Source organism: Brevibacillus choshinensis (assembly GCF_001420695.1).
In the GTDB taxonomy this organism is placed as follows: Bacteria; Bacillota; Bacilli; order Brevibacillales; family Brevibacillaceae; genus Brevibacillus; species Brevibacillus choshinensis.
Map to the genome: position 1 here is coordinate 806177 of NZ_LJJB01000013.1, position 56652 is coordinate 862828.

Here is a 56652-nt window from a genome sequence, read left to right on the forward strand (position 1 = left end):
CGCAAGGATATGACCGACAAGGAGTTACACCAGCTCCTCAGACAACAGATTATGTATCACAATGCTTCTCGTAATGGCGAGAATGCATTGATACGTGGAGAGCTTTCCCGCTTCTTCCACTGATATAAAGGGTATACAGAGACAGGAGGAGAGAAATGTGAGCAAGTTTACGAGAGAAGACATTATGCGTTTGGCCCAAGAAGAGGACGTAAGGTACATCCGGTTGCAGTTTACTGACCTGATGGGGATTATTAAAAACGTAGAAATCCCTTTGTCCCAACTGACTAAGGCACTCGATGGCAAAATGATGTTTGATGGATCTTCCATCGAAGGATTCGTTCGTATCGAGGAATCTGACATGTACCTGGTTCCAGATTTGGATACATGGGTAGTATTCCCTTGGGGTAACGAGCATGGCAAAATTGCACGTCTGATCTGTGATATCCACAATCCGGATGGCTCTCCATTTGAAGGTGACCCACGTTATATTCTGAAGCGTGCTCTGAAAGAAGCAGAAGATATGGGCTTCACAGCATTTAACGTAGGTCCAGAACCTGAGTTCTTCCTGTTCAAACTGGACGAAAAAGGCGAGCCTACTCTTGATCTGAATGACCAAGGCGGATACTTCGACTTCGCTCCACTCGACCTCGGTGAAAACTGTCGCCGTGATATCGTGCTGACTCTGGAAAAGATGGGCTTTGAAGTGGAAGCTTCTCACCACGAGGTAGCTCCAGGTCAACACGAGATCGACTTTAAATATGCAAACGCGTTGCAAGCTGCTGACCAAATTTTGACTTTCAAGCTAGTAGTAAAAACGATTGCTCAAAAACATGGTCTGCATGCGACATTCATGCCAAAACCTCTTTATGGTGTAGCTGGTTCTGGTATGCATGCGAACCAATCGCTGTTCCGTGGAAAAGAAAATGCCTTCTATGATGAGACAGACGAAATGGGTCTGAGTCAAACAGCTAAGTATTATCTGGCGGGTATTTTGCAGCATGCACGTGGTTTTACTGCAATTACGAACCCGTTGGTAAACTCCTACAAACGTTTGGTTCCAGGATACGAAGCTCCATGCTACGTTGCATGGTCTGGTAAAAACCGTTCTCCTCTGATTCGTATCCCTGCTTCTAGAGGAATGGGTACTCGTATCGAAGTTCGCAGCCCAGATCCTTCAACAAACCCATATCTGGCCCTTGCTGTTATGCTAAAAGCTGGCTTGGACGGTATCAAGAACAAAGTGACCGTACCACCTGCAATTGACCGCAATATTTACGTGATGTCCGAGGAAGATCGCGAAGCAAACGGGATTGAAAACCTGCCTGCTTCTTTGAAGGAAGCGATCGAGTGCCTGAAATCTGACCCAGTTATCTGCGAAGCTCTGGGTGAGCACGCTCTGGTTCACTTCATCGAAGCAAAAGAAATCGAGTGGGATATGTTCCGCACACGCGTTCACGCTTGGGAGCGCGAGCAGTACATGAGCACTTATTAATTAGCGAAACCCCTTGTGCCTCTAGGTGCGAGGGGTTTTTCTTTGCCTAATTTCCATGGTCTTTTCAAAGAAAGATTTGTACGTATGAAAACGATGTAGCCTCATATGATCCTGCTGAAGCCATTGGTCACGAACGAAAAGGCAAAGCCAGGACCGTATTTGACATTTAATTGAAAGTGGTGTAAAACTGATATAACCAAATGACCTTACCAAATTCATTGACGAGAAAGAGTACGCTATTACCTTGTTCCCCAGAGAGTTGGCCTCGTGCTGAAAGCCAACGTTCAAGACTTAGCCGAAAATCCTCTCCGAGAAGGAAAGCTGAAGAGACGTAAGTAAGCTGCCCCGGGATCCCGCCGTTACAAGGGACGCGTATGATGGTACGTAGTAGAGTGCTGAAAAGTCATGAAGGATATGATCTTTTCGGAACAAGGGTGGTATCGCGAGATGAAATCTCGTCCCTTAGGGGGCGGGATTTTTTTGTTTTTCTTGGACACTCCCTCCATCAATTTATCAGAAGAAGGGATGAAATCGATGAGAACAGTGGATGCGAAAGAAAAAGCGAGGGCACGAGAGCTCCGTATTTTAAAACAGTGGAAACAAGACGATACGTTTCGAAAATCGATTGAAAATCGAGTAGGTAAACCGAACTATGTGTTTTACGAAGGTCCTCCAACAGCCAATGGCCAGCCTCATATCGGGCACGTACTTGGACGTGTCATCAAAGATTTTATCGGACGATACAAAACGATGTCGGGATATCGAGTCGTTCGTAAGGCAGGCTGGGATACGCACGGTCTACCTGTAGAGCTTGGTGTGGAAAAGCAGTTGGGGATATCAGGCAAACAAGAGATTGAAAATTACGGGGTAGCGAAGTTTGTAGAACAGTGCAAAAGCAGCGTTTTTGAATATGAGAAGCAATGGCGAGAGCTAACTGAGGGTATTGCTTATTGGACCGACATGGACCATCCATACGTTACACTCACCAATGAGTACATCGAGAGCGTCTGGCACATCTTGTCCGAGATCCACAAAAAAGAACTGCTGTACAAAGGTCACCGCGTTAGCCCGTATTGCCCGGATTGTCAGACGACGCTGAGCTCTCATGAAGTAGCTCAAGGCTATGAAGACGTGAAAGATCTGAGTGCAACTGTGAAATTTCGGAGCAAAAATGGTGAGGATATATTTCTCGCATGGACGACGACACCATGGACACTTCCTGCCAACGTAGCTTTAGCAGTGAACAAAGAGATCGACTATGTGCGTGTGAAAAAGAACGATGAAGTGTATGTGGTAGCCAAGAATCTTGTCGAGACCGTCATGAAGGAAGACTTTGAGATCTTATCTACACATAAAGGAGCCGAATTCATCGGTACCGCGTATGAACCACCATTTGGCTATATCAACGTTAACAAAGGACACATCGTGGTCGATGCCGACTATGTCAGTGATAAAAGCGGTACAGGTATTGTCCATATTGCACCTGCGCATGGAGAAGACGACTATCGCACGACGCGGCAGCACAACTTGGATTTTGTGAACGTGGTAAATCTGGCAGGACGTTACACAGACCAAGTTACTGATTTTGCTGGGCGTTTTGTCAAAGAGTGTGATGTCGATGTCGTGAAAGACTTGGCCCATCGTCATTTGTTGTTCTCGAAAGAACGGTATGAGCACAGCTATCCATTTTGCTGGCGCTGCAAGTCTCCTTTGCTCTACTACGCGATGGAAAGCTGGTTTATTAAAACAACCGCAATTAAAGAACAGCTGATCGAAAACAATAGCAAGATTGACTGGTACCCTGGGCATTTGCGTGAGGGGCGTTTCGGCAAATTTCTGGAAGAGCTCGTATACTGGAATATCAGTCGCAATCGTTACTGGGGAACACCGCTCAACATCTGGCTTTGTCAGGCCTGTGGATGTGAATATGCGCCCGGAAGTATAAAAGAATTGCGCGAACGATCACTGGAACCGATTGACGCGAGCCTGGAATTGCATAAGCCGTTTGTAGATGATGTGAAATTGCGATGTGCGTGCGGTGGCACCATGGAAAGAACGCCTGAGGTGATCGATGTATGGTTTGACAGTGGATCGATGCCGTTTGCCCAGTACCATCACCCGTTTGGCGACGAAGAAGAATTCCAGGAGCAGTATCCTGCAGATATGATCTCGGAGGGGATTGACCAAACGAGAGGCTGGTTTTTCAGCTTGCTGGCCGTATCCACACTTTATAATGGAAAATCTCCTTACAAAGCCGTCATCTCTACGGGACACGTACTGGATGAGAACGGTCAAAAGATGTCCAAAAGCAAAGGGAACGGGATCGATCCTTGGGAAGTAATCGAAGAATTCGGCGCGGATGCGTTTCGATGGGCTCTTTTGTCTGACAGTGCTCCGTGGAGCAGCAAACGATTTTCCAAACGGATCGTAGCTGAAGCAAAGTCGAAGGTGATCGATACTGTTCATAACATCCATGCTTTTTACTCCATGTATGCGTCGATTGATCAATACAAGCCTCAGGAATTTGAACAGCGAGAGACGGTGAACGAGTTGGATCGTTGGGTGCTTTCCCGCTTGAATTCCACTCTGCAGCATGTAGAAAAAGGTCTGGAAAGCTACGATTTTATGAATCCGGCAAAACAGATCGAGACATTCGTCGACGAATTGAGTAACTGGTACATTCGCCGTTCACGTGACCGTTTTTGGAGCAATGACATGGCGGATGACAAAATATCCGCCTACCAAACCCTGCATGAAGTACTCGGAACTCTTGCGGGGATGATCGCTCCGTACGCACCGCTACTTGCGGAAGATATTTACGGTAATTTGGTAGGGAAGGAAAGCGTACACTTGTCCGATTATCCAAAGGTGAAGTCAGACGCTATTGACACTGCGCTCGAGAATGACATGGAAACCGCACGTCAAATCGTAGAGCTGGCCCGAAACATCCGCAACGAAACAGGTATCAAGACACGTCAGCCTTTGTCTGAACTGATTGTCTCCATCGATCGTCCTTTCGATGTGACTCGATATGCATCCATCATAAAAGAAGAAATCAATGTGAAGCGCATTCGAATAGAGCAGAATGACAGTGGATATGTGACCTATCACTTCAAACTGAATCTGAAAGTGGCTGGAAAGAAATACGGTAAGCTTGTCGGACCAATCCAAAGCTATTTGAAAGAATTGACCGATTCCGAAGCATTACAAACAGTGGACCGCGGATACTTGGAATTCACCCAATCAGGAGAAGAAATTCGAATCACAATTGACGAGTTGCTGGTAGAGAAGCAAGGGAAAGCAGGATTTGCTTCCGCTTCTGGCTACCAAGTCAATGTCGCTTTGAATACGGCGATCACAGAGGAGCTCGAACAAGAAGGGATCGTACGTGAAGTCATACGCGCCATTCAAGATTATCGCAAGAAAATGGTTTTACCGATTGAAAAACGGGTGATTCTTACATTGGATGTCGATTCACAAGTAAAAGAAGCGCTGGAGCGATTTGATCAAGTGTTGAAAAACAACGTGCAGCTGTCGGAAGTGAAATTTGGAGCAGAAGCTGACATGGAGACGGCTTCGATTGGAGATCGAAGTATCCGATTACGCATTGAATAAGGATAGGCATAACTAAGCAAAAACCAGCTCAACACGGGACATCGTGTTTCTGCTGGTTTTTGTGCTAGGGCTAAAGCATATAGGATTGTAACTCTTCAATAGAAAGGTGCTCCATTTCCAAAAGCGCTTGATACGGATCATCACCAGGAATCCCAAAATAGCGAGCGAAAGCAGGCTCCGTCTTGATACCTTGTTGTTTGAGAAGCTTGATTTCCCGATAAGCTGCGTCACCCCCCAAACGAAGCAAGCGGGACTCGATAACCATATGACGATAAGCATTCTGCTGTTCGACCGGGAGCGGCTGGGCAAATAGTTCGAACCAAAAGCCAGTGTCATAAAAGCCAATCACACTCGTTTGTCTACCTTGAATGAATAGTCGAGTCTCCTGATAACCTTCCTTATGGCTATAGGCTGCACGGACATCTGCATCAAACTGATCGAGATCGTGGCTGGTACAAATGATATCCAGATCACTCGCATCTACATCGATGTTGAGTGGTATGGTGCCTGCCAGTACAGGATCGTAAGCTTGCAAGGTCGCTATGACGTTATTATGAGAAATGGCTTTCCAAGCTGCTTGTTGTCTTGACGTACCCGTAAGTAAATAGGAAAGGTCTCGCCAGTTTGTCATAAGATTGCCTCCGAGCCGTTTTATTCTGTCGGTTTTGGGTTACGATCGTAAGAAAGGAATCACTGGATTATTGTAGAAGGGTTTGATACAAATTGCAACGGAAATGAAACTGACACGTATACCATACAGAGGGGAGTGGGACTAGTGGAAATACTGTTATGGATCATTGTGGTGGCGTTGTTTGCCTTAAGTATCGCCGGGATCTTTTTGCCGGTTTTACCTGATACCATCCTGCTGTGGGCAGGTTTCTTGCTCTATCATTTTTTTATCGCCGATCCTGGTGCAGGACTGCCCGCCTCATTTTGGTGGGGGATGGTCGCACTTAGCGTTCTTTTGTACGGAGCAGACCTCTTGACCAACATTTACTTTGTGAAAAAATACGGAGGCTCCAAATGGTCTTCCATTGCGGCAGTCGTAGGGATTTTTGCCGGGATATTTTTGTTCCCTCCATTTGGGATGATCATTCTACCGTTTGTGTTCGTCGTATTGGTAGAGCTTCTCATGCAAAAACAACCGATGGAGAAAGCGATTAAAGCTGGCTTTGGATCACTGATTGGGTTCCTGGGTAGCGCTGTAGTCAAAGTAGTATTGCAGCTGACGATGATCATCTGGTTTTTTATCGCCGCATGAAGACAGTAAAAAGGACAGCCGAGGCTGTCCTTTTTCATGTACTTAGATTAATGAATCAAACGGTATACGCCAATGACTTTACCCAGGATCGAAACAGCATCCAGGATGATCGGCTCCATCGTTGCATTTTCCGGTTGGAGTCGGAAATGGTTTTTCTCTTTAAAGAAGCGCTTTACGGTAGCTTCATCTTCTTCGGTCATAGCCACTACGATATCACCATTATTGGCTACGTGCTGTTGACGAACGATCACATAATCGCCATCGAGGATACCTGCATCGATCATACTGTTTCCGGAGACCCGAAGCATGTACACTTTGTCCGATGTCACGATGTTTTCAGGTAAAGGAAAATATTCTTCCACATCTTCAATCGCGGTGATAGGTTGTCCAGCTGTTACTTTTCCGATGACAGGGACGCGAACAACGGAATCTTCAAAATCATCTTGAAAGCGATCTTCCTCAGACAGAAGCTCAATCGCACGAGGCTTGGTAGGGTCACGACGGATGAGACCTTTCTTTTCCAGGCGGGCCAAGTGTCCGTGAACAGTAGAACTGGAGGCAAGACCAACCGCTTCACCAATTTCCCGGACAGAAGGCGGGTAGCCTTTATCACGGACTTCTTTGCGAATGAAGTCGATGATGGCTTGCTGTCTATTCGATAGTTTTGACATATAAGACACCTCAGTTTTCTCGAACATGTTTTCCTATATTATACCATGGGATCTTGCGTTCGACAAACATAAGTTCGATCTTTTTTTGTTGACATGAACATACGTTCCCATATATGATGAATACAAGAGAACGGAACGTACGTTTGTAGGAGGGATTATTGATGTCAGTCATGACTGTACATAACCGCTTTGAAAGAAAAGAAACACGACGTGCAAGGTTCGGTATCACCCGTGGGCAGGCCATTTTGTTTCTGGTTAGCTTCTCTCTCTTTTTTTACTTGTTAACCGAACTGGTGTTTGCTTCCGGGGTCGATGAGGTACTACCTGCAAAAGAAGTGACCGTGCAAGCAGGAGATAGCTTATGGAAGATGGCTGTTCGTTATAAAGAGGAAGCGAAGATGGATGTGAATGAACTCGTCGTTGCGATCAAAGAGGCGAATGATTTGGATGGAGTCGTGATTTACCCGGGACAGACCTTGAAAATACCTCTCACGCAGTAAATGACTACCTGCCTGCGTGTGACCGATCGCTTGCGTCAAGCTAGGGATATGGTATAATGGAGCGGCATTACTCACAGGTGGGGAGGAACCAGTAGTGGTATCTGACGCAGAAATCAAACGTATTAATGAATTGGTGAAAAAATCGAAGGAAGTTGGTTTGTCCGAGGAAGAAAAGCTCGAACAAAAAGAACTTCGTCAAAAGTATATTGATGCTGTAAAGCTTTCGTTGAAGGGGAGCTTGGATTCCATCCGTTACGTGGAAGACCTTGAAGAAAATGGTCGGAAACAGTAAGATAACAGATATTGATAGCACAGACATCCTTGCTTGAAGCTAGGGTGTCTTTTTGTTCCGAACTGAGGAAAAGGGGAGAGGAAAATGATACCATGGCTGGCGGTGGCAGCGGGTGGAGCGCTGGGATCAATCATGCGCTATGGCCTCTCGCTAGTGGCCAATCAACCGGGCTGGCCGCTAGGAACGTGGCTGGCCAATGTGGTGGGTTCTTGTCTCATCGGCATGTTGTCTGTCTGGGGGAAAGAACGGGGTATCCTGTCACCTGAGATTTACCTCTTATTTGCAACAGGCGTTATGGGCGGATTTACGACTTTCTCCACATTTTCTCTGGAAGTCATCTCGTTTTGGGGAGAGGGACAAATCCTTCGAGGAATCATGTATGCCCTACTAAGTGTAGTAGTTGGATTGTTATCCTGTGCAGCAGGAATATGGATGGCACGGCAGTGGACGTAGTTGACCTAAATGGAATGGACGAGAGGGGGGATGGGTATGAGTACCCAACACCGGGAATACGAGCAGGAACAAAAGAAGCTTGATGAAACGATCGCGATAATTGACAGTGAAATCACACAATTACGTGAGGATATTCGTGAGGCAACGGATGACTATGTAAAACAGGTCGTGAATTTCAAGAAAGCGAAAGAATTGCGCTATCTAGAAGATCAAGGTCGAGAAAAGCCGTACTTCGGGCGAGTCGATTTCATGAAGGATGAAATTTATGAGCTGGACCAAGTTTACATTGGAAAACGGGGGATCGTCCGTGGCGATACTTTTGATTCTGTTGTCGTGGACTGGAGAGCACCGATCGCTAGCCTATATTATTCCGGAGAGAGTAAAGAAGCCTTTTACCGAATGGGGCGCGAAATCGTTCGTGGTGAAGTGACTCTAAAGCGTAATTTTGCCATGGAGGAAGGGAAAATCACCGGTATCTATGATGGAGCGGTAAAAGAAACGATTCATCGGGAAATGGGAGATCCGGATGACTTTCTGCAGGAAGGCTTCATCGATGAATTTTTGGCAGCAAACCTGAATCAGGCAAATGACAGCAAGCTAAAAGACATCGTCGCTACGATTCAATCCGAACAAAATGATATTATCCGGGCAGAAAAAGAGCGACCGATTGTCGTTCAAGGGGTAGCAGGTAGCGGGAAAACAACGATAGCGCTGCACAGGCTGTCCTATCTGATTTATAACTACCAGGATTCCATGATGTCCAAAAAATTCATGGTGTTCGCCCCCAACCGGATGTTTCTTACATATATCTCGGATGTCCTGCCAGAGCTGGGAGTAGATGACGTGCAGCAGTCCACCTTCGTAGATTGGGCTGCTCGACTCGTCAAGCCGTTACTGCCAAAAGGGTGGAGAATCACGAGTCCGGATAAACCTATCCTGCTGTTCTTTGAAGAGGGTCAAGACGAACAAGAGCAGAAGCAGACGCGAAATCGCTTGAGATTCAAAGGATCACTCGAATGCCGAGACGTGTTGGAGCAGTACATCCGTTTTGTCATTGAGACGAGAATCCCGTTTAAAAAGCTGAGCTTTCAGTACAACAAGACTAAGCATGTCTTCACGATTAGCAGCGATTTTATCCGTCAAAGCTTTCTCGAGCAGTTTGCCCATCTTCCTTATCAGCGAAGATTGGACTCATTGCGAAAGCATTTGAAGCAGGAAATGAACAAGCAAATGTTTGCCCATTTGCGTGAGCTAAAAATCGATCTGGATAAACAGGGACTGGCCAAGTTTGAAAAAATGCTGGAACAAATCCTCGATATCTATATGACTTCCTTTCCAAAGCTGGAGGCATTTGCGGCCTATCGGGAAGTGATAACGGATGAGGAGCTTTTGCGCAAGCTCGTTTCACCGGAAGTTTCTGATACGGTTATACATGACGTTTGCCATTCTTCGAGCAGCCTGTTTGCAGAGGAACGCTTGGAGGCAGAAGACATTGCGCCGCTCCTCTATTTGCAGCACATCATCGAGGGCATGAACAAGGCGGAGCACTTCGATCATACGGTGATTGACGAAGCCCAAGACTTGAGTGCGTTAGAAATTGCGGTTGTCTCTCTGGCGACTAAGAATAAATCGCTCACCATTGTAGGGGATATCGCGCAAGGTATTCATTCGTACCGTGGCATTCATTCGTGGGAGGAATTGACCGAGGGAATTTTTCAAAACCTGCGTCCTTCCTATTACACATTGTCGCAAAGCTATCGCTCGACGATCGAAATTATGAAATGCGCAAATGAAGTGCTGCGGCAGATTCAGCTTCCGGAAACGGTCCTGGCAAAACCGGTGCTACGTCATGGAGAAAAGCCTATCATGGTGAGTCCAGCGACTCGAGCGGAGCTTTGGAAGGACGTTTCGGAGCGCGTAGCCTCCTATACCGCGGAAGGGTTCCAGACGATTGCGATTGTGACCAAGAGCATTGGCGCGAGCAAAAAAGCATATAAAGGCTTGCAAGACAGTATATCGGGTCTGACGCTGCTTGGTAGTAAAGATAACCAGTTTCCTGGTGGTGTCACTGTGATGCCGGCTTATTTGACCAAAGGGTTGCAGTTTGATGTAGTCATTTTGCTGGACGTTGATTCGTATGATGAATCCGAGTGGGATGCCAAATTGCTCTATGTCGCAATGACTCGTCCTGTTCACCGACTGATCATGACGTACGTAGCTGGCGGTATGACACCGCTATTACGTGAGATGCCATCCGAATTGTATATACAGGCGTGACGAACACATACAAAATCCCCCTTGCTGATTGATTCGGCAAGGGGGATTTGTGTGAAGGGACTTAGTGGTCACCTGTGTTACCTTTGGATGGGTTTGTAATAACAAAGCCTTCTTCTGGGAGGTACAGGTAATCGAGGATGATTCCGTCCAAGAGTGGCTCATCTTTTTTCACGATCACATCGATCTCTTTGTCGGTATCGATTACTTCGTCTTCTTCTGTAGGCTTGTCCAGAGCGAGACCGTAGTGAGCGTGGTCACCGTGCGCGTGTGTGATGTAGATACGCAGTTTCAGGTCTTTGTCTTCTTCTTGGTCAATAATGGTTTTCAATTGCTTCGCTGCGTTGCGCGTAATTTTTACTTTCATGGGACAGGTCTCCTAACTTTTATGTATGTATCCACTCCATATATTAGCAAAGAGGTAATTCCTGATGCAATGTTGAAAGTTTACAGACCAGTGAATGCAAAGGGGAGAAGAACCATGAGAAAAATTGATTTGCGTAGTGATACAGTCACAAAACCAACAGATGCCATGATTCGTGCGATGGCGGAAGCGGAAGTGGGCGATGATGTTTACCGCGAGGATCCTACGGTCAATCGTCTTGAGCAAATCGCGGCAGAGCGTCTGGGGAAAGAAGCAGCTCTGTTTGTTACGAGTGGTACGCAAGGAAATCAGGTAGCGGTTCTGACACATTGCGTGAACGGAGATGAAGTTATCGCTGAAGCAGAATCTCACATTTTTTATTACGAGGGAGGAGCGATGTCGGCATTAGCTGGCGTCCAGACTCGTACGTTGGCAGGGGTACGTGGTGCATTGCGCGGAGAAGACGTGGAAAAGGCAATCCGCTCCACCACAAATATTCATTTCCCTCGCACGAAGTTGATTTGCTTGGAAAATACGCACAATCGAGCAGGGGGAGCCGTGGTTACCCCCGAACAGATGAAGAGCGTGTACGATATAGGGCAAAAACATGGGATCCCAGTGCATCTGGACGGTGCGCGGTTGTTTAATGCCGCAGCTAGCCTAGGTGTTGATGTTCGTGAGCTCAGCCAGTATACGACTACGATTCAAATATGTTTATCCAAAGGTCTAAGTGCTCCTGTAGGCTCCATTTTGGCGGGTAGCAAAGACTTTATTGAAGAGGCAAGATGGTGGAGAAAGAAACTGGGGGGAGGACTTCGTCAAGTCGGTTATTTAGCGGCACCAGGCATTCTTGCTCTTACCGAAATGACGGAGCGGTTGGTAGAAGACCATGATAGAGCAAAGCAATTGGCCGAGGGCTTCCGCAAGCTCTCGCTAGAGGTAGAGCCAGTGGAGACTAACATCGTGCTGGTGAAAACGGACTCCATTAATCAGACCGCGGTCGATTTCTTGAAATTGCTGGCGGAGCAAGGCGTCTTTGCAGTTGACTTTGACGAGTATGTGATTCGCTTTACCACACATCGCCACATCTCGGAAGATGACATTCAGCATGTACTCGAAGTAGTCGAAGCATTGATCACAAGTGTCTCCGCATCCTAATCCTAACACAATGTGAGCAGCAGTCCCGATCTAGCCATATGGCATGGTCGGGGCTGTTTTTGTTGTGTAATTCTGTACTAGCAAAGAAATACTATAGCTATCCAACGTAGGGGAAAAGAGGGATGGACATGATATCGGCCAAGGATCGTCAACGGATACAAGTTCAGATGCAGCGTGACGAAAGTAGAATCGTCAATATCGTTCTCAACGATGCCCAGCAAGTGGCTGGAGAAATTGAAAAAGCCACCCACGAGGGCATCTTCATGGTGGATGGCCGTTATTACGGATATGAAGATATCAAGGAAATTAATGGACTGTAGGGAAAACGAAGGTGCTATAGCTTGGGTGCAGGGAAGAAATAGCGCAATCCGTCGGGCAACTCCTTTTGCCATAAGCCCCAGACGTGGTTGCCTGGCTTTTCTCGATAAGACAGGTTGGCTTGTTTGGTTTCTAGCACTTCTTTTGCAGCTCGATTCCATTGGACAAAGTCAAATGTACCCATATGAGTTTCAACGGCGAGCTCATCTAGGCCAACGACCATCCAAAGGTTGAGCCAGGATAGGCTGGAAGTGCTAGTCACCTGATCGAGCGTCGACTGGAAAAAGGCTCCCGACAAAGCGAGGACATGAGGAAAGATGTCAGGACGATCCAGGGCAAGATGCAAAGAGACTGTACCCCCCAATGAGTCTCCTGCTAACACGCGGGATGCAGGATCGCGACGAACAGGATAGCGTTCTTCAATAAACGGAAGCAACTCTTCCGTGAAAAATCGCTTGTAGGCAGCGTTTCGCGAGCCGACCGGAGAGTATTCACTGGTACGCTTGCTCCGTTCTACCGAGACGCCGACGATCAGGAAAGGCTCGATACCTTCCTCCAGGATGAGTTGATTAGCGATGGTCGCGATCCGTCCCATCGTAAAGAAGTCATTTCCATCCTGACAGTAGACAACAGGATAGGAAAGAAGCTCGTTATACCCGGGCGGAAGGTACACTTTTACGGAGCGTGGAGTGTCCACATGGATGCTGGGCACTTCTTCTTTTATGATTGTACGTTTTACATATTCGGACATGAATCCCACCACCATAATTTACTTTTTTGAAAAGAAAGTCCTTGAAATAAACTGATACAGCTTATATAGTAAATGATAACAGAGAGGAAATAAACCCTGTAATATCAATACTATAACACATTGAACAGACAATTTGTCTGCAGTATAACAGGGTTGCGCAGGAGGATCTGTAAGCCCTTTCCTGTAACTTCCAACTGTTCTTTTACTTTTCTTTCAGGGTATCCTCCGACAGCATTCGCGATTCTTGACTGAACGGACAGTCGTCCGGCTAGCAGAAAAGCGTCTGGGGTCCAAGGAACCTTTAATCCAGTGACGAGGTGAATGTGATGAGCGTAACCACTGCTGTTGAACAAACAGAGAACAACGCCCCGCTGCAAATTCTTGCTCCGGATGGAACGGTTGTTCGTCCTGATTTAATGCCTAATCTCTCCGATGATGAATTGCGTGAACTGATGCGTAAAATGGTATTTACCCGTGTATGGGACCAACGCGCAATCAGCTTGAACCGCCAAGGCCGCCTGGGCTTCTACGCTCCAGTTGCAGGTCAAGAAGCGAGCATGATCGGTTCTGAGGGCGCATTGTCCAAAGAAGACTTCATCCTGCCTAGCTACCGCGATATCCCGCAAATGGTATGGCACGGTTTCCCTATGCATCAAGCATTCCTGTACTCACGTGGACACATCGAGGGCGGACGCATTCCTGAAGGCGTAAACGTTCTGATGCCACAAATCATCATCGCAGCTCAATGTACACAAGCGACCGGTGTTGCTATGGGTTACAAACTGCGTGGAGAAAAACGCGTTGCCATCAACTACTTTGGTGACGGCGCAACTTCCCAAGGTGACTTTTATGAAGGGATGAACTACGCAGGTGTTTACAAGCTGCCAGTCATCTTCTTCTCCCAAAACAACGGCTACGCAATCTCGCTGCCGTTCGAAAAACAAACAGCTTCCGAGAACATCGCTGTCAAAGCAGTAGCTGCTGGTATTGCAAGCGAGCGCATTGATGGTATGGACATCATGGCAGTTTACTACGCGGTTCTAAAAGCGAAAGAGCGTGGGGTAAACGGCGAAGGTGCTACCTTGATCGAGGCAATGACCTACCGCTATGGTCCACATACCATGGCTGGTGACGATCCAACTCGTTATCGTACAGGTGAAGAGCAAAGCGAATGGGAACTGCGCGATCCATTGATCCGCTTCCGCAAGTTCCTCGAAGCAAAAGGCCTGTGGAACGAAAAAGACGAAGAAGCTGTTATTGAAGAAGCGAAAAAAGCAGTTGCAGATGCCATCAAAAAAGCGGACGAGGCTCCGAAAATGAAAGTATCTGAACTGATCGATTGTATGTTCGAGACACTGCCACCATCTTTGGAAGAGCAAAAGGCAGAATACCTGGCGAAGGAGTCGAAGTAAGCCATGGCACAAATGACAATGGTTCAAGCCATTACGGACGCAATGCGCGTTGAGTTGAAACGCGACGAGACCGTACTTGTCTTCGGGGAAGACGTAGGGAAAAACGGCGGGGTATTCCGTGCGACAGAAGGATTGCAATCCGAGTTTGGCGAGCAACGCGTTTTTGATACCCCTCTGGCAGAATCGGGTATTGGTGGTTTGGCTGTTGGTCTCTCGATCAATGGCTTCCGTCCTGTAGCTGAAATCCAATTCTTTGGATTCGTATTTGAAACCTTCGATGCGATCGCTTCGCAAGCGACACGTATGCGTTACCGTTCCGGCGGACGCTTCCACAGCCCGGTTACTTTCCGTTCACCATTTGGTGGCGGCGTAAAAACACCTGAGCTGCATGCTGACTCCCTGGAGGGTCTGATGCTGCAAACTCCGGGTCTGAAAGTGGTTATTCCTTCCAACCCTTACGATGCAAAAGGTCTCTTGATCTCCGCTATCCGCGACAATGATCCAGTGGTATTCCTGGAGCACATGAAGCTGTATCGTTCCTTCCGCCAAGAAGTTCCAGAAGGAGATTACGCGATTCCACTGGGGAAAGCGAACGTAGTGAAAGAAGGTACAGATGTGACCATCATCACTTACGGCGCAATGGTTCATACCAGCTTGAAAGCTGCGGAAGAAATCGAAAAAGCTCGTGGAGCAAAGGTAGAAGTAATCGACCTGCGTACCATCAGCCCACTCGACATCGACACCATCGTGGAATCCGTGAAGAAAACAAACCGTGCGATCGTGGTTCAAGAAGCTCAAAAAACTTCTGGCGTCGCAGCGGAAATCATCACGCAAATCAACGAGCGTGCGATCCTGCACCTGGAAGCACCAGTTCTGCGTATTACAGCACCGGATACCGTTTATCCTTTTGCTCAAGCAGAAGACGTATGGCTTCCAGATGTGAAGCGCGTAGTGGATGGTTTGACACAAGTGCTTGATTTTTAATTACAAGCAGACATAATCGGCGGAAAGATAAGAGCTTTCCGCCTTCTTTTGGCAAATATAGGGTGAAAATACGGCGAAGTGTTTATAAGGAGGAGATATCGTGAGTCGTTTTACATTCAGACTCCCGGAGCTCGGCGAGGGCATCCATGAAGGCGAAATCGTCAAATGGCACGTACAGCCGGGGGATTCCGTAGAAGAAGACCAAGTCATTATGGAAGTACAAAATGACAAGGCGGTTGTGGAAGTACCATCGCCTGTAAAAGGAAAAGTCCTCGAACTGAAAGTGACAGAAGGTACCGTTTCTGTCGTAGGCGATCCACTTATCGACTTTGATGTGGAAGGCGAAATTCCTAACCTGCCCGATCATGGTCATGGAGATGCGCATGCAGCAGCTGAGACTCCAGCTCCTGCAGCGGCAGACAAAATGGAGCCAGGTTGCGACATCGGTTCCCAAGTAAGTGCAAATGCCAACCAAGCATTGGAAACCCCAATGGCACAAGCAACCGCAACAGCTGTAGCGGCTCCAATCGACCGCAAGCATGTTCTGGCGACTCCTTCCGTGCGTAAATACGCGCGTGAAAAAGGCGTTCAACTGGCAAACGTACCAGGCACAGGCAAGCTGGGTCGTATCACTCGCGACGACGTTGATCGTTTCGCAGCGGGCGGCGTAGCACCTGCTGCAGCATCTGCAGCGGCTCCAGCTGAAGCAGCAGCTGTGGTAGTGGCACCAGAAGCAGCAGCACCGACTGGTGTGGCTCAAGCAGCGGCAGCACCGACCGTTCACTACACTCCTTCCCAAGCTGGCGAATTGGAAGAGCGTGTACCACTCAAAGGTATGCGTAAAGCAATCGCAAAAGCGATGGTGAAATCCGCTTACACCGCTCCACATGTAACCATTTTTGATGAAGTGGATGTAACGGCACTCGTGGCTATGCGCAAGGATGCGAAACCTTTGGCAGAAGAGCGTGGCGTGAAGCTGACGTACCTGCCAATGATCGTGAAAGCAGTGGTAGCGGGACTGAAAAAGTTCCCTGAACTGAATGCATCCATCGACGACGAGAAACAAGAAGTTATCTATAAAAAATACTACAACATCGGGATTGCTACTTCGACAGAAGACGGTCTTCTCGTGCCTGTAGTAAAAGCAGCTGACAGCAAGTCCATTTTCACAATCGCTGGTGAAATCGGCGATCTGGCGAAAAAAGCTCGCGATCGTAAAGCGACTGCGGATGAACTCAAAGGCTCTACTTTCAGCATCACCAACATCGGATCTGCTGGCGGTATGTTCTTTACTCCAATCATCAACCACCCAGAAGTGGCTATTTTGGGAGTAGGACGTATCAGCGAAAAACCGATCGTGAAAAACGGAGAAATTGTGGTTGGCCAAATGCTGCACCTGTCTCTGAGCTTTGACCACCGCTTGGTTGATGGCGAACCAGCTCAACGATTCGTCAACTACGTGAAGCAGCTTCTGGAAAACCCAACGCTGCTCGTCATGGAGGGATAATCAACAATGGTAGTAGGTGAATTTACCACAGAAGTGGATGTGCTCGTGATCGGAGCAGGTCCAGGTGGATACGTGGCGGCCATTCGTGCCGCCCAACTGGGCAAAACCGTTGCTGTCGTGGAAAAAGCAGAATTGGGTGGCGTATGCCTGAACGTAGGCTGCATTCCGTCCAAAGCGATGATCCATGCGGCACACACATATGAGCACACACAACATACCGAATCTATGGGGATCACCATGGAGAACGTAAAAGTGGACTTTGCAAAAGTGCAGGAGTGGAAAGGCGGCATCGTCAAGCAATTGACTGGTGGCGTAGGCTCCCTGTTCAAAGGCAACAAAATCCAGGTTATCCCTGGTGAAGCATTGTTCGTAAGCGAAAACGAAGTTCGTGTATTCCACGGCTACGATGTAAACCGTTATCGCTTTGAGCATTGCATCATCGCGACAGGTTCCCGTCCAATTGAACTGCCTGCATTCCCATTTGCCAAACGCGTGCTGTCTTCTACGGAAGCTCTCAGCTTAACTGAGCTGCCAAAGAGCATTGTTGTCATCGGTGGGGGCTACATCGGAATTGAGCTTGGAACCGTGTTTGCTAAGTTCGGAACCAAAGTAACCATTTTGGAAGGTGCAGATCAAATTCTGCCAGGCTTTGAGCCAGATATGCCTCGTTTGGTTGAGCGCAAGCTGAAAAAGCTCGACGTAACCATCCACACGAAAGCATTGGCACAAGGTATGGAAGAAACCGAGAACGGCGTGATCGTTACGGCTGAAGTAAAAGGCGAACAAAAACAGATCGAGGCTGAATATATCCTCGTGACAGTTGGTCGTCGTCCAAATACAGATGAGCTCGGTGTTCGTGACATCGGCATGAATTTGACCGATCGTGGCCTGATCGTCGTAGACAAGCAAGGCCGCACAAACATTCCAAACGTATATGCTATCGGTGACATCGTACCGGGTCCAGCATTGGCTCACAAAGCTTCCTACGAAGGAAAAGTGGCAGCTGAAGCGATCGCTGGACATCCAGCAGAAGTGGATTACAAAGCAATTCCTGCTGTTGTTTTCTGTGATCCTGAAATCGCAAGTGTAGGGATCAACGAGAAAGAAGCGAAAGAAAAAGGAATTGATTACGTCGTAGGACGTTTTCCATTTGCAGCAAACGGTCGCGCTCTGTCCGTGAATGCAGGGGAAGGTTATGTTAAGTTGATCGGAGAAAAAGGAACGAACCTCGTGCTAGGTGCACAAATCGTGGGTGTAGAAGCATCCAACATCATCGCAGAGATTGGATTGGCGATCGAAATGGGAGCGACTCTCGAAGATATCGAGCTGACGATCCATGCCCATCCTACTTTGGGTGAAGTGACGATGGAAGCGGCCGAGCTGGCATTGGGTCATCCGATCCATGTCATGAAGTAATGGCGTTTCTTTTAGAATAAGCGAAGCCTTGCACTTTTCTGGGTGCAAGGCTTTTTTCTTCCACATCTTACCCTTTCCACCGAATCTTATATATTGTAAAATAGTGGGAGACGTTATATGGGTGGGGGTCTGCAACATGGAGATTACGAATCAGATGATTGATGACTTGCGCCGCAAACTGGAACGTGCAGCCAAAGATGCAGGTTTCAATTTTCTTGACCCTGAGATCGTCAGGATTAGTCAACAATTAGATAAATTAATCGTCGCGCATATGATGCATGAAAAACGCCCTTCATAGGGCGTTTTTGTTGGACACAGATGGAGTTGTGAAGGAATAGAGCAAATGCGCATTTCCTTCTTTAATCGAGAGCAAAGGCTCTGAAAAGTAGTAGTGACTAGGGTACAGTATCAAGGTTTCAACCTCGCATGCAGGACCCTCGATTGGGCAGGCTAGACTGTCTGAATCTGAATCATAACGGATGGAGGGCAGGATCGTTTGTAGGAGACTGACGATGGAGTCTGCGTCCTCCAGTGCGTGATGGATCCGTTCCGCTTCTTTTACAAAGAGGGGAGCTACGACCTCCCAATTTGATTCAAAAGAAAGCTGCCAGTACGATGAAACAAATAGGCTGAAACGGCCCTTCACATAATCCGAATCCTCTCGCAAATCTTCTGAAACTTCTGGTAGGGAATGATGTTGACTCCACGCTTCTAGAGATGGAAGCATACTACGCACAAACTGATCCGTCGGGATGGTGACGAAGTACTCGTATTGATCATTTACTGCCATGACACCTTTTGTCTGATAGGGATCAAAGGTATCGGGAATCCCGTAACGAAACAGCGGAAGAAAGTACTCCCAATCTTTCATCAATCGAACTATTTGAAGGTGCGATAATTTTTCTTGGGACCAATTGGAGAAGCGTTCAGGAGGTGTCGGTTGCGCAAGAGTATGAAGACTTGCCGCCAATTCATACAAGGGTGAGATACTGTAACTGAACCTGTGAGATAAAGGGCTCGTGCCCGTGAGTGGAATGGTGATCATATTTACTTACCTCCAACAAGGAATCTGCATTCATCATAGTTCATCCTTGTGGGACAATTCAATCTTTTTAGTGTAAAAATAAGGAAAAAGGTATCACCCGACTCCAAAAGGGAAGCCGGGTGGTTTTGTTAGCCTTCACGTGTTTTGATCGAACGGCTGTGGTTTTGCTGTTTTACTTTTTTGGATCCTGGTAGAGGTTCACCCGTTTGTTCCAGACCTCTTGCTTCATTATTATACGTTTGGTGTGGATTCTCATCTGTGATACGATCTTTTTCCATGAGATCAGCTCCTTCTTATGTAGCTTTTTTTAGTTTGGCGCAATCGAAGGATGACGAACCATAGGAATTGCTGGTATTCTATAGGGAAGCATGTCCACGGCAACTCGCGTGAACGATTGGCAATAAAACAAGGTTGGCACGAGCGAATAAGTTTATCATAATATTATTATGTAAACAAATTGGAACAAGCATGATGTTGGCTTATCCATCGAGAAGGAGAGAACATATGCCACTTTTGATCGCACCCGTGTTTAATTCGACGACGCCGCAATCTGTCCGGATTGATATGCCAAATTCATATACGCTTATTTCAGGTGCAGAAAAACCATATAAGGTAGCGTCTCGTTATTTGCGAAATGAAATGGATGAGAACAGGCGCATGTTTGACAAACGGGTAGATATGAGTAGCCTGTTCCTCGTTGGCGATTACCCTGAAATGAGATTGACTGACGACCGGGATTGGATCGAAGAAATCGAGAACAAGCTGAATCTCTCAACGATCAACGGTATCTGTTCGATCCCATACGTGATTACGGCGAAAGCAAATCTGTATGGAATTACGTATCTGAAGCGTTCGTTAGACGGTGGTAAATACATGTTTGACGAGCATGCGCAACGGATCTTTCTTGCTTTACTAGATCGTGATCTACCTACTTTGGCCTTTCGGAGATACTCCCTTTCGCTGGAGAAAAAAAGCTATGAAGACCAGCTGCTTGATTTGTGGATCGGTCTGGAATCGCTCTTTGTCCCAGATGGGAGGAAAGGGGAAATCACCTACAAGCTGCGCTTGCGAATGGCGTACTATTTTGGTGATTCGCTACAACAGCGAGAAAAGATTGCACAGTTGATTAAAAAATCGTACAATCATCGCTCAGAGATCGTTCATAGCGGGAAAGTTTTTGGTAACACCTTGTCTGATGAAGTAAATATCCTTCGTCTGATGGCACGTGCTGCGATCTTGAACGTAGCGATGGAGGGGATTAGTCTTCAGGATTTACAAGTACGACTGGATCAGTTAATTTTGACCGGTGATAGCTATTATGAACGCTATAATCCGTCATTTTTTGAAAGAATTATTTTGTAAACCTCATAGAGGAAACAGATCAGGAGGAAAAACATGAGTGTTTTGATTGTGGAAGGCTTGTCCCACGGTTTTGGGGACCGTATTTTGTTTCGTGATGTGTCATTCCGTTTGCAGCCGGGTGATCATGTAGGGCTCGTAGGGGCAAATGGAACCGGTAAATCGACGATGATGGGAATTTTGACTGGGCAAAACATGCCTGATCAAGGTCGGGTCGAATGGATGCCAAAAATCCAATATGGCTATTTGGATCAACATACAAAGCTGCAAGCTGGTAAAACCATCCGTGACGTGCTGAAAGACGCTTTCCTGCCGTTGCTGGAACAAGAAGCCGAACTGATGGTCATCGGGGAAAAAATGGCGGAAGCGTCCCCAGAGGAGCTCGAGGAGCTGCTAGAGCGCATGGGTGAAATCCAGGATAAGCTGGAAACGAGCGGCTTTTATTTGATTGATGCAAAAGTCGAGGAAATCGGGAACGCGCTCGGACTGAGTGCTATCGGCTTGGAGCGAGATGTAGCTTCACTGTCTGGTGGTCAACGTACGAAAGTATTGCTCGCGAAGCTGTTGCTCGAACAGCCGACCGTATTGCTTCTCGATGAGCCGACCAACTATCTCGATGAAGAGCACATCGTCTGGCTGAAAAACTACTTGAAGGAATATCCATACGCCTTCATGCTGATTTCCCATGATACGACGTTTATGAATGAAGTCGTCAATGTCATTTACCACTTGGAATTCACCAAGCTGAACCGATATACAGGTAACTACGAGTCGTTCCTAGCGCAGTCTGAAACGAAACGCAATCAGCATTTTGATGCGTTTGAGAAGCAACAGGAAGAAATTGCAAAAATGGAAGACTTCATCGCGCGAAACAAAGCACGTGCGTCCACTACTGGCCGTGCAAAGAGCCGTCAAAAGCAACTGGAAAGAATGGACCGAATCGACAAGCCGGAAACAGCTGCGAAGCCGTCCTTTATCTTCAAAGAATCTCGGGCAAGTAGTCGGTTTGTCGTAGAAGCGGAAGATCTGGAAATCGGATACTCCCATCCACTCTTGCCAAAGCTGAGCGTCAAGCTGGAGCGTGGTGAGAAAGTAGCAATCGTAGGAATGAACGGTGTCGGGAAATCGACGCTCTTGAAAACATTGTTGGGCGTCATCAAGCCACTCAAAGGAAAATTGGATCGTGGAGATTTCTTGCATCCAGCTTATTTTGAGCAAGAAGTAAAAGCGAAATCGGTGACCGCACTGGAAGAAGTCTGGAATGAGTTCCCGGCGATGAACAATCATGAAGTACGTGGTGCTCTTGCCCGTTGCGGTTTGAAAAACGAACACATTAACCGTAACATGAATGCACTCTCCGGTGGCGAGCAAGCAAAGGTACGCCTTTGTAAGCTGCTTCAACGTGAGAGTAACTGGCTGATATTCGACGAGCCGACCAACCACTTGGACGTTGTGGCGAAAGAAGAGCTTAAACGGTCCCTCAAGGAGTTTAAAGGGACTGTTCTCCTGGTCTGCCATGAACCTGAATTTTATGAGGATTGGGTTACGCAAGTCTGGGACGTAGAAAAGTGGAGTCTGGAGCAAGCAAAGACCCCGATCAAACTGTAAGCAGCATCAAAAAGCAAAACAGGCAGCCCACAAGTAAAAGTGGAGCTGCCTGTTTTTTCGTTTAGGGCTTTGCATTTCGCATGCGAATCATGGAGTAGTGGAGTGTGGTGGACACCAGATAATCTCGCAAAGGTGTCAAGGATGGGGTGATGCGAAGCTCGACATCCGACTCCATCAGCTTCTCCAGTAGATCTCCCATCGGCTGGACCTCGAGAGGTACTACGGTCGAGTAAGCGATATAATAGCCTCCTCCCTGATCCCAGCATGTGAATGGCCCAGGCTCAAATGTATAGCGATACAGAACGGTTTCCCGCAAGACTCGATACCAGCTGCTCTCGATCGCGATGACCTTCTTCGCGCGGGTTTGTTTCAAGTAACCCTCAATGTCTTCAGAGCTGCTCTCCTCCCGGGGGTAATAAGCGATCCGAGGACAATCACGGGGAAGATAATACATGGGTGCATGCTCTTCATCGATCGCCCAGACGGCAGGAGCTATAGTAGGGTGTGACGGGTGAAGGCGTGGGAGAAAGCTTTGTATCGTCGGATTCTCACTAAAGTGAAACAATAAGCTCATCTAAACATTTCCCACGAATCAGTATTCACACGCGATTTAGATGACTGCCCATGCGTTTGGTAAATAGCGTCCACGATAATAAGGGCAAGAGGTTTTGGTGATCGCCTCCCCATTGTGGAGCATCATAGAGCTGGAGCCACCGTCCATGGCCATCGCAGTAACAATCCCACGCTCCTCCAGCAGTTCAGCCAGATCATTCATGCTGGCCCCGATAGAGTGACCTGGTTGTCGACCGTCAATGACGACAAAGACGATCGTACCATCTTCCTTTTGTCCGATTGCCGTACGTGGTTGAATCCCCCAGCTTCTGGCGGGTTTATCCGTGAACATGTTTTTCCCGTTCACGATCAATTGAGGGCGAAAGCTCATCGCATCGCGTACACCCATTTTTACGAGCTGTTCAGCCGTATAGCTACCGGTAACCAGCTTGCCTTCGTAGGTAATGCCGAGTGCCGTTTCACCACTCTTTGGATTGTAGCCTTGAATTATTTTTCCGTCATGTATGACGACTCCATAAGCTTGTGCGCCTTTTCCATAACCGTCAGGGTCGGAAAAACCACTCGCATTCACGATGCCGATCGCATTCGATTTTTTGACGAATTCGTCGAGCAAATCACCACGGTCTTTCCGATTCGTGACGAGAAGCTGCACGCGTGTAGGATCGTGGATGTACATAATCTTCCCTTTAAAATAATAATTGTCTTTCTTGACGTTGATTTCCTCAATGTCGACCAGCTCTTTCGGTTTTTCCGGTAGAGGAATGACAATCGGTTTCATAGCGGGTAGTTCTGTAGATCCAAGATCCGTTTCTGAGTTGATCACTTCAGGATGCTTGATCTGTTCTTTTAATGCATTCAGCTTGTCTTCGGGTATAAAAGTGTAAGGGGCCCAATAATCATGCTGGGTTGTCAGCAAGGTGCCAGCTGCCCATTCACGCAAATCTTCTCCCGTCTGGGTACCAAATAAGAAGATAATGCCTCCCAGCGCAAGGGTTGTAAACGTCAAAGCAGTTAACAGCATCAATCGTTTGACCCAACGCCACGGCCTTCTTGCCGTTCTTGCTGTTCGTTTGTAGGAGCGTGCTCGGGATAACGTTTGCATGAATACTCACCTAACCATCTCAATAGAATCATCTCTATATAGAATGGACGTAGAATTAGGTAAAAAGTTTCAGGGAAATAATTGAGATCGTAGCGGGCAGACTACCAAGAGGAGGTGAGCCATGTGCGAGGCTTCGATGAAGAGTTTCAAAAGGAAGTAGAGGCTTACCAGGAAGGTCCAAAAGGAACAAGGAATCAAACCACCAGCCGAGATCGTCAGGATCAGGGGGAAAAGCAAGAGACCCGGATTGACTCCAATAACGGGTGATGGAAGAATGGGCGAAGTCCGGCTGGATTTCGCCTGCTTTTGTTTGTTCATTCGCTCGGTTCCGCTTTCCTCTGTTCCCCTCGGGCAAAGTGTGGTAAGCTTACCCAATGCATGATTTTACGCCAGGAGGGTTCTTGTGAGCACCACGTTTACTGATTTACACATTAGCGCGCCGCTTGTCAACATTTTGCGCGAACGAAATATGGAAAAGCCGACTCCCGTTCAAGTGGAAGCCATTCCGCTGATCTTGGAAGGTCGGGACGCATTGGTAGAATCTCCGACAGGGACTGGCAAGACTTTCGCCTATCTGCTGCCGTTACTTTCGAAAGTGAACATGGATAAAAAAGACGTACAAGCAATTGTGTTGGCTCCGACGCATGAGTTGGTGATGCAAATTGCCCGAGAAGCTGAACGTCTTCTCCCTTCGATTGAAAACGCGGTTGTACCGATTATTGGTGGGGTCGATGTAAGACGCCAGGTGGAAAGGCTGAGAAAGAAGCCTGTGCTTGTCGTCGCTACACCCGGTAGACTTTTGGAACTCATCGATCAACGCAAGCTAAAGGTACATGAGGTCAAAACGGTTGTCGTAGACGAGGCAGACCGCATGTTGGATGCAGGCTTTGGAAAACCGGTTGCAGAGGTCATGAAACGGACTCTGCGTGATACCCAACGTCTTCTCTTTTCCGCGACGTTGCCTGAGGGCGTTGTAGAGGCTTCTGAAGTCTTTACAAAAGATGCTGCTGTCATTCGTGCTGCCGCGCCTGAAGGAGCAGCAGGAGTTGCACACATGTATCTGGTGAGCGACCCGCGCAAAAAAGTGGACAATCTGCGTCGACTGCTACGATTGGTTGACGTTCGATCCTCCATCGTCTTTGTGAACCAGATCGAGAAAGTCGATGAGATCGTTTCTAAGCTCAATTACCATCACCTCCCTTGCCGTTTCTTGCATCGTGATGCGTCGAAGGAAGATCGCGCTCGTACCCTGCAGCAGTTCCGTGATGGTGTATTCCCTGTACTCATCACCACCGATGTGTCTGCACGTGGGATCGACATTCCGGAGGTGGAATGCATCGTTCACTACGATCCAGCATCGGATGCGGATACGTATGTGCACCGCAGTGGACGCACAGGACGCATGGGCAGAGCAGGACTTGTGTTTTCCATCATCAGCAGCCAAGAACGCTTCATCGTCGAGAAATTTTCCAAGCAGACAGGCTTGCCTATTGCTGAGAAATTTATGTCGCATGGGGCTCTGGAAGATCCTAAGCCGTATCAAAAGCCACCAGTGAAGACGGCGAAGCCTGCAGGAAAATCGCCAGCATCCAAGTCATCGACTCCTGGAAAACGCGTACATAAGAAAGGCGGCTTTGGAACAAAGTAGGACAAGAAAGATCCATTCTTGTCTGCAGGAGGTTCCTATGCGCAAAGATCGATTGTACGAAGAGGATTTACTGGTTAATGGGTCAGTAGGCGGGGAAGTCTTATCCAAACAGGAACGCCAAACGCTGCGGCGGGAAGCTGGAGAACTGAAGGAAAAGATGGAGAATGCCAAAAACGAGCCCATTTCAGAGTAACGAGGAAAGAGCAGGGATGCTGTAGTGAAAACTCACTGCGGCGCCTCTGCTCTTTTTTCTTGTTTGAATGAGTTGTTTACGTTCTCAGACTTGCTTTTAAGCACTTGAGTGGTTCGGTTTATCCAAGAATTCTTCCAGATCCACGAGAAACGCCTCGACGCTCGGATAAGGGGCATCCAGCTGCAGTAAACGACGGATCATCCCATGCACGGCGGGTGATAGCGACAATTCTTGCTCCCAACTGCGTTCGGGCTCATCTTCACTTGGTGTGAAACCAGAGTAAAGCAAAAACAAAAAGAAATGACCGAGTGCAAACAAATCGCTGGATGGTGCTACTTCTCTTTTCAATTGCTTCTCCGAATCGTAGGCGGATAAAGTTTCTGCAGCGTATGTTGGGCTGTCACCGAGAAAGCGAGCGAGTCCAAAGTCTATGAGGTATGGCTCATCATGGTGCCAAATGACATTGGGAATGCGCACGTCTCGATGGATCAGTCTATGCTCATGCAGATGTGCGACAATTTCACCGATTTTTTTCATTAACCGAGCTGCAGATCTTTCGTCGATCGTAATCATTTGCTCAAAGAGGGCTTCCTCCAGGGTAGGTCCCTCGATAAAAGTCATGACGAGAAACGAATCCTGTCTATACGTAAAAGAGCGCAACCACCGCGGTATCTGGGGGTGGGAGAGAGCAGCCAGCACCTTTTGTTCATAGGCTTGCATGTCTTCTCCTTTGGGAGAATGGCGCAGACTGGGCTTCACTTGTTTGAGTACGACCTGCGTGTGGGAAATCAGGTCCAAAGCGAGGTAAGCAATTCCGTAGCTGCCCATTCCGAGCACTTTCGAAATGCGATATCGGTCGATCTGGCGTCCCGGTAAATAGGCGCGGTCACGCACAGTATTGTTCCACCATGTAACAATTTTGTTCCACATGTCCATTTCCTCCCTGATTCCCATCTTACCATGTTTACCAAAAATGGCTGACCGCTTTTTCGTGAGGTTTGCTATAATCGATTCGTTACATGTAGACGGGAGCGGAATGAGATGAATTTTAATATCGATTGGCTATCCTTCTTCTTGATTGAACAGCCAGAGGAAGAGGATGGCAACAAGAAAGTAAAGATGACGCGCTATTTAAGCCATGATGAATATCAAAAGAGCGAGCTGCGAGATTTTCTGGAGGGAGAATTTGGCCGTATCGCCAAACGAAAAGTAGAACTGAATCCGAAAACAGAGGGGACACCGACCAAGCTGGGGCAGTTTATTTTGGAACCGGGTCACCCATTGGACTCCAATCCAAACTACGCGTTGCTCCAACGTCTGCTGGTCGCAGAGACGGCAGGAGAATGCAAGGATCCGTGTCAGGAGCTGATCCAATCTTACCTGCGTACCTCTCAAGTGCGTGGTGGCGTACTGATCGTTGTGAGAACGCGGCTAGAGCTGCTAGATGAGCGATACGTATTTATTTTAAAGTGCGACTTTGAACAAAAAACAGCCGTTATCACGGATGAAAAAAGCCTGATCTCAAATGTTCAGATGGCTATTAATGCAAAGAACATGAAGTCATTGATGTACCCTTATATGATCGAATCTGGGATGAATGATCCCTACCATGTAAAGATCCATCAATTTTCCCATGCGAGGTACTTTGAAGAGTTCTTGCGGTTTATTGAATATCCACAGACCGTCACCCAGATCGTCTCTGAAGAAGTCATCTCGCTGGCCAGACAGCATATCGAATACACCTACCCCGAAGAAACAGAGGAACGGATCAGGGAAGAAGAAGCCATCGAGCTGATCGCTGCCAGTCCCAAGCGTGAATTGGCGGAGAAGTGGGAACACGAGACCGTGATGGAAGCGATGCAGATCATTACAGATCGTCAGCCGGAAGTTGAGCTGAAGTTCAAGCTCGATCACATGCAGGTTCGCACTCTGTTAGCCGATTACGGGACGAGTCTGCATATTGCCAAGGTAAATGGACGATATTTGGTTCTATTGGAAGGTGAGCAGCTACAATTTGAACGTGGGGTGTCTCCTGTCGAATTCGTGAAACCAAAAGCGCTCGCAGATTTGGTGCGGGAGATTGAGTCACGTAGTTACGCTGTACCTGAAGTGGCGACTGCGAGGTCAACGGAGGAAGAAGAACGTCCACCTTGGGAATAAAAGGAGTGAAACAAGGAAAAATGAGTGAACACCCACAAGAGTCATCACAGCTTCCTGCCGAGAAGAGTTTGTCCGGTCAGGAACAGAACGTCTATCCCGTATTGCGGCATGTGTCCATGGTCAAAAAGTACCCAGATCGCTGGGTGATAAGACCACATACGGCGGACACGGCCGTACTGTACGCGTTGGACATGGGAGAAGGATATGTCTTAATCGAGCGTACAATGCTGAGTCAAGCTGGGTGGAGTGACGATCAGCTCCACCAGTACGCGATTGCCAATTTGCAAGAGCTGCCCTATTTGGTCAAGACGCAGGAAGTAGCGGGCAATCGCATTCATTTTATTAGCCCTTCGGATGGTTATGCGGCCAGTCGAGTTCTCTTAGAGTCAGTGCTGCAAACCTTTGATCAACAGAAACAAGGTACGCAGCTCGGTGTGGCCATTCCACATCAGGATGTTCTCATCGTTGCCGATCTTGTAGGCGATGCGGGAGCAAATCTATTGGCACGCTTGACCTACGACTTTGCTACCAAAGGGCAAGTACCTATTTCGATCCTTCCATTTTTCTGGGAGGAAGGCGAGTTGACACCGTTTCTCGTTGTTTCGAATGGGGGCAGTTCTGAGATTCAGCGTAAGGATAAGCCTCGTCAAAGCTAAGTCAAACTCATATACCGAACAGGCTACCTCTAACTAGATGGTAGCTTTTCACTTTTTCTTCCAATTTGTGGTATGATCAAAAACTAGAAGAAGGTGACGAGGAGGGCGAACCATGCATCAGTTTATGATCGGACTATATGGAGGATTTGATGAGGAGAAATACAAGCGAGACTTTCGGAAAGGTTTTTACGGAATCGAAGCTTGTTTATTTGATAAAGAAGAGGATATTTCGCGATTGGCGTTCGAGTCAAAACGAAATAACTTTCAGATTGGCATCCACTTCCCGTTTCGAAAGGGTGATTCCAGATTACGGGATGCCTTGTTCTTGTCCGAGGAGGAGTGGGTGCGACAAGATGCCTACGACTATATTCAGCCAGAATTGGACGCGCTGATGGAGATTCAGCCGGAATATATCTTATTTCATTATCCGAAGCCGGCCATTCTCGATGATCGGGTTAGCTGGAAGAATTGGAGATTTTCCAATCAACGAGAATATGTGTATGAGAGCGAATATCCTTTAACAGAATTTGTGGAGAAAAGTGAGCAGCTATTTGAGTGGCTCAATAGCAAAGGAAACGAGTATCTTTTTACACCGGTGCTGGAATTTGATGCATTGAACCGTTACGTTTACGAAGGAAATTTCCTGGAATCTTTACTCGTTCGATACCCAAATATCAAGCTATGTCTGGATACAGGGAGACTGCACATGCAAGAGAAGATCGATCCTTATATTGACGCGAGAAAGGTATTGAAGAAGTACGCGAAATATGCGAAAAACGTTCACCTGTGGAACATGCGGATTACCGATGCTTTTGAATACAACCATCATCCTGCCTTGCCTGATTGCAACCCAGAAGATGGGTGGGCACCGATTGAAGATTACTTGAACATAATCAAGTCAGAAAATCCAGACATAACGATCATGTTTGTGCACCGCTCTGACTGGATTACGGATGAGCAATTAGAAGCGTGCTACCAATGGGTCGACAGCATCATGAAACCGAAAAAAATCCTGCTCCCGGCAGGAGAGTCCTGACAGGAAGCGGAACAGTTTAGACTCGCTCGAGAGGACGATGTGGCTCCATTGGAAGCTCGACCTGGATCTGATCGCCCGGTCGTACTGTACCACCAGAGAGGACGATGCCCATCACTCCTGCTTTTCGTATGAGATTGCCGTGCTCGTCGTGATCGAGCAGAGAGTCCATCAAACCAGGCTGGAATCGGTTCAACTGTGGGCAGGGATTACGCAGTCCCGTTAACACTACTACAGCCGAGCCTCCAATGCGCAGGATGGCTCCTTTCGGTAGGGAGAGCAACGAAATGCCTCTCGTTGTTATATTTTCACCAATTTGACCGGGAGATACCTGAAAGCCTGAAGCTTGTAATTCCTCAAACAATTCAGAATGAATGAGGTGCACCTGGCACAGATTAGGTTGGGTGGGATCCTGCGCTACACGCGAACGATGCTTTACGGTCTCTCCTAAGTGTGCGTCTCCTTCGACTCCTAACCCAGTCAGTAGTTGAATGACGTCTACATTCACCTTACTGAACGTGTGTGTGCCACTTACGCTAACGGCTACTACTTCTCCTGTAGAATGAGACATACAAAACACCTCCTACTGCCATTGTACGTGAAAGATTCCACGATGGACGAGTATTCCTTTGTAAAAAATATGTGAAATGGGATAGGAGGTATCTGTGAAATTTCTAAAAAGAATTACCATCGCACTGTTCGTATCCTTATACCTGCTCATTTTCAATTCGCTCGAAAACAAGGATCAAGCTTTTACGGACAGTCTGTACCTTCATCAACCTATCGATGAACAGCAAATCACCAGCATGTCCTCGTGGGTAAATGGCCGAGCTGTCGCAAGGAGGGGCGGTGCTTATTCACTATGCAGAGAAGAAAATCATCATCCAGCAAGGCCAGTATTCTTATGTGTTGCTTGACGAAGCTCCTGAGCTCACACGGTTTTTTGAAAATCTAATCACAGAAAGCTCACCGACACTGCAATGATAGCTCCATATAACGTCCCGATTCATGAATGAGCCAGTAGGGGGATCTCGGCCCGAAGATGTACAACTCATTTGCCGTGGCTAGCATCGAATCAACTCTCCGCCAGTCCCCCATCAGACGAGCGCATTCTCCCATTGCCATCCATGGGTACAAATCTCCTGTTTGGAACGTATTGAAGTGCGGAAAGGCTTGGGTAATCTTTTCATAAAGAATCACGTCTTCATCCGAGCGTGTCATTTGGTAAAGGATAGGGAAGGCTTGTGAAGTGACATCAGGGTACCATTTTCGCCATCCGGGAAAGCTTCTGTCATAGATCGCGTACGATTTACGGAATCCGCTGTACTGGAGTGAATCCCGGCACGACAGCGAGCAGCCCGGTTGCTGGCTTCTTCAGCTGATGAATCATCTCCTAGCATTGAGAATACGTAGGCAGCATCCTCAAACCCTCTTGCTACCTCGCAATTATCCATCAAGTATTTCACCTGATACGATCGTTTCGCCCACGTCAGGCCATCCTTTTGTTGCAACCTTGCCACTGCTTGCAGGAGTACTACCAATTCGTCCTTGCGAGGCTCGATCCAGTCTGTTTCGCCGTTGGCTCGAATCATTTCAGCAAGAAGACTAAACAAAGTAGCATGGTAACTATCCTCACTGTCGGCTTTCCCCGTATCGACTTCTGTCGACGCATCTAATCGATAATCGTTGACATATCCGTCCTCATTGACGTGGTGCAAGTACCAATCGATATGACTTCGGACTGGCTCCCATACCATCAGCCGAACGAGTGAGATTAATGCCAGATTGGTAAAGTAGGGGTTGATCTGATCGTTTTGGGGAGCGAGACGAAAAGTACCACTGGGTAGCCAGCAGGAGAGCAGATATGTTTTCTGATTCTCCACCATCTCATCCATGGCACTACCCATCCTTTCTCAATGGTTTCTATGTGATCGTCGTGACAAGTTTAACCCCATACTCCATCCATTGCAAAGCACGAACATAATCCTCGCTAGTAATCGCTGGCAAATCTGCAGGCAGATCAACTACATCTACCCATTTATGTTCTCGAAACCAGTCCACGCCATCCGCAGCTGTATGCGGTATATCTTCCCACGCGACGCTCAGTGGAGGGCTATACAACTTCTTCTGTCCCGCTCTGACTTCTGTGCCATCCACTCGTAAATGATACTCACGCTCGTGAGACAGCTCGGGGAATCGTGGCGTAAAGAGCTGCGGCCAGTAGTCTGCTCGGGATCCTGAATGAGGAATCCGATACGCGAATAGGCGTATTTGTTCAAATCGGAGCGGGTCAGCATACAGGAGCTGATACAGTGTTTTTCCCGTAGCAATGCGCTGATCAACTTCAGGAAAGTGCTGAACAACCATGCCAATGAGACTGAGTCGGCGGTCTGTCGGGTGTGCCTTATACGGAAAGAGGACCTGACTTATGGACAGTACCGATTGTGTAAAGTAGGCAAAAGTCGCAAAGACACGGTGCAGTGCAATGGGCTTATGTATGACGCGTTGCTCGATGTATTGCTGTTCGTTGACGATCAAGGCATGGGTCAGTCGATGGGAATCGTTGGTCTGGAGAAAGTCACTCCAAAACGATTGCATGAAAACAGACACGCCAAGTGGAGCCAAAAGAGGGGTGAGATCGGTCCCTGTGCGCTTCATTTCAGCGTACAACAGCAGTTGAGGGTAGGCATCGTGGAAAATGAGCCAGTTGCTTCTCTCTAAAAACCAAAAAAATGGCTGGATCGCTTGCTCGTCCATGAGCAGCGGAAGCCATTCCCCTTTTAAATCGGTCATACTCCAACCACCATTGCGGGAGACCAAATGGGCGAGAAGTGCCCAGTGAATCTCCTCGTGCTGGCGATAAAATTTTAGATAGGCCTGAGTCCGTGTCACATTATTGCGGTTGGCGATTGCTGTTTCTTGACGAATGCTTGAAACGAGCTCCTGCTTGTCGATTCCGGCTAGTTGTTTTGTCATGTAGAAGCTCCTCAGCCTGGTGTTGTGAAGAAAATACAGGGTTGAAAAAAGCAGGTCTTAATGGCGACCCGCCAACCTTTTATCCAATCATTTCTAATACGAGGAGTCTGACCATCAGTTTCTCTTTGGCCTCTTCCCATGTATCTGCAAAAATGACAACATGCTCCGATTGGAATTCTGTTTCTGCCACAAAAATACCATCTTGTTCGTAAATGTTCATAGAAGATCGTCCTTTCCACTGCCTTTCAAGCATTGTATGCTATCATGAAAGGAATGATGCATACAAAAATAAGGGAAGCGCACTTGGAGAAAGGAAGTATCGATATGCAAGTAACACTGACTCAGGAAGCGACGGAGCGGATCAAGTCCGTTGAACAGCCAGGAAAAATCATTCGCATCAATGGCGAGCTCGTTGGTGGATGTGGAATGAATGTAGAGTACGCTTTGTGGTGGGATGATGCCAGCCCAGACGATCAAGTCATCGAAGTCGACTCTTTGACCCTCGTGATTGATCCGCAGACAATCGAACATATTGACTCTGATAAATTAACGATTGATTTTCGCCAGCAGCAAGGCTTTCGACTCGTGACACCAGCCCAAATCTTGGCCTATGGTATTCACCTCAAGGACCGCTGGGGGTAATAGGTGTTACTTTGGAACGAACTGTAGAATGAAGGCGAGAATACCTGCTGCAATGAGCGGCCCTACCGCTACACCACGGAAAAAGGTCACGCCGATGATCGTTCCGAGCAACAACCCAGTGACAACAATCGGGTTTTGCGACATGAGTGAAGTGCCTTTCCCGGCTAAATAAGCGACGAAGATACCGATGAGCACCGCGAGAATAGATTGCCAGTTGGTAAAAAGCTGGTAGATGGAATCGGGTTTTATTTTTCCACTGGCAAGCGGGCTGAGGATGCCGATGGTCAAAACGATAATCCCGACATGGAGTCCATACTGCTCCAAAAAGGGAAAGAGCCGTTCTAGCTGGAGCAGCCTTAACAACAGAAGAATTCCCACTGCAATTGAAACGGTAGCATTATTACCGATCACGCCGAGTGCCAATAATACCAATAAGGTAACATTGATCCAATCCATATATCCAAATGCTCGCTTTCGTTTTTTTTAGTATATCCATTACGCATCCGCCTCGTGCGGACATAGAAAAGGGACAGGTGAACATTCATCCCCCGTCCCTTTTGTTTTTGTGTTTTTGAATTAACCGTACCAGTCTTCCAGCATGCCGATAGGAAAACCAGTCTGTTCATCTGAATGGGGAAAACGCCCCCAGGCAAAAACGCCGTTAAAATAGTCGATCGTAAAAGGTTGATCATGTTCAGGCACACTGTATTTACCACCGATGCGGAACTCGTCCGTTCCGAGGTAATACGATTTAGCCATAAAGTATTTTTGTTGGATGATGCCAAATTGTGAATCGTCTCCTGCTTTCTTTTTTTCCTCTGCTTGCGTACGGAGACGTTCCATCTCTTCCTGTAACTCTGCTAGCGTCATTTGACTGTACAATCGCACGAAAAATGCCTCCCTTCCTGACAGGTATATTGTAGCAAAAGACAAGGGAATTGGCGATGGATGGAGAATTTCCTAGGGGACCAAAGAAAGGGGAGATCCGAGTATGACACGTTTTGATTTGACTGGAAGGACCGCTATCGTAACAGGAGCGGGTAGAGGCATCGGAAAAGCTTTGGCTTTGGGTCTTGCAGAAGCGGGGGCACAGGTCGCTGTCGTAGCTCGTACAGAGGCTGATCTGCTTGAGATCGTCCAAGAGATCGAGGAGAAAGGTGGCAAAGCACACCTGATCACTGCCGATCTGACAGAAGCGGGTGCTGCCGAGAGTGTTGTGGCACAGACGATCGAGGCATTGGGAGGTCTCCACATTCTAGTGAACAACGCCGGAATGAATCTACGGAAAAAGGCAAATGAGGTGACGGAGGAGGACTGGGACCGCGTCGTGGACCTCAATTTGAAAGCATCGTTTTTCATGTGTCAGGCTGCAGGAAAGATCATGTGCGAACAAAACTACGGTCGTATCGTCAACATTGCTTCGGTAGCAGGCTTGGTGGCCATGCGAACAGGGGTGGCATACGGTTCTAGCAAGGCAGGTTTGATACAGATGACACGTGTGCTGGCACTCGAATGGAGCAAATTCGGGGTCAACATCAATGCAATCGCGCCGTGGTATTTCCGCACGCCTCTGACAGAAGCGTTGTTGAATGATGAAGCCTATCTGCAGGAAATTTTGCAGCGAACTCCGAGTGGCCGAATTGGAGATGTGGAGGATTTGGTTGGACCAGCCATTTTCTTATCATCGGATGCAGCAGCGTACATAACGGGCCAAACAATCCCGGTTGATGGTGGAATGTCTATATTTGGGTTTTAACATCGAGAGATGACTCACATGATAATACACTGCTGATCCCGACCGCTTATATGCAAAAAAATCTTACATAAATAGAATCAAATAAAAAAGAGGCACTCCCTAGAGGGAATGCCTAAGTATTGGGGGCGATTGAGAAAAATACCGATCGGCTCGAAAGATATGTTTTGCTCTCACCCAAAACATATCGGGAACCAACTATATACTGGCACACACAGCAGGTGTGCGCGGAAAAGTCATTCTAAGAAGAATATCGGGCTTTTTCTCAATGCGTTGAAAAAGTGCTTACGATTACAAAATAGCAAGCAAAAGTAAAATGCAGATTAAATAAAAATAAAGTATTATTAAATTTTTCTGCATCTATTTTTCAACGAGTAGATATTTTTTATTTTGCAAACGTATGATTGCCGATGACGACCGTTTGTGGTCTGGAAAAAATCCAATCGGATGTAGCTGTATTTGGATTAAAGAAGTAGAGGGAACCATTTGTTGGATCCATTCCATTTACAGCGTCCTGCACAGCTCGGCGAGTGCTTTCATTGGACTTGTGAGAAAGATTGCCGTCTTGTACCGGCGAAAATGCATTGGGAGCAAAAATGACGTCCCGAACTGTCTTAGGAAATTGAGATGACGCTACCCGATTCAAAACGACAGCAGCAATTGCCACTTGTCCCTCATACGGTTCACCACGGCCTTCCGCATAAACTAGCCGGGCGAGCAGTTCCATATCCCGCTCAGATACTTTGACTTTACCATTACGTATCACTCGTGGCCGTTGGTCTCGGCTGGCCGAGACACTTTGGCGCTTCACAGTTGAGTCTGGAATATTCGGTTTCGCTTTTGTTGTTTCCACTTTCGCAACACTTATAGGGGCGGCATAAGATTTTTCTGCGGGAGCAGGTGTTGCTTCCTTCGGATGAGGTGCTGATGCGCTTGTCGGGGTGACAAAGAGGCATAAAAGCATCAAGCCAAAACTATTTGTCCAGAAGAAAAAGCGCATTCGCGCTTCGCGTGTCATCAAGATGGGAACCACTCCTTTTCGCTTTTTGCTTTGATTGCGGAAGCGAATCGGGTCATTTGCAAGTCTATCGGCATTGTCGGAATGGTTCAAGAGGGAAATGGTTCCATGGAACTATTCGGTTGATTTGCAAGATATTTTTGGACTATTTTCACAACGCTCCATCGAGCTTCGCTGCTGAGAAAACAAGGTCCATGAGAATATAAAAACAAGCCAGTCGAACACGAATGGAAGTGTTTGACTGGCTCGTCAATTCCGTGTGTCACATTAAGAAGTTTGGTTAGTACTTACTTGTTTATCTTCTGCCGTAGCTGCCAATGAACCTACCTGCCTCATCAGAACTGGCATCGAAACGACGATCCCTAGCGTCGCTATTGTCAAAAGACTAGCTACGATGAGGAATCCTACAGTTGCCCCCGTCGAGTCAAGCATGAAAGTGAACAGAGCGAGCATCAATAATCGGATCAGCGTCCCGACTGATCGAAAAAAGCTCATGACTCTCCCCATAAAGCGGTTTGGCAGCAAATCCATGTAAAGGGTCTGTCGGGTAAGCCGAGTGGAGACGTTGCACCAACCGATAAAAGTAGATAGCAACACAAAAATCCAGCCTTGCGGAAGAGCGACCGTCAGTACGAGAACAACCGCCATTAGTAAGTAATTAAACACCATGTGAAAAAATGAACCAACTTTTTGGCTGATCCATGTAAATAAAAAACCAGCTACGACAGCACCGATTGAATAGGTAACTTCACCAAGTGAATATATCTTTACATCTTCTCCCAAAGATTGACTAACAAAGATCGGATTTAGCAGATTTACTAGCATAACCGCGATAAATGGGATGAGAGCAGCAACCCCGAAAATCAAAAAACCACGTCTTTCCCGGATGTAGACCCAGCTTTGATAAAATTGTTCCATCCAAGAAATTCGAGGGGATGCTTCCACTTGCTTTTTGAGAGTAAAAACATAGTCCAATTTTGTTAACAAGAGAAAGGCGATAAAATACGTCAGTGCGTTGAATAGGAGAACTACATGAAGTCCGAATGGCCCCAAAAGGTATCCAGCAAATGCTCCCGCTAAAACCAGCGCAGTTTGATTCTCAATTTCCAGCAAAGAATTGATCGCTTTGTAATGCTTTTGGTCAAATGTTTCTTGCACGAAGGCAGCCTGTGTTGGTTCGTGAAGCTGAAACATAAATGTTGCCGACAAATAAATGAGTATGAGCATCCACTCCTGGTAGTCACCCCAAAAGCCCCAAGCGGCTAATAAGGCTAGAACAGTAAAGCCTCCCAGCTGTTCTATCTGTAATATGGTCTTGCGGGAATAGCGGTCGATGAATGTACCAGTATAGGGTCCGATGAGCAGCGTCAGAATCGAGGAGATCAGCATCGTGGATCCGAGCAAGCTGGCGGAACCAGTCGATTCCACTAAACACCACGAAATACCGATCATCGTCATGCCTTGACCAAATCCAGAAAACAAATTCGAAAAAAACAGTTTGCAAAAATTGTGATCCCGAAAAACCTCTTTCACTTTTGTCACTCCCTCAATCATTTTAGAGCGAATGAGCCCTAAAAAAAGCATAAAGGAGCCTGATCATAGTGGAGGTGTAACACCATCCATGATCAGGCTCCTATTTTATCCGTGCGCACGAAATTTTATATCTTAGATCTTATCAGTTTTTTCTTGCAAAAGCAATATCTAGCAATCGAAATCTGGATTCATTAGATGAAAAACACCACTGCAAAAAAAGCAGTGGTGTTGCACATAAATCGCTTATTTTTCAGTGATCGTAACGGAATTGATCTTGATGGTTTGTTCAGGAGTACTTTGCTCTCCGGTTTGCGGATTATTTTTGACTTTTGTTCCTGCGATTTTTTGAACGACGTCCATCCCGCCCGACACTTTACCGAAAATCGTGTAATTCGGGGAGTTTTTCAAGCCCTCAACATCTTTGCCCGTACCGATGAAGAATTGGCTACCATTTGTGTTAGGACCTGCATTTGCCATCGCTACGACACCAGCCTCGTAAGTGTGGCCATTGTTTAGCTCATCCTCAAATGTGTAACCTGGGCCGCCGATCCCGGAACCGAGTGGGTCACCGGTTTGAATCATAAAATCTTTGATAATCCGGTGGAACGTGATGCCATCATAGAACTTGTCCTTGGCGAGGAAAACAAAGTTATTTACTGCGACTGGCGCATCCTTGGCAAACAGGTCTACGGTGATGTCGCCCATCGAGGTCGAAATTTTCGCTTGGTATGTTTTCGCTTTGTCAATCTGCATAGCTGGAGCTTTCTCATATTTTTTCGCACCAGTAGGACCAGGCGGTTGAGCAGGCTCTTTGGACCCAGGATTTTCAGCAGGAGCTGTTGGTTGTGTAGGTGGGGCAGTCTGATTGTTAGCGCTGGAACATCCTGTGACCAATGCGATCGCTGTCAGACAAGCGAAAATAGTAGGGATTAGTCTTTTCATCTCAAGCACCTTCCTTTGCATCTTCCCTAAGAGGGAGTTTCGGTTTCGAATTATAGCATACCTAATAGGGGGAATGCCAATCCACTAGTCGCAATTCCTTTTACCATGTTATGATGGGAGAAAAAGGATAAGGTGATCAGCATGGGAAAAAGATTTGAAACCAAGACGGTCCATATTGGACATCAACCATTACGTCAGGTGCAGAGCAAGTCAACCCCGATCTACCAAACGTCCGTCTTTGCATTCGAAGGGTTAGAAGACGTCGAGCAGTATTATGCAGGCGAAGGGGAGTACCTCTACACGAGAAACGGAAATCCCAATCAGGCAGAGCTGTCTGATGCGATTGCAGCACTCGAAGGGGCAACTGCTGGTATCAGTGCTTCGTCTGGGATGGGAGCAATTATGGCGGGTCTGCTCGCGGTGCTCAACCCGGGTGATCACGTCCTGGCGTCTCACGAAATCTACGGTGGTACATACGCTTTACTAAACAAGGAGCTTTCCCGCTTCCAGATCGAGCTGGAATGTATTAACTTGAATGAACTACAAGCCCTTTCTAACCATATACGTCCTACTACGAAACTCTTTTTTATGGAAACAATCACGAATCCTTTGCTGACGGTTGCGGATATGCCATTTTGGATCAAGCAAGCAAAAGAGCATGGGCTGGCAGTGATGATAGACAATACGTTTGCTACCCCATATTTGTTACAACCTATTTCACTTGGAGCCGATCTGGTCGTCCATAGCGCTACTAAATACATCGGCGGCCACAGTGACGTGACGTCGGGTGTGCTAGTCGGAAAAGCGGAATGGATCGCTAGGGCACGCGAGATCGTAGTCAACTATGGTGCGTCTCTCAGTCCGTTTGAATCATGGTTGACATCGCGAGGCTTGAAAACATTGGCATTGCGCATGGACCGCCAATGTGACAATGCGAGCGAGGTTGCCCGCTATCTTCAGCAGAATCCTGCAGTGGGGACCGTGTATTATCCTACCGAGGAGTCTACCTCGTTTTTTGCTCGTCAGAAGCAGGGGGCGATGGTTTCCTTTACCCTAGCGGAAGAAAGTAAGATTTACGACTTTTACCGCGCGCTGGAGTGGATCAAATTTGCCCCATCTTTGGCAGGTGTAGAAACGAGCGTCTCTCACCCTGTCACCACCTCGCATCGTGCATTTACGGAAGAGCAGCGACAAGCTACAGGGATTACCATGGGCCTGGTACGTTTGTCAGTCGGTATCGAATCGGCAGCAGACATCATCGACGAACTGGAACGCGCACTGGGAAAATAAAGGGGAAGAAATTTCCTAAAAAGTGTTACTTTTTTCATGTTCGAAACGTAGAACACAGTTAGAGTAGAACAAGTTTGTCTGAGCGGCAGGTTCGATCGAGAAAGTGAGCTTGGCAGTCAGGCTGGAGGAAAACGCAATGGGAATGGCAATCGAGCGTTCCGCGCAACCATCGGCCCAATCGAATGGGGACTATTATGAATCTCGTCCATTTACAGAACTGTATGACGAGTATTTTGATCGCGTCAATCGTTACTTGCGATGCCGTGTACAAAATACATGGGATGCAGACGATTTGACCACTGTGGTATTTTTAAAGGCGCTGGAAAAATTTGAACAATACAGTAGAAGAAGTCCGTTCGCTTCCTGGATCTTTCGTATCGCGCATAATGCTTACGTGGACTTCATGCGAAAAAACAGGGAGGTACCGGTAGATCAGGAAGATTTGCTGGGTGCAGAGCCGGACGATACATGGCAGCCGGAGAGGCAGGCGTTGACGAAGGAAGAAATTCGCCTGCTTCGTGACCGGCTTGATTTGTTGTCCCAGGACCAGAAAGACGTCCTGATGCTCCGCTATTTTGCCGATCTCAAAATCAGTCAGGTGGCCGAAGTATTGGGCAAAACGGAGTCGAGTATAAAAATGATTTCTTACCGAGGTTTACAAAAACTTCAGAAGATGTATGAGAAGGGGGGATCCGAATGAACGAACAGGATCAACACCCCCGCAAGCGCGAAGAGGAACAGACAGTAGCTTCGCTGTTAAGTCATTTGCAGCAAATGCGTCGAGCCGTTCCCGTGAATTATCAGCTCAAAGCTGATTTGAAAAAGCAGTTACTCCAGCGAATGAAAGAGCTCGATCAGCAAAACAGGGAGAGCATGGCTGTCCCAGCATCAGGGAAACGCAAAAAATGGTTGCGCATCCTAGCTGCCACGATCCTGCTTGGGATTACCATCGGGACGTATTCGTGGTGGGAAAAGGACATGCTGGCCATCGAAAAACATAACGTTCTGTCTTTGCCGAAACAGACGACAGAAGAGCAGATCGACATTGATCCATCAGGTACTCAGGTTGCTTACATCGCTCCACACGCTGTGATCCGCACGCTCTCGTTGGATCAGAAAAAGCACCCTGTGACGATTGCGCTACCGCCTACCAAAGGCGAATATCGCGCCTTGTCATGGGCGAATCACAGTCAACAAGTAACCGTAATCGAGCAGCTAGAGGGGCAATCGCGAATCTGGATCGTGGATATGCCCGATCCAAACAACATGAGTAGCAGTCGTTTGCTGAAGGAAGAAGATCAAGTCAAGTACCACTCTCCGACTTGGTCGCCCAATGATGAAACAATCGCCTACACCCGTGTGAAAAATGGAGTGGAAGAAATCTGGATGAGCAGTACGGTCTCTTTTCAGGAATGGAAAATGGCTGAAGGATCCCAGCCGGAATGGTCCCCTGATGGTCGTTTTCTTGCTTTTGTCAAAGCAGGAAGTATTCAAGTCATGGAGATTCGGACAGGCAGGATATCGGTCCTGGGAGAAGGCGAGTGGCCATCCTGGAACGGCGATGTGACCCTCACCTATACGACACCGTCGGGAAATCTGGTGGAAGCTCAAGTGGATGAAGAGCCTGTCGTTGCGAGAGAACTGGGGCTACTTAGCTTTTCAGGTGATCAAGTAGTGAGAGGGAATTGGGCGGCTGAAGGCAAGCAATTGCTTCTCGTCCATCATGACGAACAACCGGATGCACTTGTCATTTCTTTGGCGTCACGATAACGAGCGGAGGAACAAGCATGAAATGGAGATGGATGTTGCTCTTTTCTACTGTCTGGCTGACCATTTTGGTGCGGCCTGTACAAGCAGAGAGCAACATAGAAATAAACGTGGATGTACCACTTGGTGGCATCATCAAGTACAATGCGTGGTCGCGATTGGAAGTGAGCCTTACTACGCAGGACACGCCATTCCAAGGCTATGTGGAGTTGTCTAAAAGAAAATCGTCCAAAGGATCTCACGAATCTGCTCTTCGACAGCAGGTGAATATCGAGCCGGGAAAAAACGTGGTTCTGAATTTTGACCTACCTGCGCAAGTGTTATTGGATGAATGGTACATACGTCTTTCACAGAATGGACAGGTCATACAAGCAGAAAAACTACGAATGCCGTATCCAAAAGATGGCCGGACGATTGGAGTTGTTCACGAGGGAGCTAGCGCATTTCATTTTTTAGCGATCCAACAATCCCAAATGACAATGGGCATGCCGTATTCGATCCAAAACCTCACCGTTGAATCGCTTCCTGATCAATCCTGGGTCTACCAAAATCTCGACGTACTGGCTCTGGGCAGCAACCAAGTCTCTCAGTTACAAGAAGCACAGGTGCACGCGATCGAGGAATGGGTAAAGACAGGAGGTATCCTCATTCTGTCTGCAGGACCAGGTCAGGATGAGGTCGCCAAGCTTTTCCAAAAGGAAATGCCCGTGCAACCAGGGAATAGCGGTCAGGTAAATCTTCGGGAGGCTTTGCAGACGTATTCCAGTGAAAAGGTCATTCCAGAAGGGACAATCGCTGTGTACAATCGCGATCTCCCTTTGTTTTCTTCCAAAGAAGTGGGGCGGGGCCGAATGCTGTTTGTCAATTACGATGTGACAGCCGAGCCTTTGGCGTCCTGGCAATATAACTCGCAGCTTTGGCAAAATGTGCTTCAGCGACAAGGTGCTCTGCAAATACTAGAGCAGAATTCATACGTGGATCAGATGAACCGGCCGTTTCTTGAGCTAAGCAGACAGATCCCTGGTGTACAAACGCCTGCACCAGTGTGGATGGTAGTCCTTTGGGGTGGCTATGTGCTGGTCGTAGCACCTCTCACATACTATGTGCTGAAACGAAAAGGTCGAAGCCAATGGGCATGGGGCATTATACCAGGTTTTGCGATATTGCTGACCTTTGGGACTTTTGCCTTCGGAAAGCCTCTGGTGGTCAAATCAAGCACGAGCTACACGATTTCTGATGTGCGTATTGTGGAAGATCAATTGGCGCAAACGAGGACCGCTTCCACTTTCTTGGCAGTGGATCGAGATCAGTACGACGTGAAGGTCGAGTCCACTTTTGTGGCGTTGCCTCTATCGCTGGGGAAAAATGATTACGATCCGGAAGGGATTACAGATGGCAATAAAATTTCCTATAAAAACGTCCCTTACCTTACGCCGAAGCAAGCGATTGGATTCGGGATGTTGTCTGATGTGGGACAATACGATGCAGACTTGACAGTGAACGGTGCCCAACTTCAAGGGAAGGTTAAAAACAATACCCCATTTGCATTGGAGTCGGCTTATCTCGAAGTCGGACTGCAGCGAATTCCCCTTGGTGCCATGGCAAAAGGAGAAGAAAAGCAGATTGACATCCGGCTCGACCCGCTGTTGATGCCGCGACAACCTGAGCCAGGGAAGAAAGAGTCACCTGAGGAAAGGCTGAAGCAATTACAGGAAAGTGTTCTTTCCTACGGCCGAGATCATGAAGTGCGTATGATTGGGATCAACACCCAGGCGTTGCCACTCCTGACGATGCAGGAGCCTCATCAGAGTGAATACTGGAATGTGATTCATCAGACGATTCGGTTGAAACCGGATCAGCATGGAATCATTACGTACCCATACGGCCTTTTGGATGTGAACATCCAGGAAACGTCTGGAGACTATGACTCCAAGTCGGCTTATCTATGGGAGCTAGGAAAGGGTAGTATCACTTTTGAACTCAAAGCCGGAGAGGCCGAGCTAAGTCTCGAGCGATTAATTGTTCCATTGGAGCACAGCTCTTTCCGACCGTTCCAGATTGAAGTGTTCCAACAAAAAACGGGGAGATGGCTGAGGCTCGAGCGTGGGAAACGATTGGTTCTGGACGAGGATTTAGCAGAAATGTTAACGCCAAAAGGAACTCTTTTACTGCGGTTCTCGCATAGCGGAACACCGCGTCTTACATTGCCAACACCTTTCTTTCAAGTTGAAGGGAGGGAGCGGACATGGTAATTGAAACCGTTCATCTAAGCAAACAATACGGAAATCTGCATGCATTGACTGATTTAAATCTTTCGATAGATCAAGGGAAGGTATTCGGTTTTATTGGACCCAACGGAGCAGGGAAGTCCACCACAATGCTCATTTTGTCGACATTGCTGGAACAGACAGAAGGCGATGCCTTTGTATGTGGCTACAACGTCCGTAAAAATCCGGGGGCCGTTCGTCAGTCCCTCGGATATATGCCCGACTTTTTCGGGGTATATGATAATTTGACCGCTGTAGAGTATTTGGAATTTTACGCAGGTGCTTACAAGATTCCATCGAGAAAAAGACCTGCTCTGGTTGCTGATCTACTGGAATTAGTCAATCTGTCCCACAAGGCCGATGCGTACGTCGATTCGCTGTCCCGTGGGATGCAACAACGCCTGAGTCTAGCGAGATGCTTGGTCCATGATCCGTCTGTGCTGATTCTGGACGAGCCGGCCTCTGGACTGGACCCACGCGCTCGCATTGAGCTGAGAGAGATCATCAAGCAATTGCGTTCCATGGGCAAAACTATCTTGATCAGCTCGCATATTTTGCCTGAACTAGCGGAGCTGTGCGATGAAATCGGCGTCATCGAACAGGGGCGCATGATTGCGTGCGGCTCCGTGCATGAGGTGAGCAAAGATCGCGGACGCAGTTTGATGGAGGTCAAAACGTTGGCGAACGAAGAAGTCGCGGCACATATTTTGACTGAATCAGGGCGAGTTTTTCAGCTTGAAGAATACATCGATGGATTCCAGTTTCGGTTTGAGGGGAATGAGCAACAAAAATCGGAATTGCTCCAGCAACTGATTGCTGCGGGCGTACCCGTCGTCTTTTTCGGCGACGCCAAAGAGAATCTGGAAGACGTGTTTTTGGCCATCACAGAAGGAGTGAGTGGGTGATGGGGAGCTTTTTTTTCAATCCGATTCTCGTAAAAGAAATGCGTGAGCGATTCCGCTCGAAAAAAACGTTTTGTATCCTTGCGATCTATTTGCTCGTCATGGGAGGAATTCCTCTGGGCTTTTTGCTCATGGATCCCATTCGTGCAGGAGCGCTTGGTGAGAATCGCAATCTGTTTCTCATCTCGGCGAGCATCCATTACGCTATGGTTTGTTTTGTCGCACCTGCTCTTACTGCTGGAGCGATCAGTGGGGAGCGGGAAAGACAGACGTTGCACATCCTATTGACGACACAGCTTTCACCGAGCACGATCGTCCTGAGCAAGCTGATCACGTCTTTGGCTTTTTCGTCGCTGCTGATCGTCGCTTCTATGCCTTTGTATAGCATCGTGATGCTCTATGGCTCTGTATCACCCGAGCAAATGGCCCAGCTGGTGGTCTTTCTAGGTGTCAACGTGTTGTTTCTGGGTACGCTTGGCTTGTTCTGCTCGACGTGGATCAAGCGGACATCTGTGAGTACGATAACAGCCTACGGCATTGCTTTCTTTTTTATGGTCGGCACTGGTCTCCTCTTTCTATTCATTGGGGAGTCTCTGCAACAAGCTTACCCGGATCGCTTTCCGGACGCTGGCGTATGGAATCTTCCTGAGCTGCAGATGTTGGCAGGAATCAATCCCGTCGTCGTTTTATTTGGTATTTTGGGTGAATCGATTGCAGATGTGGATCAGATATCGTTTTCGCCATGGCTGTTCTTTTCCTGCTTTTACTTGGTGCTCGCCACTTTGCTGGTATGGTGGAGTGCGTATTTGTTGAAACCGGTTAGGCGGAAATGGTTGAGTTGGAAGAAACGCCCGAATCGTGTAAAATAAGAGGCGTGTTGGAAAAGGGAGGTTTTTTAGTGAGCGAGCAAGATGTACAAATCGTTGACTTCGAAGAAATGCTGCGGTTTATCGAAAGCCGTCTCGCTTCCGCCGGGACGTATGTGAAGCGGGAAGCGATCATCACCATTTTGCAGGCAGAAGAAGCATTTCTCCTGGAAAAAGGGATTCTGCAAGAATACAGTGAGTAAACAAGGACAACCTGCCATGATGGCAGGTTGTTTTTTGTAACAGGCGGTTTGAATGGGGGAATCCTGAGATCTTGCAACAAAAGAGGTTACCAAACCCATGTAAAAAGAGGAAAACGCAGCGTGATGGTGAAATGGTTGATGTCCCAAATACGTGCGACAAAAGAGGTGCATGATGATTGCAAATTCGTAATGTGGGCTATTGGGCTATTCCGCCAAAAAACGATGCATTCCGAACCGTGGAAAATATACATAATCATATATTTAAATATTCACGCAATAAAAAAGGCGAGCCCATTGCCATTTTGTCAGAAGGAAAGCTTGCACACGAATTAGGTCTGACCACTGCAACAGTAAAAGGGAAGCGGCTTCAGGACATTCTACTGAAGAGCAACGAAGAAGATATCATGACCATTTTCAATAAGCCATATCAGGGAATGGTCGTTGAAATTGAATCAGCAATTGGTGACCGCATTTTTTGGACGACACTTTCGCCTATTTATTCTGATCATGAGATAACCGAAGTCGTAGGGACGACCTTGGAAATCACCGAGCGCAAACAAATGGAGCGTCAACTGTTAGAAGCGGAGGAATTGTACCGAAGTCTGGTAGAAGACACACTGGTCGGGGTTTTCATCGCTTACGTCGAGCACCCAGGATTTGTCTATGTAAATCCACGGCTGGCGGAGATCTATGGCTATACCCAGGATGAGATGGTGAAAATGACCGCTGCTGATCTGGTGATACCGGACCAAAGAGCAGTGATTCAAACACACCAGCAAAGACGTTTAGAGGGCGATCTATCTAGCATTCGCCATCAGTTTCGTGGTTTATGCAAAAATCAAACGATCATCGATGTAGAAGTCCTACAGAAGACGACCATCTACAAGGGAAAGCCGGCTGTCATAGGAATTTTGCAGGATGTGACGGACCGCAAACAAGCGGAGGAATTGATCCGCAAGTCCGAGCTGCTCTCTGTTGTCGGTCAAATGGCGGCAGGCGTTGCTCACGAGATTCGCAATCCCTTAACGTCGCTCAAAGGATTTGTCCAGTTACTCCAAGCTTTTCCGAATGGCAAAGCGGAGTACTACCAGATCATGTTATCGGAGCTCGATCGGATTGAGTTTATTATCAGTGAATTCTTGGTTTTGGCTAAGCCACAGGTCGTCATTCATCAACCACGACATATTCAACGCATGCTGGAGCAGATTGTCATGCTGGCCGACACTCATGCGATCTTGCACAACGTTCAGATCGTTACCCAGTTTTCATCGGATTTGCCTATGATCACTTGCGAAGAAAAGCAGCTCAAGCAAGTGTTTCTCAACCTGATGAAAAATGCGATCGAATCGATGCCAGAAGGGGGAGTTGTTACAGTCACAGCGAAGCAGGATGGCGATATGCTCCTCATCATTTTCACAGATCAGGGCTGCGGGATTCCCGAGGAATCGCTAGAGAAGCTGGGAGAGCCATTTTTCACGACAAAAGAAACAGGGACAGGTTTGGGACTCATGGTCAGCCACAAGATTATCGCCGATCACGGGGGCAAGATTCACGTTCGAAGTCAAATGGGCAAAGGAACGTCATTTGAAGTTCAATTACCCATGCGATAGTTATATTCGCCTGTTTGCTTCTGCCGAAAAAAAACGGTATGATGGAATTGAGAACCAATAACATCGTAAGGACGTGAACGCTTTGACGGAAGAAAATAAAGATCTAGAATTGGGCGACATCATTACATTGGATGACGAAAATGGTGAACCGTTGGGGGATTTTGAAGTAATCGCTTTGTTTGACCTGAACGGTAAAGAATATATTGCCTTGACTGAAGCCATTGAAGATGAAGAAAGCGAAGAAGAGTTGGACGAAGAAGTAGACATCTTCGTTTTCCAAGTAGACGGTGGCGAAATGGTTCCGCTGGAAGAAGACGAGGAGAGCACCGTTTACGCGAAGCTCAACGAAGTTCTCGAAGGCATCGAACTGATCAAGGAAGACTAATTGTTTCCGATTCTAAAACAAAGCCACCGCTTGGCACAAACCAGGCAGTGGCTTTTGGCTTTCTTTTATCAATCATTCATTTTAATGATGTTGTCCTTTAGATCTCGAACGACCAAGAGGCATGTGTAATCGGTCTCTTGCAGCTCTCGGAAGAGTGAGGAGCATTCGTCCTTGGTCAGACCCAGTTTTTCCATGCGTGTCCGCAGTTCTTCGCCACCGTTATCAAAAAAGTGAGCTTTACTATCGATATGCCCTACAGCACTTTCAAAGTGGGTGCTGTATTTATAAAAATTGTTCCGTTGATTGGAGTGATTTTTATCGGGATTCCACTTCAAAACCCAAATATCATCTTTGTGGTAGCCCGATGCGTTCAACGCCTGAATATCCGAAACGAGTTCATCATCATACCGATGAAATTTGACAAACGGCTTGGTTGCACTAATCACGTGAGTTCCCCCCTTTTTCGCTACAGGAATCGCTGCCTTACTAGGTTGCCCAGACATGTTTGAGGGATGAATGGAAAAACTTGTGGTTTCTCTTTGACCTTTCTTTACCAGTAATGCTAGACTATTATTTGGTAATCATCGATGAAATCGGCCATCTCGCTCGGGGCGAGGTGGCTTTTTTGCCCCGTTTGTATGCCAGGATTGAATACAATAGGAAGCATACGGTACAATAGCGATTAAGTGTTCGCTTTTTGGGGCACACGAAAAGAAACACAAGGTACATGGCATGGTTTTGCCATCTTCTCAAGAAGAAATCAGTTTCTTGAAAGAGCGCTTCAAGGGAGTAGAGTCTTTTTAGGAAGTTGCTTAATGTAGAGGGGAGAACGCGATTGAAGGAAACAGACACACTTCATACGTTGACGTATACCGAAGAAGATATTCAGGTCCTCGAGGGCTTGATCGCCGTCCGCAAACGGCCAGGAATGTACATAGGTTCTACAGGTAGCAGAGGTCTGCATCACCTCCTGTGGGAGATCGTGGACAATGCCAAGGACGAAGCGCTTGCAGGCGTGAATGATAGCATCATTGTTACACTGTACAAAGACGGCAGTGTGAGTGTAGAGGACCACGGACGTGGAATTCCTACCGGGATGCACAAAACGGGTCGTCCTGTGCCCGAAGTTATTTTTACGACGCTGCATGCTGGTGGTAAGTTCGGCGGCGGTGGGTACAAAAAAAGCGGTGGACTACATGGGGTTGGCTCCAGTGTTGTTGTGGCCTTGTCCAAATGGCTGGAAGTCGAGATTCACCGCGAAGGGAAAATACATAAACAACGTTTTGCCTACGAGGTCGATGAAAAAGGGATCGAGCATGTCGGAAAACCAGTGACTGACCTCGAAATCATAGGGAATACCAGACGTACAGGGACAACCGTCCGTTTTTTACCGGATGAAGCCGTATTTGGAACCGCTCGCTTTGATTACGAAACCATCCGCGATCGATTCCGCGAAACCGCCTTCTTGCTGAAAAAGCTTAAGATGGTGTTGATCGATGAACGCGGACCCGAGAAAAAGCGCGAAGAATTTTACTTCGAAGACGGCTTGAAGTCATATGTAGCCTATCTGAACGAAGGCAAGAACACGCTGCATCCGATCGTTTATTTCGAGGGGGAAAAAGATAACGTTTACGTCGAGCTGGCTTTCCAGTACAACGACGGTTATGCAGAAACCCTTGTTTCGTACGTCAACTCAATCGTAACGAGCGACGGTGGTACGCACGTTACCGGTTTCCGCAATGGTACGACTCGGATTTTTAATGAATTTGCCCGGAAAAAAGGGTATCTGAAAGATAAAGATCCGAATCTCACAGGAAACGATCTACGTGAGGGCTTTCTCGGTGTCTTATCCCTGCAAATGGCAGACGTCCAATTTGAATCGCAAACCAAGGACAAGCTAGGGAACGAAGAGGCACGGGCCATTGTCGAGCAAATTGTATCCGAGAAGCTGGGCTTCTTCCTGGAAGAAAACCCGGAAATCGGCAAGCTGCTAATCGACAAGGCTTTGCGCTCTGCAGAAATTCGGGAAGAGCTGAGAAAGCAGAGAGAGGCGCTGCGCGGTGATAAGAAAGGCAAAACCGCCAAGAAACGCAAGTCTATCTCGGAGAAATTCACCCCTCCCCAATACAAGGATTCCAAACGCAATGAACTGTTCCTCGTCGAGGGGGATTCTGCGGGTGGTTCCGCCAAGCAGGCGCGCAACTCCGAGTTTCAAGCGCTGTTTAGCCTGAGAGGGAAGCCGCTCAATACGGAAAAGGCAAAGCTCTCTGAGGTATTGGCCAATGAAGAGTTCCGCACCATTCTGGAAGTTCTCGAAACGGATATCGGTGAAGAGTTTTCCATCGAGAATTGTGCGTTTGATAAAGTCATCATCATGTCTGACGCGGACGTGGACGGCTCGCATATTCAAACACTGCTGCTGACCTTCTTCTTCCGCTACATGCGTCCGATGATCGCAGCAGGACACTTGTATATTGCTCAGCCACCGCTTTATCAGGTGAGAAAGCAGAGCAAAGGCGGCAAGCAGTCAGAAGGTATTTACTGCTGGAGTGACTACGAGCTGGAGCAAGCATTAAAGCAAGCAGGTCGAGGGTCTGAGGTTCAGCGCTACAAAGGTTTGGGTGAAATGAACGCAGATCAGTTGTGGGAAACGACGATGAACCCGGAAACGCGCAAACTGATCAAAGTGCAGCTCGAAGACCTCGCTCATTCGGAAAAGCTGGTCACCGTTTTGATGGGCGACAAAGTTCCTCCCCGTAGAGAGTGGATCGAAAGCCACGTCACCTTTGAGATGGGAGAGGATGAATAAGCATGCTGTCCAATCAAATTATCGAACAAAGCTTTGCCGAAATTATGGGCAAGCGCTTCGGCGATTACGCCAATCTGGTCATCCTGTCCCGCGCCATTCCTGACGCAAGGGATGGACTCAAGCCGGTGCAGCGCCGAATCCTGTATGCGATGTACGAGGAAGGCAACACGAACGACAAGCCGTACCGGAAATCAGCAAAGACAGTCGGTTTTGTGATGGGTACATACCATCCGCATGGCGACTCAGCGATTTATGAAACGATGGTGCGGATGGCGCAATGGTGGAAAATGCGTCATGTCTTGATCCAGGGGCATGGAAACTTCGGCAGTCTGGATGCAGACCCGCCTGCAGCAATGCGCTACACGGAGTCCCGTTTGTCTGCTTTGGCGAATGAAATGACGCGCGATATCGAAAAAGACACCGTGACGTTCATTCCAAACTACGACAACTCGGCTCAGCAGCCTGCGGTATTGCCTTCACGGTTCCCTAACCTGTTGGTGAATGGGGCATCCGGGATTGCGGTAGGTTTTGCTACAGATATTCCGACCCACAACCTGGCAGAAATCATCGACGCGGCAGTTGCGCAAATGAAAAAGCCCTCCATCACCCTCGATGAGCTGATGGAGTATGTAAAAGGTCCGGATTTTCCAACAGGCGCGATCGTTCAAGGTGTTTCTGGCATTAAAAAAGCGTTTGAAACAGGACGCGGACAGTTCATCATCCGTGCCAAAACACACATAGAAGAGGCAAAGGGTGGCAAGCTCAAGAAAATTGTCGTCTCTGAAATCCCTCACGAAGTTGTCAAATCCAAGCTGGTAGCGCAGATTGATGAGCTCGTGATGGAAAGGAAGATCGAGGGAGCACTCGCAGTCCGAGACGAAACAGGACGCAAAGAAGCGGAATTAAAAAAGGTCCGAATCGTCATCGATCTTCGCAAGGAAGCGGATGAGCAGGCCATTCTCAATTACCTGTACAAAAATACAGATCTGCAAATCTATTACAACTACAACATGAACGTGATCCACGAGGGAACGATCAGGCAGATGGGGCTTAAAGCTCTACTGGGTGCTTACATCGATCACCAGAAAGAAGTAGTCACCCGTCGTTCCCAGTACGATCTCGATAAAAAACAGCACCGGGAGCATATCGTTCAAGGTCTGATCCGGGCGAAATCCATCTTGAGGGAAATCGTCGATACGATCATGGATTCCGAGGACCGTGCTGATGCGAAGCGGAACATCATGGAAAAGTACGGATTTACCGATTTGCAGGCCGATGCGATCTTGGCCATTCAACTGGCATCTCTGACCAGATTGGACATTGTGAAGCTGGAAAAGGAATTGGCGAGCTTGGCAAAAGAAATCGAGGAGCTTCAATCCATTTTGGCTAGCGAGAAGAAACTGATTCAGGTCATCACGGGCGAACTCAATGAGATCAAGAAAAAGTACTCGGAACCACGTCTGACAGAAATCCAGGGTGAGATCGAGGAAATCAAGATCGATATCGCGATGCAGATCAATGCAGAGGACTGTATCGTGACGCTCACAAACGAGGGTTACATCAAACGGACCAGCCCGCGTTCGTTCAAATCGGTCGGCGGTACGCTTGAGACGTGCGGGGTAAAAGAAGGCGACAAGGTGCGACATTTCGTGGAAACGAATACGTCCCATACCGCTCTATTCTTTACCCAGGACGGTAAATATTTTGCGACGCTGGTCAATTCCTTCCCGGATGACAAATGGAAGGATATAGGCTCTGCCATCGTCAATGTGATCCCACTCGAGAAGCAGCAGAAGATCGTTGGCTTTACCATCGTCGAGAGCTTCAAGCAGCCTAGTTACGTGTACCACGTCAGTCGCCACGGCTTGATTAAAAAGACAGCACTGTCCGAATACGAAACCAATCGTTCAGGAGCTCTCGTGGCTGCCAAGCTGAAATCGGAGGACGACGAGTTTGTCACAGCTTTTGTAGTCGATGAGGAAGGTGGCATCTTGGGAGCGACTCGTGACGGCATGGGGATCCGCTTCCAAAGAAGTGAGGTTAGTCCAACGGGTCGGGCGTCCAGCGGGGTCAAAGCGATCGCTCTGTCTTCTGGTGATGAAGTCATCATGATGATGCCAGTGGCAACAGACGACACTCGTTCCTTCAGCTTATTAACGACTGAGGGTGTGGTGAAACGTACGGCTATATCGGATATTCCTCTGCAGGGTCGAGCAGGCAAGGGTGTTCAGCTGATCCGGAAACGCAAAAACAACCCACATCAATTGATCGCTCTGAGCATTGAGGAGACGATGTACGCGTGGACGTCTCAAAATGAATGGAGCTTGGTTTCGACGGATCAAGTGATTGTCAACGAGCAAGGAGGCATCGGCCGATCCGTAGTTGAGGGTGGAGCCAAAGCAGTTGCCTTTGAAACGGTCTTGCCGACAGAAGAAGCGAAAGAAGATCAGGCAAAAGGCTCCGGTGAAGGTTCATCCTCCCCACAACGATCGTCAGAGACTCCATTCAATCTGTTTGACGGAATTTCTGCTGAGGAGAAGGAGTGATACCCAGATGTCCAGAGCGTTTGAAGCATTCACATCTCCATTGAGCTGGCAGCAAATTTCGTTATTACTGGATACGGTCCAATATTTCGAAGACGCCCCAAAATGGCTCTCCATCCCGAATGAGCAGGGAGCCAGTGTTGCCGTTCCCATGACATCCGAGACCTTGCAAGCGATGTTGGGCTGTGTCACGGAAGAAGATGCTTTTTCCCGAGTGCCGTTTTCTCTCGATTGGGAGGATGGATCGGAAGAAGGAATTGGCGTACTCGTAGTAGGATTACCAAATGGTGAGACTGTGCGCCAAATGACTATCTTGTCACAGTTCTCACCTGTCTAAGTACGTACCCAGCAGCCTTGGTTTGCAAAGAACCAAGGCTGTTTTCTATGGAGAAAGACGTTCTTGGCTGGTAAAGCGAGGGACAGGGGCGTACAATAAGAAGACTAGCAAGAGAAAGAAGGTTCATAATATGGAGCGTATTTTGGTGATCAGCGATATTCACGGCGAGCTGGAAAAGTGGGAATCGTTGATGGAAAAAGTCAATTACAATCCCGAAAAAGATCAGTTGATTCTCTTGGGAGACTACGTAGATCGTGGCCCGGCTTCTAGAGGAGTGCTGGAAAAAGTGATGGAGCTGCATGCTACAGGTGCTATTGTCTTGATGGGAAATCACGACCATATGATGATCAAATCATTTGAGCAGGATCCCGTATTTATCGAACGTTGGTTCCGAAATGGCGCGCAAAAAACATTGGTCAGCTATGGTCATGCGGCGGCTGAACAGGAAGTCGGCCCTGAGTCGTTGGATTTGACTCCTGTACTGGAGCAGCACATTTCCTTTTTGAGGGGCTTAGACTGCTATTATGAGACGGATGATTACATTTTCGTTCATGGTGGTGTCCACCCGACGACACCGTTACCAGAAACGGATCCTTACACCCTCATGTGGATTCGCGACGAATTTCATAAAGGCTACAAAGGGGAAAAGACCGTCGTTTTCGGCCATACCCCTACAGAACATTTCCATGGCAAAAATGGCGTCTACTTCGGTGAGAACAACATCATCGGGATCGATGGCGGCGCCGTGTTTGGTGGTCAACTGAATTGTCTGGAATTGCCTAGCAAAAAAGTATATTCGGTATGATCGATAGCCCTGTTTTCCAACGCTCTGTTCCTTTCGATTGCTTGATGGAATCGAGATCAGGGAGTGGAAAGCAGGGTTATTTAAATGCTTGTTACACCCACCACATTTCCCCAATCGGCTCTCGAATCAACACTTGCTTTAGATTTTGTACCGCACGACCAAAGCCTTCCTCGATAGACATCAGTCCGTCCTCATGCTCAATGCTCACGACGTCGTCATACCCGACAAGTCGCAGAGCGCTCATGATATCCGCCCATGTCTTGAGGTCGTGACCATAGCCCACCGTGCGGAATTGCCACGCTCGCCCCACCATATTCGAATAAGGCTGCATATCAGTGAGACCGTGCATCGAGATGTTCATAGGGTCGATTGACGTGTCTTTGGCGTGAAAGTGATGGATCGCTTTTTCACGACCCAAGATGCGGATTGCTTGCACGGGATCGATGCCTTGCCACCACAAATGACTCGGATCCAGATTGGCGCCGATCGCTTCCCCGGCTCGTTCCCGTAAGCGCAAGAGAGTACCAGGGGTGTGGACTGAAAAACCACCGTGAAGCTCCAGGCCGATCTTGATGTGTCGCGACTGCGCCACTCGTCCGATTTCGGTCCAGTACGGGTAGATTTTCTCGTTCCATTGCCAGTCTAGCAGCTCTTGGTAGTCATTGGGCCATGGTGCAACTGGCCAGTTTGGGTATCGAGCTCCCTCCGAATCGCCCGGGCATCCAGAAAAGGTGTTGACGATCGGCACTTCTAGCCGTTCTGCTAGCGCTATCGTTTTTTCCAAGAGGGAATGAGCCTCTTGAGCGACTGCCTTTTGCGGATGAAGGGGATTACCGTGGCAGCTCAGAGCGCTGATGCGTAAGTCACGTGATTGAATCGTTTGAAGAAAACGCTGACGTTTTGTTTCACTCTCTAACAATTCATCTAAGGGACAGTGCGCGTTACCGGGAAAGCCGCCCGTACCCAACTCTACAGCATTCAGGCCATGGGCACCGACGAGGTCAAGCATCTCTTCGAGTGACTGCTGGGCAAAGAGGACCGTAAAAACTCCCAACTGCATGAGGAGCACCTCCAAATTTCGTAAATGAAATCGATTACATGAATCATACTAGAGTAAAAGAATTGCAAACGTCAATATGATTTGAATATTCAAAATTTATATTGACACATGGGCCTTGACTCCGCTACATTATCCTTGTAATCGATTACATTTTGAAGGGATAATCAAGACACATGGCAACTATTCAGGAAGTAGCAAAGGAAGCAGGCGTATCTGTTGCTACCGTTTCCCGCGTTTTAAATCATCATGACTCCGTTTCCGCGAAAACCAGAGCCAAAGTAGAAGACGTCATCGAAAGACTGCAATACAACCCCAACATGCTCGGGCGAAATCTCCGTTGTGCGGAAAGCCGGATGCTGCTCGTCCTCGTTCCCAGCATCTCCAACCCGTTTTACTCCAAAATCGTGCAAGGAATTGAAGACATCGCGCGACGCAATCATTACAACACCCTCCTATGCACGACCGACTCCGATGTGGAGCGAGAAAACGTTTATTTGGATCTTTTGCGCAATCGGATGGCAGATGGCGTCATTTCCATGGATCCCGCTGTTGATTTGGCAAACATCCGAAAGCTGGGGGAAGAGTATCCGGTCATTCAATGCTGTGAATACAGCGAGACGGATCAAACACCTTATGTCTCCATTGACAACCAGACAGCAGCATATAAAGCAGTCAAGCATTTGCTGATGATGGGTCACAAAAAAGTAGCCATTATCAATTCTGATGAGAGGTTCCTCTATGCGAGACTTCGCAAGGAAGGTTATTTGCGAGCACTGAGAGAGTTTAAAATCTCAGTTAACCAGAGCTACATCATTCACACCGATTTACATTTCGAGAGTGGACATCGCGCGATGAAGGCATTGTTGGGGTTGGATGATCGCCCAACAGCCGTATTCGCGGTCTCGGACACGCTTGCCATCGGCGCATTGCGAAGCATCAAAGAAGCAGAGCTGAAGGTCCCCGATGACATGGCGGTAGTTGGCTTTGATAACATTCCGTTCGCCAGTATGATGAATCCCAGCTTGACGACAGTCGCGCAGCCTATGTATGAGATGGGGTGTGAGGCAGCGCGGATGCTGATCAAGCGGATTTCAGCCCC

60 protein-coding genes and 1 other annotated feature (2 of these 61 only partly in view) are annotated in these 56652 nt (G+C 47.7%); of the genes, 40 read left to right on the forward strand and 20 right to left on the reverse strand.

Annotated elements, in window-relative coordinates; translation table 11 throughout:
• The 3 genes from AN963_RS24105 to ileS form a co-directional block, all read left to right on the forward strand.
• Positions 1-123 carry the 3' portion of a MerR family transcriptional regulator gene (locus AN963_RS24105; RefSeq protein ID WP_055747079.1) on the forward strand. The gene continues 288 nt to the left of window position 1, outside the view, so 123 of the gene's 411 nt are visible here — the last part of the coding sequence; the start codon falls outside the window, past its left edge; the stop codon is at positions 121-123.
• Positions 124-157: 34 nt separating this feature from the next.
• Positions 158-1492 carry a type I glutamate--ammonia ligase gene (glnA, locus tag AN963_RS24110; RefSeq protein WP_055747080.1) on the forward strand — a complete coding sequence of 445 codons (1335 nt, stop codon included), beginning with the start codon at positions 158-160 and terminating at the stop codon, positions 1490-1492.
• A gap of 209 nt (positions 1493-1701) precedes the next feature.
• Positions 1702-1958 (forward strand) — a binding site (T-box leader).
• Between the two features lie 68 nt (positions 1959-2026).
• A complete protein-coding gene (gene ileS, locus AN963_RS24115; protein ID WP_055747853.1) occupies positions 2027-5107 on the forward strand; it encodes an isoleucine--tRNA ligase in 3081 nt (1026 codons plus the stop codon).
• Between the two features lie 70 nt (positions 5108-5177).
• On the opposite strand, the gene AN963_RS24120 is transcribed toward ileS, so the two are convergent.
• The gene (locus AN963_RS24120; RefSeq protein ID WP_055747081.1) at positions 5178-5738 is read right to left on the reverse strand and encodes a DUF4269 domain-containing protein; all 561 of its coding nucleotides are present in this window, start codon (positions 5736-5738) and stop codon (positions 5178-5180) included.
• A gap of 144 nt (positions 5739-5882) precedes the next feature.
• On the opposite strand from AN963_RS24120, the gene AN963_RS24125 reads away from it, so the two are divergent.
• Positions 5883-6368 (forward strand): DUF456 domain-containing protein, encoded by a 486-nt coding sequence (locus tag AN963_RS24125; protein ID WP_055747082.1) that lies wholly within the window; start codon positions 5883-5885, stop codon positions 6366-6368.
• Between the two features lie 47 nt (positions 6369-6415).
• Here AN963_RS24125 and lexA read toward each other — a convergent pair whose 3' ends face one another.
• Positions 6416-7039, reverse strand: a complete 624-nt coding sequence (gene lexA / locus AN963_RS24130) for a transcriptional repressor LexA (protein ID WP_055747083.1) — start codon at positions 7037-7039, stop codon at positions 6416-6418.
• A 161-nt stretch (positions 7040-7200) separates the two neighbouring features.
• On the opposite strand from lexA, the gene yneA reads away from it, so the two are divergent.
• The 4 genes from yneA (at position 7201) to AN963_RS24150 (ending at position 10561) form a co-directional block, all read left to right on the forward strand.
• Entirely contained in the window at positions 7201-7539 is a 339-nt protein-coding gene (gene yneA / locus AN963_RS24135; RefSeq protein ID WP_055747084.1) for a cell division suppressor protein YneA, read from the forward strand.
• A gap of 94 nt (positions 7540-7633) precedes the next feature.
• Positions 7634-7831 carry a DUF896 domain-containing protein gene (locus AN963_RS24140; RefSeq protein WP_055747085.1) on the forward strand — a complete coding sequence of 66 codons (198 nt, stop codon included), beginning with the start codon at positions 7634-7636 and terminating at the stop codon, positions 7829-7831.
• A gap of 84 nt (positions 7832-7915) precedes the next feature.
• Positions 7916-8284: a fluoride efflux transporter CrcB gene (gene crcB / locus AN963_RS24145; RefSeq protein WP_236708073.1), complete on the forward strand. Its 369-nt coding sequence runs from the start codon at positions 7916-7918 to the stop codon at positions 8282-8284.
• Positions 8285-8320: 36 nt separating this feature from the next.
• The gene (locus AN963_RS24150) at positions 8321-10561 is read left to right on the forward strand and encodes a HelD family protein (protein ID WP_055747086.1); all 2241 of its coding nucleotides are present in this window, start codon (positions 8321-8323) and stop codon (positions 10559-10561) included.
• 61 nt (positions 10562-10622) lie between these two features.
• Here AN963_RS24150 and AN963_RS24155 read toward each other — a convergent pair whose 3' ends face one another.
• On the reverse strand, positions 10623-10925 hold the full coding sequence (locus tag AN963_RS24155; protein ID WP_055747087.1) for a HesB/IscA family protein: 303 nt from the start codon (positions 10923-10925) through the stop codon (positions 10623-10625).
• Positions 10926-11039: 114 nt separating this feature from the next.
• Here AN963_RS24155 and ltaE point away from each other — a divergent pair, with 114 nt between their 5' ends.
• Complete coding sequence (gene ltaE / locus AN963_RS24160; RefSeq protein WP_201783776.1) at positions 11040-12080, forward strand: low-specificity L-threonine aldolase; 1041 nt, start codon at positions 11040-11042, stop codon at positions 12078-12080.
• A gap of 122 nt (positions 12081-12202) precedes the next feature.
• A complete protein-coding gene (locus AN963_RS24165; RefSeq protein ID WP_055747089.1) occupies positions 12203-12400 on the forward strand; it encodes a hypothetical protein in 198 nt (65 codons plus the stop codon).
• A 14-nt stretch (positions 12401-12414) separates the two neighbouring features.
• On the opposite strand, the gene AN963_RS24170 is transcribed toward AN963_RS24165, so the two are convergent.
• Complete coding sequence (locus AN963_RS24170) at positions 12415-13149, reverse strand: alpha/beta hydrolase (protein WP_055747090.1); 735 nt, start codon at positions 13147-13149, stop codon at positions 12415-12417.
• Between the two features lie 326 nt (positions 13150-13475).
• Between AN963_RS24170 and pdhA the strand changes: the two genes are divergently transcribed.
• The 5 genes from pdhA (at position 13476) to AN963_RS24195 (ending at position 18766) form a co-directional block, all read left to right on the forward strand.
• The gene (pdhA, locus tag AN963_RS24175) at positions 13476-14561 is read left to right on the forward strand and encodes a pyruvate dehydrogenase (acetyl-transferring) E1 component subunit alpha (protein WP_055747091.1); all 1086 of its coding nucleotides are present in this window, start codon (positions 13476-13478) and stop codon (positions 14559-14561) included.
• Between the two features lie 3 nt (positions 14562-14564).
• Complete coding sequence (locus AN963_RS24180) at positions 14565-15545, forward strand: alpha-ketoacid dehydrogenase subunit beta (RefSeq protein ID WP_055747092.1); 981 nt, start codon at positions 14565-14567, stop codon at positions 15543-15545.
• 100 nt (positions 15546-15645) lie between these two features.
• The gene (locus AN963_RS24185) at positions 15646-17052 is read left to right on the forward strand and encodes a dihydrolipoamide acetyltransferase family protein (protein WP_055747093.1); all 1407 of its coding nucleotides are present in this window, start codon (positions 15646-15648) and stop codon (positions 17050-17052) included.
• A 6-nt stretch (positions 17053-17058) separates the two neighbouring features.
• A complete protein-coding gene (gene lpdA, locus AN963_RS24190) occupies positions 17059-18468 on the forward strand; it encodes a dihydrolipoyl dehydrogenase (protein WP_055747094.1) in 1410 nt (469 codons plus the stop codon).
• A gap of 136 nt (positions 18469-18604) precedes the next feature.
• Positions 18605-18766, forward strand: a complete 162-nt coding sequence (locus AN963_RS24195) for an aspartyl-phosphate phosphatase Spo0E family protein (protein ID WP_055747095.1) — start codon at positions 18605-18607, stop codon at positions 18764-18766.
• Here AN963_RS24195 and AN963_RS24200 read toward each other — a convergent pair.
• A complete protein-coding gene (locus tag AN963_RS24200) occupies positions 18761-19513 on the reverse strand; it encodes a DUF5937 family protein (protein WP_055747096.1) in 753 nt (250 codons plus the stop codon). The genes AN963_RS24195 and AN963_RS24200 overlap by 6 nt on opposite strands.
• A gap of 128 nt (positions 19514-19641) precedes the next feature.
• Positions 19642-19791 (reverse strand): small acid-soluble spore protein P, encoded by a 150-nt coding sequence (locus tag AN963_RS24205; RefSeq protein ID WP_055747097.1) that lies wholly within the window; start codon positions 19789-19791, stop codon positions 19642-19644.
• Positions 19792-20017: 226 nt separating this feature from the next.
• Between AN963_RS24205 and AN963_RS24210 the strand changes: the two genes are divergently transcribed.
• The gene (locus tag AN963_RS24210; protein WP_055747098.1) at positions 20018-20875 is read left to right on the forward strand and encodes a HEPN domain-containing protein; all 858 of its coding nucleotides are present in this window, start codon (positions 20018-20020) and stop codon (positions 20873-20875) included.
• Positions 20876-20908: 33 nt separating this feature from the next.
• Positions 20909-22480, forward strand: a complete 1572-nt coding sequence (locus tag AN963_RS24215; RefSeq protein WP_055747099.1) for an ABC-F family ATP-binding cassette domain-containing protein — start codon at positions 20909-20911, stop codon at positions 22478-22480.
• Positions 22481-22541: 61 nt separating this feature from the next.
• On the opposite strand, the gene AN963_RS24220 is transcribed toward AN963_RS24215, so the two are convergent.
• Together AN963_RS24220 and AN963_RS24225 are read right to left on the reverse strand one after the other, a co-directional pair.
• Positions 22542-23054 (reverse strand): DUF6886 family protein, encoded by a 513-nt coding sequence (locus AN963_RS24220; protein ID WP_055747100.1) that lies wholly within the window; start codon positions 23052-23054, stop codon positions 22542-22544.
• 36 nt (positions 23055-23090) lie between these two features.
• Positions 23091-24155: a phosphodiester glycosidase family protein gene (locus AN963_RS24225; RefSeq protein ID WP_055747101.1), complete on the reverse strand. Its 1065-nt coding sequence runs from the start codon at positions 24153-24155 to the stop codon at positions 23091-23093.
• Positions 24156-24278: 123 nt separating this feature from the next.
• On the opposite strand from AN963_RS24225, the gene AN963_RS31610 reads away from it, so the two are divergent.
• The 3 genes from AN963_RS31610 to AN963_RS31615 all read left to right on the forward strand — a co-directional run bounded on the left by AN963_RS31610 (position 24279) and on the right by AN963_RS31615 (position 25996).
• Positions 24279-24422, forward strand: a complete 144-nt coding sequence (locus tag AN963_RS31610) for a hypothetical protein (RefSeq protein ID WP_169791942.1) — start codon at positions 24279-24281, stop codon at positions 24420-24422.
• 136 nt (positions 24423-24558) lie between these two features.
• Complete coding sequence (locus AN963_RS24230) at positions 24559-25803, forward strand: DEAD/DEAH box helicase (RefSeq protein ID WP_055747102.1); 1245 nt, start codon at positions 24559-24561, stop codon at positions 25801-25803.
• A 37-nt stretch (positions 25804-25840) separates the two neighbouring features.
• A complete protein-coding gene (locus tag AN963_RS31615) occupies positions 25841-25996 on the forward strand; it encodes a hypothetical protein (RefSeq protein WP_169791943.1) in 156 nt (51 codons plus the stop codon).
• A 96-nt stretch (positions 25997-26092) separates the two neighbouring features.
• Here AN963_RS31615 and AN963_RS24235 read toward each other — a convergent pair whose 3' ends face one another.
• Entirely contained in the window at positions 26093-26926 is an 834-nt protein-coding gene (locus AN963_RS24235; RefSeq protein ID WP_055747103.1) for a serine/threonine protein kinase, read from the reverse strand.
• A gap of 111 nt (positions 26927-27037) precedes the next feature.
• On the opposite strand from AN963_RS24235, the gene AN963_RS24240 reads away from it, so the two are divergent.
• The 3 genes from AN963_RS24240 (at position 27038) to AN963_RS24250 (ending at position 29848) form a co-directional block, all read left to right on the forward strand.
• Positions 27038-28156, forward strand: coding sequence for a DUF3900 domain-containing protein (locus AN963_RS24240; RefSeq protein WP_055747104.1), 1119 nt, complete (start codon positions 27038-27040; stop codon positions 28154-28156).
• Between the two features lie 20 nt (positions 28157-28176).
• On the forward strand, positions 28177-28812 hold the full coding sequence (locus AN963_RS24245) for a DUF1444 family protein (protein ID WP_055747855.1): 636 nt from the start codon (positions 28177-28179) through the stop codon (positions 28810-28812).
• A 112-nt stretch (positions 28813-28924) separates the two neighbouring features.
• Entirely contained in the window at positions 28925-29848 is a 924-nt protein-coding gene (locus AN963_RS24250; RefSeq protein WP_055747105.1) for a hypothetical protein, read from the forward strand.
• Positions 29849-29864: 16 nt separating this feature from the next.
• On the opposite strand, the gene AN963_RS24255 is transcribed toward AN963_RS24250, so the two are convergent.
• A complete protein-coding gene (locus AN963_RS24255) occupies positions 29865-30416 on the reverse strand; it encodes an MOSC domain-containing protein (RefSeq protein ID WP_055747106.1) in 552 nt (183 codons plus the stop codon).
• A 278-nt stretch (positions 30417-30694) separates the two neighbouring features.
• Here AN963_RS24255 and AN963_RS32320 point away from each other — a divergent pair, with 278 nt between their 5' ends.
• On the forward strand, positions 30695-30829 hold the full coding sequence (locus AN963_RS32320; protein ID WP_269084410.1) for a hypothetical protein: 135 nt from the start codon (positions 30695-30697) through the stop codon (positions 30827-30829).
• A 233-nt stretch (positions 30830-31062) separates the two neighbouring features.
• Here the strand turns inward: AN963_RS32320 and AN963_RS24260 are convergent, their stop codons facing one another.
• From AN963_RS24260 to AN963_RS31620, 3 genes are all read right to left on the reverse strand, one after another.
• Positions 31063-31740 carry a hypothetical protein gene (locus tag AN963_RS24260; RefSeq protein ID WP_236708074.1) on the reverse strand — a complete coding sequence of 226 codons (678 nt, stop codon included), beginning with the start codon at positions 31738-31740 and terminating at the stop codon, positions 31063-31065.
• Between the two features lie 28 nt (positions 31741-31768).
• Positions 31769-32821, reverse strand: coding sequence for a DUF2515 family protein (locus tag AN963_RS24265; RefSeq protein ID WP_055747107.1), 1053 nt, complete (start codon positions 32819-32821; stop codon positions 31769-31771).
• A 79-nt stretch (positions 32822-32900) separates the two neighbouring features.
• The gene (locus AN963_RS31620) at positions 32901-33041 is read right to left on the reverse strand and encodes a hypothetical protein (protein WP_169791944.1); all 141 of its coding nucleotides are present in this window, start codon (positions 33039-33041) and stop codon (positions 32901-32903) included.
• 104 nt (positions 33042-33145) lie between these two features.
• Here AN963_RS31620 and AN963_RS24270 point away from each other — a divergent pair, with 104 nt between their 5' ends.
• Positions 33146-33463 carry an iron-sulfur cluster biosynthesis family protein gene (locus AN963_RS24270; RefSeq protein ID WP_055747108.1) on the forward strand — a complete coding sequence of 106 codons (318 nt, stop codon included), beginning with the start codon at positions 33146-33148 and terminating at the stop codon, positions 33461-33463.
• Between the two features lie 6 nt (positions 33464-33469).
• Here the strand turns inward: AN963_RS24270 and AN963_RS24275 are convergent, their stop codons facing one another.
• On the reverse strand, positions 33470-33919 hold the full coding sequence (locus AN963_RS24275; RefSeq protein ID WP_055747109.1) for a DUF441 domain-containing protein: 450 nt from the start codon (positions 33917-33919) through the stop codon (positions 33470-33472).
• A gap of 120 nt (positions 33920-34039) precedes the next feature.
• A complete protein-coding gene (locus AN963_RS24280) occupies positions 34040-34351 on the reverse strand; it encodes a YfhH family protein (RefSeq protein WP_055747110.1) in 312 nt (103 codons plus the stop codon).
• A 103-nt stretch (positions 34352-34454) separates the two neighbouring features.
• On the opposite strand from AN963_RS24280, the gene AN963_RS24285 reads away from it, so the two are divergent.
• Positions 34455-35219: an SDR family NAD(P)-dependent oxidoreductase gene (locus tag AN963_RS24285; protein ID WP_055747111.1), complete on the forward strand. Its 765-nt coding sequence runs from the start codon at positions 34455-34457 to the stop codon at positions 35217-35219.
• Positions 35220-35601: 382 nt separating this feature from the next.
• Here the strand turns inward: AN963_RS24285 and AN963_RS24290 are convergent, their stop codons facing one another.
• The 3 genes from AN963_RS24290 to AN963_RS24300 form a co-directional block, all read right to left on the reverse strand.
• Complete coding sequence (locus AN963_RS24290; RefSeq protein ID WP_055747856.1) at positions 35602-36237, reverse strand: cell wall hydrolase; 636 nt, start codon at positions 36235-36237, stop codon at positions 35602-35604.
• A gap of 264 nt (positions 36238-36501) precedes the next feature.
• Entirely contained in the window at positions 36502-37767 is a 1266-nt protein-coding gene (locus AN963_RS24295) for an MFS transporter (protein ID WP_055747112.1), read from the reverse strand.
• A gap of 243 nt (positions 37768-38010) precedes the next feature.
• On the reverse strand, positions 38011-38709 hold the full coding sequence (locus AN963_RS24300) for a peptidylprolyl isomerase (protein WP_055747113.1): 699 nt from the start codon (positions 38707-38709) through the stop codon (positions 38011-38013).
• A 141-nt stretch (positions 38710-38850) separates the two neighbouring features.
• Here AN963_RS24300 and AN963_RS24305 point away from each other — a divergent pair, with 141 nt between their 5' ends.
• The 9 genes from AN963_RS24305 (at position 38851) to AN963_RS24340 (ending at position 47999) form a co-directional block, all read left to right on the forward strand.
• A complete protein-coding gene (locus AN963_RS24305) occupies positions 38851-39999 on the forward strand; it encodes a trans-sulfuration enzyme family protein (RefSeq protein WP_201783778.1) in 1149 nt (382 codons plus the stop codon).
• Between the two features lie 136 nt (positions 40000-40135).
• Positions 40136-40699 carry an RNA polymerase sigma factor gene (locus tag AN963_RS24310; protein WP_055747115.1) on the forward strand — a complete coding sequence of 188 codons (564 nt, stop codon included), beginning with the start codon at positions 40136-40138 and terminating at the stop codon, positions 40697-40699.
• A complete protein-coding gene (locus AN963_RS24315) occupies positions 40696-41769 on the forward strand; it encodes a TolB family protein (RefSeq protein ID WP_055747116.1) in 1074 nt (357 codons plus the stop codon). The genes AN963_RS24310 and AN963_RS24315 overlap by 4 nt, the downstream gene beginning before the upstream one ends.
• Before the next feature lie 17 nt (positions 41770-41786).
• A complete protein-coding gene (locus tag AN963_RS24320) occupies positions 41787-44018 on the forward strand; it encodes a hypothetical protein (protein WP_055747117.1) in 2232 nt (743 codons plus the stop codon).
• On the forward strand, positions 44012-44938 hold the full coding sequence (locus AN963_RS24325; protein ID WP_055747118.1) for an ABC transporter ATP-binding protein: 927 nt from the start codon (positions 44012-44014) through the stop codon (positions 44936-44938). The genes AN963_RS24320 and AN963_RS24325 overlap by 7 nt, the downstream gene beginning before the upstream one ends.
• Positions 44938-45804, forward strand: coding sequence for an ABC transporter permease (locus AN963_RS24330; RefSeq protein ID WP_055747119.1), 867 nt, complete (start codon positions 44938-44940; stop codon positions 45802-45804). Before AN963_RS24325 ends, AN963_RS24330 begins: the two co-directional genes overlap by 1 nt.
• 29 nt (positions 45805-45833) lie before the next feature.
• Complete coding sequence (locus AN963_RS30995; protein ID WP_169791934.1) at positions 45834-46004, forward strand: hypothetical protein; 171 nt, start codon at positions 45834-45836, stop codon at positions 46002-46004.
• 176 nt (positions 46005-46180) lie between these two features.
• Entirely contained in the window at positions 46181-47614 is a 1434-nt protein-coding gene (locus tag AN963_RS24335) for an ATP-binding protein (protein ID WP_055747120.1), read from the forward strand.
• Positions 47615-47696: 82 nt separating this feature from the next.
• Positions 47697-47999, forward strand: coding sequence for a DUF1292 domain-containing protein (locus tag AN963_RS24340; RefSeq protein WP_055747121.1), 303 nt, complete (start codon positions 47697-47699; stop codon positions 47997-47999).
• 68 nt (positions 48000-48067) lie between these two features.
• On the opposite strand, the gene AN963_RS24345 is transcribed toward AN963_RS24340, so the two are convergent.
• Positions 48068-48445 carry a general stress protein gene (locus tag AN963_RS24345; protein ID WP_055747122.1) on the reverse strand — a complete coding sequence of 126 codons (378 nt, stop codon included), beginning with the start codon at positions 48443-48445 and terminating at the stop codon, positions 48068-48070.
• Between the two features lie 389 nt (positions 48446-48834).
• On the opposite strand from AN963_RS24345, the gene AN963_RS24350 reads away from it, so the two are divergent.
• The 4 genes from AN963_RS24350 (at position 48835) to AN963_RS24365 (ending at position 54493) form a co-directional block, all read left to right on the forward strand.
• Complete coding sequence (locus tag AN963_RS24350) at positions 48835-50808, forward strand: DNA gyrase/topoisomerase IV subunit B (RefSeq protein WP_055747123.1); 1974 nt, start codon at positions 48835-48837, stop codon at positions 50806-50808.
• A 2-nt stretch (positions 50809-50810) separates the two neighbouring features.
• Complete coding sequence (gene parC / locus AN963_RS24355) at positions 50811-53354, forward strand: DNA topoisomerase IV subunit A (RefSeq protein ID WP_055747124.1); 2544 nt, start codon at positions 50811-50813, stop codon at positions 53352-53354.
• Positions 53355-53361: 7 nt separating this feature from the next.
• Positions 53362-53688, forward strand: coding sequence for a hypothetical protein (locus AN963_RS24360; RefSeq protein WP_055747125.1), 327 nt, complete (start codon positions 53362-53364; stop codon positions 53686-53688).
• A 130-nt stretch (positions 53689-53818) separates the two neighbouring features.
• Positions 53819-54493, forward strand: coding sequence for a metallophosphoesterase family protein (locus tag AN963_RS24365; protein ID WP_055747126.1), 675 nt, complete (start codon positions 53819-53821; stop codon positions 54491-54493).
• 91 nt (positions 54494-54584) lie between these two features.
• On the opposite strand, the gene AN963_RS24370 is transcribed toward AN963_RS24365, so the two are convergent.
• Complete coding sequence (locus AN963_RS24370) at positions 54585-55553, reverse strand: sugar phosphate isomerase/epimerase family protein (protein ID WP_055747127.1); 969 nt, start codon at positions 55551-55553, stop codon at positions 54585-54587.
• A gap of 173 nt (positions 55554-55726) precedes the next feature.
• Here AN963_RS24370 and AN963_RS24375 point away from each other — a divergent pair, with 173 nt between their 5' ends.
• Positions 55727-56652, forward strand: partial view of a LacI family DNA-binding transcriptional regulator gene (locus AN963_RS24375; RefSeq protein ID WP_055747128.1) — the 5' portion only. 67 nt of this gene lie beyond the right edge of the window; 926 of the gene's 993 nt are visible here — the first part of the coding sequence; the start codon lies at positions 55727-55729; the stop codon falls past the right edge of the window.

Bases quoted from the DNA above. Each gene is read 5' to 3' on its own strand.
- AN963_RS24300 (WP_055747113.1), bottom strand. From the start codon at position 38,709: ATGAAAAGACTAATCCCTACTATTTTCGCTTGTCTGACAGCGATCGCA.
- AN963_RS24250 (WP_055747105.1), top strand. From the start codon at position 28,925: ATGCATCAGTTTATGATCGGACTATATGGAGGATTTGATGAGGAGAAA.
- AN963_RS24320 (WP_055747117.1), top strand. From the start codon at position 41,787: ATGAAATGGAGATGGATGTTGCTCTTTTCTACTGTCTGGCTGACCATT.
- AN963_RS24305 (WP_201783778.1), top strand. From the start codon at position 38,851: ATGGGAAAAAGATTTGAAACCAAGACGGTCCATATTGGACATCAACCA.
- AN963_RS24165 (WP_055747089.1), top strand. From the start codon at position 12,203: ATGGACATGATATCGGCCAAGGATCGTCAACGGATACAAGTTCAGATG.
- AN963_RS24235 (WP_055747103.1), bottom strand. From the start codon at position 26,926: ATGTGGAACAAAATTGTTACATGGTGGAACAATACTGTGCGTGACCGC.
- AN963_RS24360 (WP_055747125.1), top strand. From the start codon at position 53,362: ATGTCCAGAGCGTTTGAAGCATTCACATCTCCATTGAGCTGGCAGCAA.
- AN963_RS24155 (WP_055747087.1), bottom strand. From the start codon at position 10,925: ATGAAAGTAAAAATTACGCGCAACGCAGCGAAGCAATTGAAAACCATT.
- AN963_RS24260 (WP_236708074.1), bottom strand. From the start codon at position 31,740: ATGGATGAGATGGTGGAGAATCAGAAAACATATCTGCTCTCCTGCTGG.
- AN963_RS24170 (WP_055747090.1), bottom strand. From the start codon at position 13,149: ATGTCCGAATATGTAAAACGTACAATCATAAAAGAAGAAGTGCCCAGC.
- AN963_RS24270 (WP_055747108.1), top strand. From the start codon at position 33,146: ATGCAAGTAACACTGACTCAGGAAGCGACGGAGCGGATCAAGTCCGTT.
- AN963_RS24205 (WP_055747097.1), bottom strand. From the start codon at position 19,791: ATGGAAAAAGATCGTATCACAGATGAGAATCCACACCAAACGTATAAT.
- AN963_RS24370 (WP_055747127.1), bottom strand. From the start codon at position 55,553: ATGCAGTTGGGAGTTTTTACGGTCCTCTTTGCCCAGCAGTCACTCGAA.
- AN963_RS24315 (WP_055747116.1), top strand. From the start codon at position 40,696: ATGAACGAACAGGATCAACACCCCCGCAAGCGCGAAGAGGAACAGACA.
- ileS (WP_055747853.1), top strand. From the start codon at position 2,027: ATGAGAACAGTGGATGCGAAAGAAAAAGCGAGGGCACGAGAGCTCCGT.
- AN963_RS24200 (WP_055747096.1), bottom strand. From the start codon at position 19,513: ATGATCACCATTCCACTCACGGGCACGAGCCCTTTATCTCACAGGTTC.
- AN963_RS24265 (WP_055747107.1), bottom strand. From the start codon at position 32,821: ATGACAAAACAACTAGCCGGAATCGACAAGCAGGAGCTCGTTTCAAGC.
- AN963_RS24255 (WP_055747106.1), bottom strand. From the start codon at position 30,416: ATGTCTCATTCTACAGGAGAAGTAGTAGCCGTTAGCGTAAGTGGCACA.
- lexA (WP_055747083.1), bottom strand. From the start codon at position 7,039: ATGTCAAAACTATCGAATAGACAGCAAGCCATCATCGACTTCATTCGC.
- AN963_RS24225 (WP_055747101.1), bottom strand. From the start codon at position 24,155: ATGCAAACGTTATCCCGAGCACGCTCCTACAAACGAACAGCAAGAACG.
- AN963_RS24220 (WP_055747100.1), bottom strand. From the start codon at position 23,054: ATGAGCTTATTGTTTCACTTTAGTGAGAATCCGACGATACAAAGCTTT.
- lpdA (WP_055747094.1), top strand. From the start codon at position 17,059: ATGGTAGTAGGTGAATTTACCACAGAAGTGGATGTGCTCGTGATCGGA.
- AN963_RS24325 (WP_055747118.1), top strand. From the start codon at position 44,012: ATGGTAATTGAAACCGTTCATCTAAGCAAACAATACGGAAATCTGCAT.
- parC (WP_055747124.1), top strand. From the start codon at position 50,811: ATGCTGTCCAATCAAATTATCGAACAAAGCTTTGCCGAAATTATGGGC.
- AN963_RS24310 (WP_055747115.1), top strand. From the start codon at position 40,136: ATGGGAATGGCAATCGAGCGTTCCGCGCAACCATCGGCCCAATCGAAT.
- AN963_RS24365 (WP_055747126.1), top strand. From the start codon at position 53,819: ATGGAGCGTATTTTGGTGATCAGCGATATTCACGGCGAGCTGGAAAAG.
- AN963_RS24215 (WP_055747099.1), top strand. From the start codon at position 20,909: ATGAGTGTTTTGATTGTGGAAGGCTTGTCCCACGGTTTTGGGGACCGT.
- AN963_RS24195 (WP_055747095.1), top strand. From the start codon at position 18,605: ATGGAGATTACGAATCAGATGATTGATGACTTGCGCCGCAAACTGGAA.
- AN963_RS24275 (WP_055747109.1), bottom strand. From the start codon at position 33,919: ATGGATTGGATCAATGTTACCTTATTGGTATTATTGGCACTCGGCGTG.
- AN963_RS24120 (WP_055747081.1), bottom strand. From the start codon at position 5,738: ATGACAAACTGGCGAGACCTTTCCTATTTACTTACGGGTACGTCAAGA.
- yneA (WP_055747084.1), top strand. From the start codon at position 7,201: ATGTCAGTCATGACTGTACATAACCGCTTTGAAAGAAAAGAAACACGA.
- crcB (WP_236708073.1), top strand. From the start codon at position 7,916: ATGATACCATGGCTGGCGGTGGCAGCGGGTGGAGCGCTGGGATCAATC.
- ltaE (WP_201783776.1), top strand. From the start codon at position 11,040: ATGAGAAAAATTGATTTGCGTAGTGATACAGTCACAAAACCAACAGAT.
- AN963_RS31620 (WP_169791944.1), bottom strand. From the start codon at position 33,041: ATGAACATTTACGAACAAGATGGTATTTTTGTGGCAGAAACAGAATTC.
- AN963_RS24240 (WP_055747104.1), top strand. From the start codon at position 27,038: ATGAATTTTAATATCGATTGGCTATCCTTCTTCTTGATTGAACAGCCA.
- AN963_RS24150 (WP_055747086.1), top strand. From the start codon at position 8,321: ATGAGTACCCAACACCGGGAATACGAGCAGGAACAAAAGAAGCTTGAT.
- AN963_RS24285 (WP_055747111.1), top strand. From the start codon at position 34,455: ATGACACGTTTTGATTTGACTGGAAGGACCGCTATCGTAACAGGAGCG.
- AN963_RS31615 (WP_169791943.1), top strand. From the start codon at position 25,841: ATGCGCAAAGATCGATTGTACGAAGAGGATTTACTGGTTAATGGGTCA.
- AN963_RS24180 (WP_055747092.1), top strand. From the start codon at position 14,565: ATGGCACAAATGACAATGGTTCAAGCCATTACGGACGCAATGCGCGTT.
- AN963_RS24330 (WP_055747119.1), top strand. From the start codon at position 44,938: ATGGGGAGCTTTTTTTTCAATCCGATTCTCGTAAAAGAAATGCGTGAG.
- pdhA (WP_055747091.1), top strand. From the start codon at position 13,476: ATGAGCGTAACCACTGCTGTTGAACAAACAGAGAACAACGCCCCGCTG.
- AN963_RS24210 (WP_055747098.1), top strand. From the start codon at position 20,018: ATGCCACTTTTGATCGCACCCGTGTTTAATTCGACGACGCCGCAATCT.
- AN963_RS24245 (WP_055747855.1), top strand. From the start codon at position 28,177: ATGAGTGAACACCCACAAGAGTCATCACAGCTTCCTGCCGAGAAGAGT.